The following is a 54346-nucleotide window of genomic DNA, read 5'->3' as shown; positions in this document are numbered from 1 at the left end:
CCCGCCCTTGCGAGGGAGGAGCGGGAGGGCGGAACGCCGCTTTCCGCTGACGATGCGGCCGTCGCGCACCTCGACGATCTCGCCGGGGACCAGCCGGCGCAGGCCCCGGAACGGCGTGCGTTCGCCGACGACGTAGTTCAGGGCGACCAGTTCGCGCGCGGCCGTGTCGTCGAGGACCCGCTGCATCAGGCCGGCGGCGAAGAAGGCCCGCGGCTCGGAGGCGAAGGCCAGGCCGCCGGCGTGCTCCATGATGTAGAGCGGCTTGATGCCGAAGGGGTCGCGGGCCAGCCAGCTGCGCCCGTCGGGGCCGATCAGGCAGAACGCGTACATCCCGCGCAGCCGGTCGAACGCCGCCTCGCCCTCGCGCGCGTAGAGGTGAAGGAGCGGCTCGAAGTCGGAGCCGGTGGCCAGCGCCTCCTCAAGCCCGTGGTCGCGCGCCAGCTCCAGGTAGTTGTAGATCTCGCCGTTGCCGACCACCACGCCGCCGGCGGCGTGAAGCGGCTGCCAGCCGCCCTCCAGGTCGATGATGGAAAGGCGCGCGTGCGCCAGGGCCGCGCCGGCCGCCGACTCCAGCCGCACCCCGTCGGGCCCGCGGTGGGTCAGTGCGCGGATCATCGCCTGGGCGGGCGCGTCGGTCCCACCGAGCTGGCCGGCGATGGCGCACATCAGCCGGCCCCGTAGTCGGCGAAGAGAGCCCGCCACTGGGCGACGACGGCCGCCTCCGAGAATTCGGCCTCGACGCGTTGGGCGCCGGCCTTGGCGAGCCGGGCCCGCAGCCGGGCGTCGGCGAGCAGCCGGCCGATGGCCGTGGTCAGGGCGTCCACGTCGTCGACCGGCGCGAGCAGGCCATCGGCGCCGTCGCGGATCAGCGCCTTGGGCCCCTGGCTTTCGGCGGCCACGATCGGCAGGCCATGGGCCCAGGCCTGGATCACCACATTGCCCAGGGGTTCGTAGCGCGAGGGGAACACGCAGACGTCGGCGGTGCGGTAGAGGGCCGAAGGGTCGGTGCGCCAGCCCAGGAAACGTACGCGGGAGGCCACGCCCAGCGCCTCGGCCAGGCTCTTGAGCTGGGCTTCCAGCGGGCCGACGCCGGCGATCCACAGCCAGGCGCCGGGCGTACGGGCCAGCGCCTGCAGCGTGACGTCGTGGGCCTTGTTCTCGTGCAGGCGGCCCATGGAGAGCAGCAGGGGAACGTCGGCCGGCGTGTCGAGGCTGGCGCGGTCCACCGGCGCGGCGTCGGCCGGGGCGGCGGCGAAGTTGGGGATGCAGGTGACGCGTCCCGCCGGCCAGCCCTGGCCCACCACCCACTCGGCGATGTCCTCGGTGTTGGCCACCAGATGGTCGAAGCCCTTGTAGTATTTGAGGTTGTAGTAGCCGCCGAGGCGGCCGATCCGCGCCCAGGGCCCGCGCGGGCTGTGGCGGGCGGCCCGGTTCATCCAGGCGAGCAGCACCCTGGCCTTGTGAAGCGTGGCGAAGCCGGCGGCGGCCGGGCGGGTGAGGATGTCGAGCGGCCCGCCGAACCGCAGCACCTTGGTGGGGATTCCGGCGGCCTTCAGGCGGGCCTCGCGAACCGGATTCGCGCGGATCGCGGCGGCCTGGGCCACGTCGGCGCGCGCCAGCGCCGCCACGAGGTCGACGAAGTAGGTCTCCGCGCCGCCTTCGCCGGCCGTTCCCAGGAGGTGCAGGACGCTCATCGCGGGACTCAACGTAGCCGCATGCGACGCTTCGCCCAAGCGCTTGAAGCGTGGCCCGCCTGACCTTATAAGGCGCGCCTCGCGCTCCGAGGGCTCCTCGGGGCGCGCGACCGTGGCTGGGTAGCTCAGCTGGTTAGAGCGGTGGATTCATAACCCACAGGTCGGCGGTTCGAGCCCGCCCCCAGCTACCACGGTTTCCTCGCGCGGCGGGCCGAGCGGCGCTCGGGTCCGGCCGTCGAATTCTCCTCACATCGCCGCCAGACGCGAGAACGCCGGTTGACAGGTCGGCCCCGGAGCGCGCCCATCGCCCGCCGCGATCCGGCGGTGCGAGCGGAGGCCGTGCGATGGCGAAATACGACAGCATCCTGGACACCGTCGGGAACACGCCCCTGGTGCGCATCAACAAACTCGCGCCCGATCACGTGAACCTCTACGTGAAGGTCGAGGCCTTCAATCCGCTGGGCTCGGTGAAGGACCGCCTGGCGCTGGGCGTGATCGAGGCGGCCGAGAAGAGCGGCGCGCTGAAGCCCGGCCAGACGGTCATCGAAGCCACCAGCGGCAACACCGGCATCGGCCTGGCCATGGTCTGTGCGGTCAAGGGCTACCCGCTCGTGGTCACCATGGCCGAGAGCTTCAGCATCGAGCGCCGCCGCCTGATGCGCTTCCTGGGCGCCAAGGTGGTGACGACGCCGGCGGCCCTGCGCGGCACCGGCATGGTCGACAAGGCCAAGGAGCTGGCCGAGACCCACGGCTGGTTCCTCAGCCGGCAGTTCGAGAACGAGGCCAATCCCGACATGCATTCGCGCACCACCGCGCGCGAGCTGGTGGCCGACTTCAAGGGCGAGCGGTTCGACTACTGGGTCACCGGTTACGGCACCGGCGGCACGCTGACCGGCGTGGCGCGCGTCCTGCGCCAGGAACGGCCCGACACCAAGATCGTGGTCTGCGAGCCGGTCGGCGCGACCCTGATGGAAAGCGGCCAGCCGCAGGAGCGCCGCCCCGACGGTTCGCCCGCCGCCGGCCACCCGGCCTGGGCGCCCCACCCGATGCAGGGCTGGACGCCCGACTTCATCCCCAAGATCGCGGGCGAGGCGGTGTCGGGCGGCCTGATCGACAAGCTGGTCCAGATCGCCGGCCCCGAGGCCCTGAAGGCCAGCCAGGACCTGGCCCAGAAGGAGGGGATCTTCGTGGGCATCACCGCCGGCGCCACCTTCGCCGGCGCGCTGAAGGTGGCCCAGGAGGCGCCGAAGGGCTCGACCATCGTGGCCATGCTGCCGGACACCGGCGAACGCTATCTCTCCACCCCGCTCTTCGCCGACGTGCCCGCCGAGATGACCGAGGAGGAGATCGAGATCTTCAAGTCGAGCCCGATGTTCGCCGACGCCCTGCAGCCGGCGCAGTAGACGTTCCGCTGTCCCGGGAGGAGACCGCATGATCACCGTGTTCGGCGGCCAGACCTCGCGCTCGCTGCGCGTTGTCTGGCTGATGGAGGAGATGGGCCTCGACTATCGCGTGCGGCAGGTGGACATGCTGTCCGACGAAGTCGACGCGGAGTTCGTGGCGGCCAATCCCGCCACCTACATCCCGGTGTTGCGGGACGGTGACGTCACCATGGTCGAGTCGATCGCCATCATGGAGTACCTGATGGCCCGCTACGGGCCGACGCCGATGGCGCCGGCGCCCGACGACCCCGCCTTCCCAGCGTACCAGCAGTTCCTTCACCTGGGCGAAGCGGGCCTCGCCGCCTTGATGATGACGCCGATCGTCAGCCGCTTCCTCGCGCCGGAGGCCGAGCGCGACAACTGGGGCGCCGCCTGGGCGAAGGCGGCGGCCGAGAAGCGGCTCCGGCTGGTGAGGCGCCAGCTCGAGCAGGCGCCCTACATGGCCGGCGACCGGTTCACGGCCGCCGACATCTCGGTGGCCTACGCCCTGGAACTGGGCCGCCAGCACGAGGTGGCGAGCCTGGGCGAGGCCGAACACGCCTACCTCGCCCGCACCATGGGCCGCGACGCCTACAAGCGGGCGCTGGAAAAGTCCCAGCCCGAGGCAGCGGAGGCGTAGGCCGTCCGTCATCCCGGCCGGAGCGCCCGGACGGGCGCGCAGAGCCGGGACCCGGCAGCTCAAACCTCGAAGCCGATGCAACGCAGCGTCGCCGTTGTGCGGCTGGATCCCGGATCTTCGGGCGCTGCGCGCCCTGTGTCCGGGATGACGGACCTACCGCGGCGCCATCCGGATCGCGCCGTCGAGGCGGACAGTCTCGCCGTTGAGGTAGCCGTTGCGGATCATGGTGACGGCCAGATCGGCGTATTCCTCGGCGTTGCCCAGGCGCTTGGGGAAGGTGACCGAGGCGGCGAGGCCGGCGTAGACCTGCGGCGCGCGGGTCTTCAGCCCGCCCAGCATCGGCGTGTCCATGATCCCCGGCAGGATGGTGTTGATGCGGATGCCGTCGCCCGACAGGTCGCGGGCGATGACCAGGGTCATGCCCTTGATCGCCGCCTTGGCGGCCGAATAGGCCACCTGGCCGATCTGGCCCTCCTCGGCGGCCACCGAGCCGGTGTTGACGATGGCGCCGCGGTCGCCGGTCTCGTCGGGCTCGAGGTTGGCGATCATGCCCGCCGCGCTCTTCACGATGCAGCGGAAGGTGCCGACGGTGTTCAGCTCCAGCACATAGGAGAAGTCGGAGACCTTGAACGGCACGACCTCGCCGGTCTCCTTGTTCTTGCCGACGGTCTTGCCGCCGCGCCCGCCGCCGGCGCAGTTGACCAGGATGCGCTCCTGGCCGTTGGCGGCGCGGGCCTTCTCGAAGCCGGCGTCGACCGAGGCCTCGTCCATCACGTTCACCTGGCAGAACGTGGCGCCCAGTTCCTTGGCCGCGGCCTCGCCCGTCTCGGCGTTGAAGTCGAAGATGGCCACCTTCACGCCCAGGTCGCGCAGCGCCTTCACCGTGGCCTTGCCCAGGCCTGAGGCGCCCCCGGTGACGATGGCGGAGACGGAGCTGTCGAGTTTCATGAGGTCCTCCCGGAACGTTCCTGCGGCCCGCGACGGCGGCCGTTCGCCGGGGCTGTAGCACGGGCGTGGCCTGACCCTGCGCCAACCTCGCCCGCGGCGTTCACGCGGGCTTGATCGGCCGATCGGCGCGAACACCCCTCTCGGGCGAACCGGATGCGTCTGGCACGGGAGTTGTTGCGTAACACGTTAGGTGGTCCAGATCGGAACACCGTTCGGTGGAGAGAGCCCCATGGCGTCTTCCGTTGTCGTGGCCCGCAGCAAGCTCGACGGGCTGGAGTACCTGGCGCCCGGCGCGCGGGTGGACTGGACGGACCTTTCGGACCGCGCCCAGCGGTTCGACACCGTGCGCGACGCAACCCGCGCCGCGCTGCGCCTGCCCAGCCGCTTCCGGGCCTTCGCCCTGCCGGTGAACGCCTAGGTCTGTCTTCAGTCCCGCTCGTCCCGGCGAAGGCCGGGACCCAGATGGCGGGCTCCGAAGCGGGTTCTGGGGGCTCGGAGGCCGTCCAATCCGCGTCCGCGTTTCGAGATCTGGATCCCGGCCTTCGCCGGGATGAGCGGATGTAGTTGAGCTTGCTGTCCTCGAATTGAGTCCCGACGCCTAGGTCGTCGCCGCGCCCCACTCCATCCAGCCGGCGATGCGCGGGGCCTTGGGCATGTACATGCGCTCGGCGCCGGCCACCTTGAAGCCCGCGGCCTCGATGGACGAGGTCACCGGGCGGGTCAGGTGACAGCCGCCGGCCAACCGCTTCCAGATCGGCTCGATGCGCCGCTGCCATTTGGCGACGCCGGCGTCGGGCGAAAGACCGTGCTCGCAATAGAGGAACCGGCCGCCCGGCTTCAGCACCCGGCGGGCCTCGGCGAGCGCCTGGGCCGGCGTGTGCACCGAGCAGAGCGTGAAGGTGCAGACCACGCAGTCGAAGCTCTTGTCGTCGAAGGGCAGGGCCTCGGCGGTCCCGTCCTCCACCTTCACCGACAGCCCGGGGTCGCGCGGCGCCGCTTCGGCGATGGCGCGCAGCTCAGGCGTGGGATCGACGCCCGTGACGCTCTCGACCTTGGAGGCGTCGTAGAACGCCAGGTTCAGGCCCATGCCGATGCCCAGTTCCAGCACCCGGCCCTCGGCGTTGGGCACGACCTTGGCGCGCTGTTCGGTGATCCCCGGCGCCGAGCAGGCGCACTTGAGGAGGCGGGGCAGGATGTGTCGGTCGTAGAACGAGGCCATGGCTTCACCATGGGCCGGTTAGCGCGGTTCGTACACCTTCGGCGCGGGCGCCAGGGCCACGGGGCCCAGAGTGGTCTGCCCGGCCTGGAAGTCGAGGTTGGCCCGGGCGACGTCGCCTGAACCGGCGCGGGCCTCCACGACGGCCTTCGCCGCCGCCGCCTGGGTCTCGCTGACCGCGCCGGTGGCGCTCATGGCCGAGAGCGCCCGGGGGGCCTGGCGCAGCGACACCTCCAGCGACCCGCGCAGGCGGCCGTCGGAGCCGACGCTCAGGCTTCCCGCCTCGGCGCCGATGAGGGCGTCGCCGGCGGTCAGGCCCGCGCGCTTCACGTTGATCCGCCCGCCGGCCGCGATCCAGCGCCGTACGGCCTCGGCCCAAGTCGCGCCGTGGAAGGCGCTGATCTTGGAAAGCCGGGCGTCCCATTCAAGCGAGACCGGCTTATCGCCCGCGATCCGGCCCAGCAGGCCCGGCAACTGGGCCTTGCCCTCCTTGACCGAGACCCACAGGCCGCCCTCGTCGCCCACCTCGGCCGGCGCCTGGCGCAGGTGGAACTCGACCTGCTTGGCCGAGGCCAGGCCGAAGGGCTCGGCGCCGGCGGCCGGCTTGAACACCGGCTCGATCAGCTCGACGGAGATGTTGGGCGGGGTGTTGTCGAAGTGGCTCAGGCTTGCGCGTAGCGACTGGCCGGTGACCCGCACAGGGCCGCCGCGGGGCCGCACGAAGCTCAGCCCGTCGGGCGCGACCAGCACCCAGACGATAGGCGCATAGGCCTGGGCCTCGGCCTCGAGGCGCGGCGTCTCCAGCGCCCAACCCGACCGATCCCGGACCGCCGCCTCGGTCAGGGTCACGTCCAGCCGGAAGGGATAGCCGCCGATCTCCCGCTCGCGCCACGAGACCTCGTAGCCGGCGCGCCGGAGGGCCGAGACGCCGGCGTCGAGCCGGGTCTCAAGCTGGCCGCGCATCCACAGCCATGTCGCGCTCCAGCCGGCGACGATGATGGCGAGCACGGCCAGCACCAGGATGGGGACCAGCCGGCTGGGTTTGCGGCGCGGGGAGGGATCGGGCACAGACATTCGGATCACGCGTGTCGGGACAGGGCGGTATGGCGTCGGAGCGTTGGGTGTTCGGCTACGGGTCGCTGATGTGGCGTCCGGGCTTTCCGTTCGCCGAGCGAAGGGGCGCCACCCTACACGGTCGCCGCCGCGCCTTCTGCATCTATTCGGTCCATCATCGCGGCACCTACGAGCGGCCCGGCCTGGTGCTGGGCCTCGCGCCCGGCGGGGCCTGCCGTGGCGCCGCCTATCGTGTGGCCGAGGCCGATTGGCCAGAGGTCTACGCCTACCTCATGGAGCGCGAGCAGCCGACCGAGACCTACATCGAGGCGCGCCGCAACGTGCGCCTGGACGACGGTCGCCGGGTGGAGACGCTGTGCTTCCTCTCCGACGTCATGCACGCCCAGTGGGCGGGCGCGCTCAGCCTGGAGCGGCAGGCCGAGCTGATCGCCGGCGCGCGGGGCCTGTCGGGGCCCAACATCGACTACCTGCGCGACCTCGTGGAGCACCTGCGCGAGATGGGGGTGCGCGACGCGGCCATGGAGCGCTTGCTGGTGATGGTCGAGGCGCGGGAGTTGGCGGGCTAGGTCTTTAGCAGCGCGTTCGACGCCGTCTCGATGCGTTCCTGCAACAGGCGCATGAACTCGGCGCGCTTCAGGCCCGGCGGGATCGGCTCCAGGTATTCGTAGACGATGGTCCCGGGCTTCAGGCTGATGCCCTTCGCCGACCAGTGGACGCCGGAGTTGGTGGCCACGGGATACACGGGCACCTCCAGCTCGCGGTAGAGCGCCGCCACCCCCGGCTTGTAATCGCCGGCCTGACCGGGCACGCCGCGATGGCCCTCAGGGAAGATCACCACCTGGCGGCCCCTGGCGAACAGCGCCTTGGCCCGGCGCACCATGGCCTTCAGCGCCGACGAATGGCCGCCGCGGTCGATGTCGATGGTGCCCACCTTGGCCGCGTACCAGCCGAACCAGGGGATCAGGTTCAGCTCCTTCTTCATCACGAACACCGAGCCCGGAAGCCAGGTGAACTGGGCGAAGACGTCGAACATGCACAGGTGCTTGGCGGCCACCAGGGCGGCGCCCTGCGGGATATGCTCGCGGCCGCGGATCTCCACGCGGATGCCGGCGATGCGCAGCAGCACCACGATGCCGCGGCCCCAGAAGTGGAACAGGGCCAGGGTCCAGTTCGACGGCCCCAGCAGGATCGGCGTGCAGAGGATCGCCAGCCCGGCCGACCAGATCGAGAAAGCCAGCAGGAAGACGAGCGAGCGGAGCGTGGTCACGGACCGTCCTTCTTCTGCGCCGCCGGGGCCTCCCGGGGACCGAGCCCCAGAACCGCGTCGCGGCCGAGGATCGCCAGATACTTGGAATATTCCACGACCATCAACCGGGCCGCGGCGGGCTTGCGCCACCAGTCGCGGGCCTGGAGCGCCTGGGTGCGGACCGGGAAGGTCTGCAACTCCACGTCCGTCCCGCGCAGGACGGCCTTCAGCTCCAGCATGGCGCGCGGCATGTGGTAGTCGGCGGTCACCACGATCAGGCGGCGATAGCGCATCGCCTGCGCCCAGTCGGCGGTCTCGCGGGCGTTGCCGACGGTGTCGGCGGCGGTGAAGCCCAGGTCGACGCAGCAGTCGTAGAGCCGGCGCACGGCGCGCGAGACGTTGCGCACGTCCTCGCGGCTGGCCTTGCGGTTGACGCCCGAAACCAGGACGCGCTTGCCGTAGCCGTCCTCCAGCAGGCCCATGGCCGCGGCGAGGCGCTGGTTGGAGTTGGCGCCGGTCAGGGCCACGATCCCGTCGGCCCGCTCGGGCTGCGGCGCGGGGGTGGAGTGCTGGACCCGGCCCGCGAAGGCCAGGAGCCCGCAGAACCAGATCAGCGCCAGCACCAGGAAGGCGGCGACCGACTTCATCAGAGCCCTTTTATCAGCCGCCGGGCGGTGAGGCGCGCGGCGACCGCCGCCACCAGCGCGGCCAGCAGCGGGCAGGGCAGGACGACCAGCAGGTCCAGCCACGCGACCGGCAGGGCCGGCGTGACGCCCTGGCCGCCGCCGATGAGCCGCAGGAGCGCGCCCAGCCCGGCCGCGCCCAGGGCTCCGATGCCGCCCGCGACGGCGGCGATCCGGGCGAAGCGCAGCTCGAAGAGGCCGGCGATCTGGCCGTCCTCGGCGCCGGTGAGATGCAGCACCTCCACGACGTCGCGGCGCGCCGCCAGCCCGGCCCGGGTGGCGAAGGCGACCACCGCCCCGGCCGCCGCGGCGACCAGCAGGAACACCACCGCGGCGGTGGCCCGGACCACGTCAGCGGCGCGACGGATGTCCTTGATCCAGCGGGTGTGGTCGTCGACCACGGCGTCCAGGCCCTGGCCCTTCAGCGCCTTGTCGAGCTGGGCGGCGGTGGCGGGCGCCTTCGCGTCGAGGCTGACCGAGACCAGCCGCGGCACCGGCAGGTCCTCCAGGTCGCTGACGTCGCCCAGCCAGGGACGGATGAGGTCGTAGGCCTTCTCGCGTTCGAGGGCGCGGGCCTCGCTGACGCCGGGCACGGCGGCCAGGGCCTCGGCCGCGCGGGCGGCGGCGGCGTCGGGCGTCTCGCCGCCGCGGGGGCGGACGATGACGGTGGCCTCGCCCAGCAGCTGGCCCGACCAGCCGTGGGCGGCGCGGTCGCCGGCCAGGGCGCCCAGGGCCGCCAGGCAGGCCAGGAAGCAGAGCACCGCCACCACGAACAGCAGCGCCGGGTCGCGGGCGTCGTCCTGCGGCAGGAAGGGCGCCGGCCGCCAGCGGGCGGGATCGAAGCTCTCGCTCATGCCGCCGGCGCCTTGGGCGCGACCGGCTTCAGCCGGCCCTTGTCGAGGTGCAGCACCGGGCGGCCCGAGCGGGCGACGAGGTCCTGGTCGTGGGTGGCGATGATCACCGTCGTGCCCAGCCGGTTCAGCTCGACGAACAGGCGGTAGATGCGCATCGACATGTCGTGGTCGACGTTGCCGGTGGGCTCGTCGGCCAGCAGGATCTCGGGCCGGTTGACCACGGCGCGGGCGATGGCCAGCCGCTGCTTCTCGCCGCCCGCCAGGGTGGGCGGCAGCGCCTGCATGCGGCCGCCCAGGCCCACCCAGGCCAGGAGCTCGGCCACGTCGTTGCGATATTCCGAGGCCTTGTGGCCGGCGATGCGCAGGGGCAGGGCGGTGTTGTCGAACGCCGAGAGATGGTCGAGCAGCAGGAGATCCTGGAACACCACGCCGATGCGGCGGCGGATGTGCGGCAGGTCGCTGGCCGGCATCGAGGTCACGTCCTGGCCGAACAGCCGCACGCCGCCCGACGACGGCCGCGCCGCCAGGTAGATCAGCTTGAGCAGCGAGCTCTTGCCCGCGCCCGACGAGCCGGTGACGAAGTGGAACGAACCGCGCGGCAGGCTGAGCGAGATGTCGCTGAGCACCTCGGGACCGCGGCCGTACCGCATCGAGACTCCCGAGAAACGGAGGATTTCGTCGGCCGATGTCTCATCGGCGGCGTTGGCGGCGTTTCTGGACATGTGGGCCGAAATCGGCGACCTCGACATGAGGGTGCTGGAGCGTCCGATTCGCGCGACATGATACTGACCTGTCCAGAGTGCGCCACCAGCTATTTCGTCGACGACGCACGCGTGCCGGCGAGCGGGCGGATGGTGCGATGCTCGTCCTGCGGGGCGCGGTGGCGCGCCATGCCCGACGGCGAGGTCGAGCGGGAGCTCGAACCGAGCGAGGCCGACGACGAGATCGTCGTCGAGGGACCGCCGACCGAGCCGGCGGCCGCCGAGGACGTCGAGGTCGTCGCGCCGGTGAAGCCGCCGCGGCCGGCGCCCCCGCCCAAGCCGCGCCGCACCGGCCTCATCGTGGGCGCGGCGGTCGGCGCGGCGGCCATCGTCGGCCTGGGCGCGGCCATCGCCCTGCGCGAGCAGGTGGCGATGGCGGTTCCCGGCGCGGCGGGCGTGTTCGCCGCCATTGGCCTGCCGGTCAGCGACCTGGGCCTCGTCATCGAGGGCGTGAAGTCGACGCCGACCTTCGAGGCGGGCCGGCCGGTGCTGTCGGTGACCGGCGCGGTGCGCAACACCCGCGAGGCGGCCGCCGAGGTCCCGGCCATCCGCATCAGCCTGCTGGACCGCAACGGCAAGACGGTCTTCACCAAGGTGGTCGATCCGCTCGACCCGAAGGTGGCGCCCGGCGGCGCCCGCCGCTACTTCGCCGTCAGCCTGCCCGACCCGCCGTCGACCGCGCGCGAGCTGGAGATCGGCTTCGAGGCCGGCGCCAAGCAGACCGTCGCCGCCCACGCCGTCGAGGCGGGCCACGCCGCGCCCAAGCCCACGGCGTCCGACCACGCCGCCCCCGACCACGCCGCTCCGGACCATCCCGCCGCCGAACCCGCCGAGGCCCAGCCCGTGCCGGCCGGCTCGCCCGACGCCCTTGAAAGCCACGCCGCGCCCCATGAGTGAGACCGAACCCGCCGTCCTGATCTCCGAGGCCGAGGTGGCCAGCCGCGTCGACGCGCTCGCCGAGCGGATCGCCCCGCGCATCGACGACGAGACGGTGGTGGTCTGCCTGCTGACCGGCGGGCTGTGGTTCGCCGCCGACCTCACCCGCGCGCTCGCCCGCCGCGGCCGGATGGTGGGCTTCGACGCCCTGTGGCTGGCCTCCTACAAGGACGAGCGCAAGTCGTCGGGCCGCTGCGAGGTGCGCGCCGACCTCCAGCGCCCGATCTCCGGCCGCAAGGCGCTGGTGGTGGACGACGTCTTCGACACCGGCCTGTCGCTGTCGGAGGCCTACCGCCTGGTGCGCGACTCCGGCGCCGGCGAGGTGATGACCGCGGTCTTCGCCCGCAAGCCCTGGCCCACCCAGCGCGCCATCGAGCCCGACTTCGTGGCCTGGGAGGCGCCGGCCCGCTTCCTCGTGGGCTACGGCATGGACGTGGCCGGCAAGATGCGCGGCCTGCCGCACGTCGGGGCGATGGACTAGGATTTCGCTCCGCTTATCCCGGCGAACGCCGGGATCCAGATGGAAATATGCAGAGGTGGACGCGATGAGCTCGGAGCCGGTCCGGCCCGCCTCGGCGAGCGGCGATCTGGGTCCCGGCCTTCGCCGGGACGAGCGGCTCGGGGGGAAACAGGTGAACGGGATCGAGGTGCGTGAAGACGACCTGTCCGGCGAGGCGGTGCGGGGGCTGCTGGCCCTGCACCTGGCGGGCATGCACGCCAATTCGCCGCCCGGCCACGTGTTCGCCCTCGACCTCTCCGGGCTCCAGGCGCCGGGGGTGACGGTGTGGAGCGCCTGGCGCGGCGGGTCGATCGCCGGCGTCGGCGCGCTGAAGGCGCTGGGCGACGGAACGGCCGAGCTGAAGTCGATGCGCACCCATCCCGACCACCTGCGCCAGGGCGTGGGCGCGGCGATCCTGGAGCACATCCTGGGGCAGGCGAAGGCGCGCGGTATCCGGCGGGTCAGCCTGGAGACCGGCAGCGGCGAGGCCTTCGAGCCGGCGCTGGCGCTCTATCGCCGCCGCGGCTTCGTCCCGGGCGGCGCGTTCGGCGACTATGTGGCCAGCGCCTTCAACCAGTTCATGCACCTCGACCTCTAGACTGAACACCCAGAGGCCTTCCCCCGCCGTCAGGAGGTGTCGGCGAAGCGGTAGGTGGGCTTGGGGGGCGTGGGCGGCGGATCGGCCAGGCCGATCGGGCGGATCCACGGCGGCGCCTCGGGCAGGGGCGGGCGCAGGGCCCGCGGCAGGTAGGGCACCGCCCCGGCGCGGGTGAGGCCGAGTTCGGCCGACAGGCGCGTCACCTGGGCCTCCAGCGGCTCGTCCAGGAAGGACTCGGCCAGGGCGTCCTCTTCCAGCCGGTCGGCGAACTCGGCGGCCAGCACCTCGGCCTCGTCGGGCTCGTGCTCGGTCCAGATCAGCCGCTCGACCGCCAGGCGCACGCGCGTGCGCCGCGTCTCGACCTCGGCCTTGCGGGCGGTCTCGCCCCGCTCCCAGGCCTCGAACCGGCCGCGCTCGGCGTCGCGGGCCAGCCGGGCCTCCAGCGCGATCGACTGGCGCGCCGTGCGCGCGATGCGGTGGAAGGCGCCGGCCAGGGCGGCCTTGTCCGAGGCGTCCTCGGCGGCCAGGGCCGCGGCCTGCAGGTCGCCCGCCAGCTCCAGCGCCAGCTCGGCCAACCGCCCCAGCGCCGCGGCATGCCGCCCGGCCATCTGCTCTCGTGCGCCCATGAGAACAAAAAGAGAACACAAGCCGAGGGAAATGTCAAGGGGCGGGGCCGGCGGGAAGGGCTAGGGCCGGCCCGGCCGTGACCTAACTCTCCAGCACAAAGCGGTCGATGACATCGTCGATGCGCTCGCGCATCTCCCTGAACGTGTCGGGCTTGACGATATAGCCCGCCGCGTCGGTCTGGCCGGCGCGTTTCACGTCGCGCTCGTACCCGGAGGTGGTCAGGAAGACGACCGGGGTGCGCGCCATCCAGGGCACCTCCCGCAGCGCGCGGAGGAAGGTGAAACCGTCGACGCGGGGCATCTGGATGTCGAGCAGGATCAGGTCGGGCCGAAGTTGGCCGTGGACCAGATCGTCCAGGGCGCGGTCGGGCTCGCTGGCGGAGCAGGTGTGGCGGACCCGTTCGTTGCGCCGCAGCGCCTCGGTGATCAGCGACGCGTCGGCGTCGTCGTCGTCGACCGTGAGCACGGAGAGCGTCCAGGGCGTCTCCGTCGTCCGGGCGCGCGCCCTTCGCGGCGACGGCGCGAGCTCGTCGGCAAGATCGGCCGGACCGATGATTTGCGTATGCGACGCCCAACCCATGACACCGCCTCCGGGGCTTGTTGGAGGCTGCAGCTTCTCGCGTCCATGGTTAAGGCGTCCTCGCCTGCAGCGGCGCCTGCGACAACCTGCCCCTCACCGAACGGCGATCAAATTGTCGCACCGGCGCGCACGGTACAGGTTCTTCAACCGCCGGACCTCAACCTGCCACGCGCCGGGCGACCCCGGCTCCAGATCGATCGGCGACGATCCAGTGGGTGGAAGCGCGAATGAGCGAGCTGGCGCCACATGACGAGGACGAGAAGGCGGCGCTCGAAGCCGAGCTCGCCGACTTCAGCTACATCGTCTCGCACGACCTCGCCGCCGTGTTCCGACACATGCAGGCGTTCTCGGGGCTGCTCGGCCGCGACCTCGCGGAGACGGCCACGGCGCGCCAGCGCGAGCTCATCGCGCGGATCGACGCGGCCTCGACCCGCGGCGAGGCCATGCTGGACGAGCTGCGCGCCTGCTCGCGCCTTCAGCGCCGGCCGCTTCTCACGGAGACCTGCGACTGCGCCACGCTGGTGGAGGCGGCCCGCCTGCAGCTCGACGCGCAATTCCGCGGCTTTGGCGCCCGGCTGACCGTGGCCGAGCTGGGCCCCGTGGTCACCGACCCCGTTCTCTTCGTCGAGGCCTTGCGCCGGATCCTGGACAACGCCCTGAAGTTCGCCCGGCCCGGCGAGGCCCCGGACATCGAGATCCGCCGCGGCCGCGCAAGCGACGGCTGGTCGCTGCGCATCTCCGACCGCGGCGTCGGCGTCGATGCCGGCCAGGAGGAGCGGGTCTTCCAGATGTTCCACCAGCTCGACCGCGAAACAGATGGCGTCGGGGCCGGCCTGGCCGTGGCGCGCCGCGTCGTCCGGCGCCTGGGCGGCGACGTCCGCATCCTGCCCCAGGCGCAAGGCGCCTGCGTCGAAATTCGCCTGGCGCAGCGCTCGGGGGAGAGCTGACCTTGCCGACGTTCCTTCTCCTCGACGACGATCCGGCCGAGCATGACCTGATGGGCTTCATGCTGACCGACGCGTTCGAAGACGCCGAGGTCGTCGCCTCGGCCGATCCGCGTGGTGCAGTCGAAGCCTGCCAGGCGCGCGCCTTCGACTGCGTGTTCGTGGACTACAACATGCCCCACCTGGACGGACTGACCTGCGGCCTGCAGATCCACGCCGCCCTGCCTTATCTCCCGGTGATCCTGACCACCGGCGCAGGCGACGAGATGCTGGCGGCGCGCGCCGTGGGCAGCGGGATCAGCGACTATCTGCCGAAGTCGCGGACCACGCCCGACCTGCTCAGGCAGACCGTTCTGCGGGCGACGCGGTCAGCCGAACAGGCGCAGATCATCGACGAGCAGCGGCGCGAGCTGGAGAACTTCGCCCATGCGCTGGCGCACGACTTCCGCCAGCCGATCCGCCAGATCCGCACCTTCACCGACCTGATCGGCGAGGCGTTTCAGGAAGGCCGCACCGTCGGCGTCGACCAGCATCTGACGCATCTGGACGGCGCGGCGCGCCGCCTCGCCACCTTGGTCGACATGATGGGCCGATACACGCTCCTGGGCCGCACGCCGGAGATCGAGGATGTCGATCTGAACGCGGTCCTCGACGAGGTGCGGCGCGAGTTGGTCGCCTATCTCGAGGAATGCGGCGGCCGGCTGATCGCCGGCCCGGCGCCGGTGGTCCGCGGCAACGCCGCCTTGATGAGCCAGGTGCTCCAGAATCTCATCGTCAACGGCCTCAAGTACAACGAAAGCCCGACGCCGATCGTCATGGTCACCTACGCGCCCAACAGCGAGACCTGCGTGATCAAGGTGGAGGACAACGGCATCGGCATTCCCGCCGACTACCACGCCGAGATCTTCCGCCCGCTCGTGAGGCTGCACCCCCGGGGCAAGTATCCGGGGACCGGGCTGGGCCTGACCCTCGCGCGCAAGGCGCTGGCGGCCCAGGGCGGGGCGATCTGGTGCGAGTCCGAGCCCGGAGCCGGCTCGGAATTCTTCATTCGAATGCCGGTGAGCGGGGCCGCCGCGGCCACGCTCGACGCCGATCTGCAACCATGAGTCAGCCTCAATCCCGCAAACGACGAACTGTCGATTGCGCGCATCGCCTTCGTCGCGGAAATGTGACGTACTGGGTCAATTGAAGCCTGGCGACGCGCAACCGGAGGGGTATACGACCCTTAAGTCGACGGCGGAGAATGTGGAATATTTTCATAGCATTAGGAGAGCCTTCGAAAACCTGAAGCTATCGAGTCGCAATTTTAGAGATAATCGCTCGGAGTATGCCCTATAGGTTGAATCCGAGTAGGGGGGAGAGTCGCCGCCGTATGATCTGCGGGACAGACTTGGACGCATGACCGCTGGAGTCGCCGCCAGGCGGTCGGGATGGGTGGCGTGACGATCGCCCGCCGCTTCACGCTCGCCGCCGTCGCGGCCGCCCTGTTCACGGCGATCGTCCTGGCGATCGTCGTCGATTTCAGCATCCGCTCGACGCTCTACCAGAGCGAACTCCAGGCGCAGGAAGCCTCGACCGCACGCATCGCGTCGGATCTCAGCGGCGAGGTCCGCGGCGTCCGCCAGGACGTCGAGGCCGTCGCCCTTGCCGCCCCGGTCGAGGCGGTGCTGGCCGCTTCGCAGGCCGGCCGGCCGCCGCCGCCCGCGGCGCTGGCGGAGACCCTGCGCGTGTTCCAAGCCGAGATGGCGGCGAAGCCGTCCTACGTGCAGTTGCGACTGATCGGCCGGGCGCGTGGCGGCCGCGAAGTGGTGCGGGTGGACCGGAACGAGCCCGACGCCCCCCCGAATGTGGTTCCCGAGGCCGGCCTGCAGTCCAAGGGCGACCGCCCGTACGTCACCGAGACGCTGAACCGCGCGCCCGGCGAGGTCTACGTCTCGTCCATCGAGCTCAACCGCGAGCACGGCAAGGTCCAGGTTCCCCACATGCCGGTCCTGCGCGCCGGCGTCCCGGTGTTCGCCGCGAGCGACCGGCCGGTCGGCATGGTGATCATCAACGTCGACATGCGTGAATCGCTGAAGCGCCTCCAGCGTCTCAGCGGCGCCGCCGCGGTGTATGTGGTCGACCCGCAGGGCCGCTATCTCGTCCACCCGGACCCGGCGCGCGCCTTCGCGCACGAATTCGGAGCCGCGAAGGGGCTGGCCGAGGACTTCCCCGGCCTCGCCGATGTTCTCACCACCGGCGCCCAGACGGCGAGAGAGATCGAGACGCCGGGCGGAATGCGCACGGTCGCCGCGGCCGCCCCAGCCCTGCTCGGCGGCGCGACCCGGGTGTTCGTGATCACCATGACGCCCTCCGGCGGCGCGGCGGCGGCCCGAAACGCCAGGTGGGCGATCCTGGTGGCGGCGGTCGCCGCCGTCCTCATCGGCGCGGCCCTGGCGATCTTCCTGGCCCGCGGCGTCAGCCGCCCGATCGTGGAGATCACCGAGGCCGCCCGCCACTTCGCCGATTCCGGCGACCTCAGGCTTCCCAGCCGCCGCACCGGCGAGGCCGGCGTGCTGGCCGACACCCTGGAGCGGATGCACGCGACCATCCGCGAACGCAACGCGGCCCTGGAGCGCGACGAGAAGCGGCTGCGGCAAGTGATCGATGGCGCGCCAACGGCGATGCTGATGGTCGATCGCCAGGGCCTGATCCAGCTTTCCAACGCTCGGGCCGACGATCTGTTCGGATACGCCCATGGCGAGTTGCTGGGCCGGAAGATCGAGACCCTCACGCCGGAATCGGCGCGGAGCCAGCATCCTCGGCATCTCGAGGGCTTCTTCGCGCGGCCCGAAGCCCGGGCCATGGGCGGCGGCCGCGAGCTTTTCGGGTTGCGCAAGGACGGCCAGGAGGTTCCGGTCGAGATCGGTCTCAGCCCCATCGAGACGCCGGAAGGATCGTTCACCCTGGCTGCGGTGATCGACGTCAGCGAGCGCCGGGCGGCGGAGATGCTGCAGAGCCGCCTCGTGGCGATCGTGGAGTCGTCGCAGGACGCCATCGTCGGCAAGACGCTCGACGGCGTCGTGACGAGCTGGAACAGCGCCGCCGAGGCGTTGTTCGGCTTCGCCGCCAAGCAGATGATCGGCCGCACCATGAGCGCGGTGATACCGAAGCGGCTCGCGAACGAGGAACAGGACCTGCTTCGGCGCGTCGCACAGGGCGAGAAGGTGCAGTCGTTCGAGACCGTGCGCCGTCTCCGGAACGGCCGCGAGATCGACGTCTCGGTGACGCTTTCGCCGCTGGTCGACTCGCACGGCCGGGTGATCGGCGCGTCCTCGATCTCGCGGGACATCACCGAAGCGAAGCGGCGCCAGGACGAGCTTCGCCGCAGCAACGCCAGCCTCGAGCAGTTCGCCTATGTGGCCTCGCACGATCTGCAGGAGCCGCTGCGGATGGTGGCGAACTTCACCGACCTTCTGGCCAAGCGCTACAAGGGCCAGCTCGACGAGAAGGCCGACAAGTACCTCGCGTTCGCCTCGGAAGGCGCGCACCGCATGCAGAGGTTGGTCGCCGACCTCCTGGCCTATTCGCGCGTGGGATCGCAGGGCAAGCCTCTCGTCCCCACGTCCTCCGGGGCTGTCATCGACGCCGTGGTCCGCTCCCTCGGCGCGAAGGTCCGCGAGACCGAGGCCGTTGTGGAGCACAAGGGGCTTCCCGAGGTGCTGGCCGACGAGGTGCAGCTCGGCCAGCTCTTCCAGAACCTGATCGGAAACGCGCTGAAGTTCCGCGGCGAGGCGCCGCCCCGCATCACGATCACGGCCACGCGCGCGGGTGGGTTCTGGGAGTTCCGCGTCGCCGACAACGGGATCGGGATCGACCCCCGCTTCGCCGAGCGCATCTTCCAGATGTTCCAGCGGTTGCACGAGCGCGGGATCTATGAGGGCAGCGGCATCGGCCTGGCCATCAGCAAGCAGATCGTCGAACGGCACGGCGGCGCGATACGGGTCGAGTCCGAGCCCGGATCCGGCGCCACATTCATCTTTACGCTCAGGGCTGTTCCGGAGGTTGACGCATGACCGCCCCCATCCGCGTGCTCCTGGTGGAGGACAACGAGGCCGACGCCTTCCTCACGCGCGAGACGCTGGAGGCCGGCAAGATGCATGTTGCGATCGAGGTGGCCAAGGATGGCGTCGAGGCCGTGAACCTGCTGACGGAGCGAGCGCTCGCGGCGCCGGCAGATCTGCCCGACCTCGTTCTGCTCGACCTCAACCTGCCCCGCATGGACGGCCGCCAGGTCCTGCAGACGCTGAAAGGCCACCCCGATCTGAGGCGGCTGCCGGTGGTCGTCCTGACCTCGTCCGACGCCGAGATGGACATCGTTCGCAGCTACGACCTGGGCGCCAACTGCTACGTGACCAAGCCGGTGGGCTTCGACGCGTTCCAGTCCATCGTCAGCTCGGTCGAGAACTTCTGGTTCACGGTCGTGAAGCTGCCATGACGACGACGTTCGGACAGCCGCGATCGCTGCTGCTCGTGGAGGACAACCCGAGCGATGTGGAGTTCATGCGCGAGTTGCTCGAGGACCCGCTGGGCCGGAAGAACCAGGTCGCGACGGCGGGCACCCTGGCCGACGCCCTGACCGCCATCGACCGAGAGCGTTTCGACGCCGTCCTGCTGGATCTGGGGCTTCCCGACACCACGGGCCCCGCCGGGGTCGCGGCGCTGCGCAGCGCCCGCGCCGAGGTGCCGGTGGTCGTGCTGACCGGCCTGGACGACGAGAGGGCCGCCCTCGACTGCCTGGCGGTGGGCGCGCAGGACTACATCGGCAAGTCGGACGCCACGATCGAAACCCTGCGCCGGGCCGTCGCCTATGCGATCGCCCGCGAGCAGGAGAGCCAGGCCACGCGCCGCGCCGACGACCTGCAGGCGCGGCTGGCCACCATCGTGGCGACCTCGCGCGACGCGATCGTCAGCTTCTCGGCCGAGGGCGTGATCGAGAGCTGGAACGCCGGGGCGGAACGGATCTTCGGCTTCACGGCGGACGAGGCGGTCGGCCGGCGGTTCCACGACGTGATCCGCGCGCCGGACGAGGCGCAACGGACCGACCAGACCAGGCGGATGACCGAGGCGCTCGCCGACGACCCCGACGCGTCGCTCGGCGACGTGGTCCGCCTGCGCAAGGACGGAAGCCCGGTCGTGCTGTCGTCATCCACCCGCGCGCTCAGGCGGGCCGACGGCGAAACGATCGGCCTGGCCGCCATCCTCCGCGACGTGACGGACAAGCGTCGCCAGGAAGACGAGCTGAGACGCCGCAACGAGGACCTGCTGCTTCGCGACCGCCAGATGCGCGCCCTCGCCGCCCGTCTGAACGCCGTGCGGGAAGAGGAGCGCATCCGCATCTCGCGCGAGGTGCACGATGGACTGGGTCAGTTGCTGACCGGTGTGAAGATGGACCTGGGCTGGGTGGGGCGCCATCTGGGAGCCGATGTCACCCCGGCCGAGGTCGAGGCCCGCCTGTCGGAGACCATGGGCCTCGTGGACAGCACCATCGCGACCGTCCAGCGGATCGCGACCGAACTGCGGCCGAGCGCCCTGGATGCGCTGGGCCTCGCCGCGGCGCTCCGGGACGAGGCGCGGCGCTTCGAGACGCGCAGCGGCGTCGACGTCGCGTTCCTGGTGCGGGAAGAGGCCGTCGCGCCCGCGCCGGTGGCCACAGCGGCGTTCCGGATCTTCCAGGAGATCCTGACCAACGTCGCGCGGCACGCTCAGGCCAAGCGGCTCGACATCGACCTCCAGATCGGCCCGACGACCTGCGTCCTCGTCGCCCGCGACGACGGCGTCGGCTTCGCGGCCGAAGCGGACGGTCCTGTGGCCCTGGGGCTCCTGGGCATGCGCGAGCGGGCGGCGGAACTCGGGGGAGACATCGTGATCGAAGCGGAAAGGGGAGCGGGAACCTGCGTGACCGTGCGCATCCCGCTGGCGGAGCCGGGCGCCAAATGAAGCGAGTGCTGATTGCCGAAGACCATGAAGTCACCCGCCGGGGGATCCGCGAGCTCCTGCGCGAGGCGGTCGGCGAGGCCGAGGTCACCGAGGCGGAGGATGTGCCGTCGCTGACCGAAAGGCTGAGCCAGCAGACCTGGGACCTGATCCTGCTCGACATCATCATGCCCGGCGGCAGCATCCTCGACTCGATCCGCCAGATCCGCGCGTCGGATGCGTCGGTGCCGATCCTGGTGCTCACCGCCGCGACCGAGCTCGAGTATGTGATGCAGTCGATGAGCGCTGGCGCGAACGGCCTGGCGCACAAGCATCTGCCCGGCGACGAGCTGATCGAGGCCATACGCAAGGTGGCGCGCGGGGGAACCTATCTCCACAGCGAGACGGCGGTGGAGATCGCCAAGAGCCTCCGGGGAGACGGCCCCGCGCTGCTCCACGAGCGGCTGTCGGAGCGCGAGCTAGATGTCTTCCGCGCCGTCGCGCGCGGCCGGGCGGTGAAGGAGATCGCCGGGGACCTGGGTATCAGCGACAAGACCGTGGCCACCTATCTCGGGCGCATTCGGGAGAAGACCGGCCTGATCAACCACGTCGAGATCACGCGCTACGCGCTGCAGAACGGTCTCGTCGACTGATCGCCGCTGTCGGGGATTTTCCGACACGGATTCGGAAACGCGCCGACACCCATTTTGGGTAGACCGCGTCAAACTGTCACCATGCAGAAGCAGGGGCAAAAAGATCGCCGGATTCTCGTCGCGGACGACAACCGCGAGATCGCGCGCCGTGTCGCCGAGCTTCTGAACGAGCAGGAGCACATCTCCGTCGTGGGCCCCGCCCGGGACGGGCTCGAGGCCGTCGAGCTCTACGAGGCGGAGCGCCCCGACACGGTCGTCCTGGATTTCGACATGCCCGGCCTCACCGGCCTGGAAGTCCTGCAGCGCATCCGCGCCCGGGACGAGGCCTGCCTCATCATCATCCTGACGGCCCATTCGGAGAGGGGCCTGCGGGACCGCTGCCTGGCAGAGGGCGCCGACCATTTCCTCAGCAAGAGCTCCGACATGGACCAACTTGTCGATATCGTTGTTACGCGCCGCTGAGTGGTCTTCCCGACAGCAAAACTCCTACCTACAACCGAAACGCGCCGACTGCTCGCCCGCTAGGATAGGGCGCATCCTGGCGAACATGGTTTATGCGACCTTTCCAGCCCGGCCGATGACCGCATCCCGCGGCGGCGGCGCTGTCCACAGGCCGTCACGCACCGGCTCGCGGGAGCGGCCGGCATGAACAGGCCCTCCATCGCCGCGCGGGTCCTGCTCCTCGTCGAAGACAATCCGGCCGACGCCGAGACGGTTCGCACCCTGCTGAACGAGGCCGACAGCGACCTCTATCGAGTCGAACACGCCGGGCGGCTCTCCGAAGCCGTGGCGATCCTGAAGGCCGAGCCCGTGGACGTCGTCCTGCTCGACCTCAACCTGCCCGACTGCACCGGCCTGGACAGCGTGCGCGCGGTCCACGAGGCCGCCGGCGGCGCCCCCATCGTGGTCCTCACGGGTGTGGGCGACGATCGGCTCGGCCAAGCCTGCATGGACGCCGGCGCCCAGGACTATCTCGAGAAGGACGATGTGCGCTCGCGCAACCTGCTGCGCGCCATCGGCTATGCGATCACGCGGGTACGCGAGACCCAGCTGCGCGAACTCAAGGACGCCCTCGACGCCTACCGGGAACTTTCCTCGGCGACCCAGCACACATCCGTCACCGCGGTCCTCGCCGGCTCGGGACCGATGTCGCTCCAGCACCCCGAGATCTTCAACGGGATCGTCGCCGCCTATTTCGATCTGATCGCGCCCTACCTGGGTGGTCACGTGACGCAGTTGAACCCGCCGCGCACGCAGATGGAGCATGTCGCCACGCGTCTGGGAGACGCAAACGCCGGACCGCGCGACCTTCTGGACGTGCACCTGATGGCGCTGGAACGCGCCAATGAACTTGGAGGGGAGAGCCAGTCTCGCATCATCGTTTTTGAGAGCCGATTGCTGGCTTTACAGATGATGGGATTGCTCGTGGAATATTACAGGGTTGGGCGCCAGAGGCGATTTGCAGAAGGTGCCCACAGATGACAAAGTTCAAGCTGCGGCTCTACATAACCGGGTCAACGCCTCAATCTCATAGAGCGATCGATAATCTTCGAACCATCTGTGAGACGGAACTGCCTAATCTCTACGAAATCGAGGTCATCGACGTCCTCGAGGATCCGGAGATGGCGGAAAGCGAGAAGATCCTCGCCACGCCGACCCTCGTCAAACGGCTCCCCGAGCCCGTCCGCAAGATCATCGGCGATCTCAGCGACCGGCAGAAGGTCCTGCTTGGCCTCGATATCGAGCGATTGAACCAGAGAGAAGCCTCATGAGCATCGAAAGTCCGCGCGAGCTCGAAAAACTCCCCACCGGAATCGTGGGCTTCGACCAGATCGCCAACGGCGGCCTGCCGAAGGAGCGCAGCACCCTGCTTTCCGGCACGGCCGGCAGCGGCAAGACCGTGATGGCCTTGCAGTTCCTCATGGCCGGGGTGCGCCAGTACGGCGAGCACGGCTGCTTCGTCACCTTCGAGGAAGCCCCGGTCGACCTGATGCAGAACGTGCGGTCGTTCGGCTGGGACCTCGAGAGCATGGTCCGCGGCAATCAGATCGCGGTGGTGGACGCCACGCCCGATCCGGGGACCGAAGTGATGACGGCGGGCGCCTACGACCTGTCGGCCCTGCTCGCCCGGATCGAGAACGGAATCCGCAAGGTGGGCGCCAAGCGCGTCATCCTCGATGCGATCGGGGCGCTGTTTCCGCAGCTCACCGACCCCAACATCATCCGGCGCGAACTCCATCGCATCACCGCCGGCCTGCGCAAGCTGGGCGTGACGACGCTGGTGACCATGGAACGGACGGACGAGGACAGCGGTCTCGGCCGCTGGGGCGTCGAGGAGTTCGTCGCCGACAACGTGATCGTGCTCCGCAACCGGCTCGAGGCCGAGAAGCGCCGCCGCACGCTGGAGATCCTGAAGTTCCGAGGGGCGACCCACCACAAGGGCGAATACCCCTTCACCATCGACGCGGAAGACGGCGTCACCATCATCCCGCTCTCGGCCATCGAGCTGAAGCAGAAGTCATCCGAGATCCGGGTGTCGTCCGGCGTCGCCGAACTCGACAAGATGTGCTCGGGCGGCATGTACCGCGACTCCATCATCCTGGTCAGCGGCGCCACGGGCACCGGCAAGACCCTGATGGTCTCCCAGTACGTCAAGGCGGCGATCGAGGCGGGCGAGCGCGCCCTGCTCTTCGCGGCCGAGGAAAGCCACGAACAGCTCACCCGCAACGCGGCGTCCTGGGGCGTGGACTTCGAACAGGCCGAGCGCGACGGCCTGCTGAGGATCGTCTGCCGCTACCCCGAGGTGATGGGACTGGAGGACCACCTGCTCCAGATGAAGCGCGACATCCACGACTTCCAGCCGGACCGGGTGGCGATCGACAGCATGTCGGCCTTCGAGCGCGTCTCGACGCAGAAATCGTTCCGCGAGTTCGTGATCGCGCTCACCAGCACGATCAAGCATCTCGAGATCACCGGCCTGTTCACCAACACGACGTCGTTCCTGACCGGCGGCGAGTCGATCACCGAGACCCACATCTCGACGATCACCGACACGATCATCCTGCTGCGCTACGTCGAGTTGCAGGGCGAGATGCGGCGGGGCCTCACCGTGCTCAAGATGCGCGGCACGTTCCACGATAAGGACATCCGCGAGTATCAGATCGATGGTCGCGGCCTGCACGTGCTGGCCCCGTTCCGCGGCGTCCACGGCATCCTGACCGGGACGCCCACCTACACCTTCGACGACGAGCGCGGACGCCTCCGGTCGCTCTTCGAGGCCGAACCCCCAGCCGCGATCTGACAAGATGGACAAGCACCACGTCCTCATCGTCGGGGCGCCGGCGTTCGCCTCGACCTTGCTCGCACGCCTCCCCGCGCCGGGCCGCGACGGCGGCGGCGCGCCGGCCCACGCGCAGACCGTCGCCGAGGCCGAGAAGGCCCTCGCCGACGCCAGCGCGGACGTGGTGATCGCCCAGGCCGAGCTTCCCGACGCCGAACCGCGCCTGGCGTTCCGACGGCTCAAGGCCGCCGCGGGCGACCGCCCGGTCGTCATCGTGCTGGACCGGCCGGACGACGCGCTGCGGGGCGCCGCGCTCGGCGCCGGCGCCGAGGAGGTCGTCGAGGGCGACGAACTCTTCAGCGAGATTTTCGCCCGCAGCCTTTTCCATCTGGTCGAACGCCGACGCCTGGTCCAGCAACACGCCCAGCTCGAGAAGGTGCTCGACACCACGCCGGACGCGATCCTGGTGGTGAACGGCGAAGGCGTCGTCCGATACGTCAACGAGGCCGCCCTCGACCTGTTCGACCGCCGCCGCGGGGACTTCGTCGACGAACGCCTCGGGTTCTCGGTCAAGGATGGCGACGCCGTCGAGATCACCACCCTGCGTCGCGGCGCCGAGCACGTCTGCGAGATGCGCGTGGTGCAGATCGAATGGCGCGGCGAGGAGGCGTGTCTCGCCGCCCTGCGCGACGTCACCGAGCGGCGACGGATGGAGGACGCGCTGCGCGCCAGCGAACAGCGCCTGCGCCTCAGCGAGACGCACTTCGCCTCGGCCCAGCGGATCGCCGAGGTCGGCAGCTACGTGAAGGACCTGCAGACGGGCCTGCTGACCGGCACGCCGCAGTTCTATCGCATCTTCGGGCTCGCGCCTGTCGGCCCCGAGACCTGGAACCGCTACTGGACCCAGGCGGTGTCGGATGAGACCCGCGAGCGGATCGACGCCAACAGTGACGCCGCCCGCCGGGGCCGTCGCCCTCCGCCGCTCGAGTTCGAATTCGTCCGCGACGACGGCGCGCGCCGCGTGGCGCTGCACGACGCCGACGTGGTCTTCGATGACGGCGCGCCGACCGCCCTGCTGGGCGTCATCCGCGACGTCACCGACGTGAAGATCGCCGAGGCGCGCAGCCGCACGCTCAATCGCGAGCTGGAGGCGCGGGTCCACGCCCGCACCGCCCAGTTGGAGGCGGCCAACCACGAGCTCGAGGCCTTCTCCTACACGGTCTCCCACGATCTGCGTTCGCCGCTGCGGGCCATCGACGGCTTCTCGCGCATCCTCCAACGGGATCACGGCGACCAGCTTTCGGACGACGCCCATCACTGCGTGAGCGTGGTGCGCGCCTCGGCCCGGCGGATGGGCCAGTTGATCGACGACCTGCTGGCGCTCTCCCAGATCGGAAGCCAGACCCTGCGCACGACGCAGATCGACATGGCCGCCCTGGCCCGCGACGTGGTGGGCGAACTGCGACCGCAGGAGCCGGAGACGAAGGTCGAGATCACGATCGGGCCCCTGCCGCCGGCCAACGGCGACGCGGCCCTCGTGCGCCTGATCCTCCAGAACCTCGTCGAGAACGCGTTCAAATATTCGCGAAGCAAGCCCGTGGCCCGCATCGAGGTGGGCGCGGTGACCGGCAAGTCGAACCCGCCGGTCTACTTCGTCCGCGACAACGGCGTCGGCTTCAACATGCGCTTCGCCAACAAGCTGTTCGGCATCTTCCAGCGCCTCCATCCGCCGGGTGAATTCCAGGGCTCGGGCGTCGGCCTGGCGATCGCCCAGCGCGCCGTCCATCGCCACGGCGGGCGCATCTGGGGCGAGGGCAAGGTCGGCCGCGGCGCGCGCTTCTTCTTCACGCTGGCGCCGGACAGCGCCGGCGGCCCGTCCAGCGCAACGAGCATGATGTCGACCAGGGAGGCGACCCCATGAACGCCAGTTCGCCGGCCGACGTGCTCATCGTCGAAGACAATGCGGAAGACCTCGAATTGGTCCTGCGGGAATTCGCCGACCATGGCCTGACCGACCGCATCGACGTCGTGCGGGATGGCGATGAGGCCTTGGACTATCTGTTCTGCTGCGGCGCCTACGGCGGGCGGCCGCGCGGGGCCGATCCGCGCATGATCCTGCTGGACCTCAAGCTGCCGAAGCTCGACGGCCTGGAGATCCTGCGCCGCATCCGCGGGCACGCGCGGCTGCAGACGGTGCCGGTCGTGGTGCTGACCTCGTCGTTTCGCGACGCCGACATCGTCGAGAGCTACGGGCTCGGCGCGACCACCTATCTCGTCAAGCCGGTCGACGCCGAGGCGTTCACCGAGATCGTCCGACGCATCGCCCAGATGGTGGTGGTCCAGCGAACCGGCGAATCCAAGGAGGCGTCGTGACCGAGAAGCTCAAGATCCTGATCCTCGAGGACGAGGAGACCGACGCGCGCCTGTTGATCGATGAGCTCGAGCAGGCGGGCTTCGCCTTCGAATGCCGCGTCGCCAAGACCGGCGCCGAATTCGTCAAGTTGCTGCAGGGCAAGGCGAGCGCCGTCTTCCCCTTCGACCTCGTGCTGGCCGACCACTCCCTGCCGGGCTACGACGCGCTCGCCGCCCTGGGCGAGGTGCAGCGCCGCGGTCTCGACGCCCCCTTCATCGTGGTGACGGGATCGCTCGCCGATGAGGAGGCCGTCGAGTGCCTGCGGCAGGGCGCGACCGACTTTCTCCTGAAGGACCGCATGAAGCGCCTCGGCCCGGCGGTGACCCGCGCCCTGTCCGAGCGCCGCGAGCGGCAGGAACGCGACCGGATGCAGGAGGAGGTCAATCGCTCGCGCGCCGCCGCGGCCGCGGCCCTGCGCAAGGCCAACGCCACCCTCGAGGCCCGGATCGCCGAGCGCACCCGCGAACTCGTCGAGGCCAACGATCGGCTCACCGCCGAGGTCGCCGAGCGCCAGCGCGCCCAGCAGGCGCTGCAACAGACCCAGAAGCTTCAGGCCACCGGCCGCCTCGCCGCCGGCGTCGCCCACCACTTCAACAACCTGCTCACCATCGTCATGGGCAGCGTCGAGATGGCGCTGCAGGGCGTCACCGACGAGCGCAGCCGCCGCCGCCTCACCATCGCGCTGCAGGCGTCCGAGCGCGGCGCCGGCCTGACCCGCCAGCTGCTGAGCTTCGCCCGCAAGCAGATGATCCGCCCCGAGCTCGTCGAGCCCTCCGGCCGGCTGGCCGACATCGGCGCCCTGTTCGCCGGCGTCCTGCGCAGCGACGTCACGGTCGAGGCCGAGGTGCCGGAAGACCTGTGGTCGATCTTCGTCGACATCTCCGAGCTGGAGCTCGCGGTGCTGAACCTGGCGTTCAACGCCCGCGACGCCATGCCCGAGGGCGGCAAGCTCACGCTCCGGGCCGCCAACCAGAACCTGGACGGCGAATACGATCTGACCGGCCGCTTCGTGATGATCGAGCTCGCCGACACCGGCGTGGGCATCGCGCCCGACGTCCTGCCGCGGGTGTTCGATCCCTTCTTCACCACCAAGGAGGCCGGCGCCGGCGGCGGCCTGGGACTGAGCCAGGTCCACGGCTTCGCCCATCAGGCCGGCGGCGCCATCGACATCGAGAGCATGCCCGGCGAAGGCACCACGATCCGCATCTTTCTTCCGGCCGCCCAGGCAACCCCGCTGGCGCGACCGGTAGGGTCGGCCGCTCCGCGGAGCGGCCGACCCGCGTTGGGGCGGATCCTCGTCGTGGACGACGACGTCGAGGTGGCCGAGGTCGCCGCCAACATGCTGCAGCACCACGGCTTCGTGGTGGTCCAGACCCATCGCGCGGCCGACGCGATGGCGTTGCTCGACGGCGGCGAGATGGTCGACCTCGTGCTGTCCGACATCGTCATGCCGGGCGGCATGAACGGCATCGAGCTCGCCGAGGCCCTGCGGAAGAAGTTCCCGGACCTGCCGATCCTGCTCGCCACAGGCCACAGCGACTCCGTGAAGGATGCGGCGGCGCGCGGCCTGCAGATCATCACCAAGCCGTTCCTGTCGAGCGACCTGTTCGAACGCGTGAACGGCCTGCTCCAGCCGGCCGCCTGAGGGACAAGGGGCCGCCACGACCATCGCCGCGGATCACCTGGGCCGGCGGCGCCTCGATCGCCGCGGTCGGGCGCCGCGCGAGCGACGGCCGCCCCGGGTGTCCTGGTGCTCGTCTTGCTGGCCCGCCTCAGTCCTCGGAACGGGCGCTGGCGGACGACTTGCCGACGTGGCTTTCGAACCAGGCGACCATCGCGGCCATGGCCTGGGTGGCGTAGGCGTCGGTCCTGGCCGGGTCGCCTTTGACATAGAAGTCGTGGTCGGCCCCCGGGAACATCGTCAGCCGGTTTTCGACCCCGGCGCTGTCGAGGGCCGCGTGCATGGCCTCGCTCTGCGCGGGCGGCACGCCCCGGTCGGCGTCGCCGTGCAGTATCAGGGTCGGCGGATCGCTGGCGTCGACGCTGTGGATGGGCGAGACCGAGGCCATCAGCTTGTCGTCGAAGGCGATGGGGCCGGCCTTGGGGAGGCCCCGCAGCAGGATGGCCAGGTCGGTGGGCGGGAAGTAGGCGACGACGGCCGCGACGCGGTTGCCCAGGCGCTCCAGGGGGTTGGCGGCGGCGGGGTCGCCGTCGTCGGCCATCATGCCGGCGACGAGGGCCAGATGGCCGCCGGCGCTCGCGCCCCACACGCCGATGCGCGCGGGATCGGCGCCGTAGTCGGCGGCGTGCAGCTTGATGTGGCGCATCCCGAGCCGCACGTCGGCGACCGCGTCGGGCACCTGGAAGCGCGGCGCCGAGGAATGGTAGAGCGCGACCACGGTGAAGCCCTTGTCGATCAGGGCCTGATAGCGGGCCTGGCGCTCTTCCGGCGGGGCCCATGACGACCGCCAGCCGGCGGACACCATGTTGACCACGAGCGCGCCGTTGGCGTTCTTCACCGGCTTGAAGACGTCGTAGGTGAGCGCCATGCCGTCGCGGTGGCCGTAGATGACGTCGCGGACATAGGTCGCCGTCTTCAGTTCCGCGGGCGTGGGCGGCCGAAGCGCGTTTCGCGGATAGCCGCTGAGCGGCGGGCCGGGGTCGGCGGGCGGCGGGCCGGGCGCCTGCGCCACGGCGGCGCCGCATGCGCCGACGGCGATGACGACGGCGAGCGCCGCGCTGCGGAGCCTGTTCATGGACGATCCTTCCCTGACGATCGGAGCCTAGCCAACCACACGGCGGCGCGCCACGCCCGGCGGCGCCCCTCTCCCGGCCTCTCCCTCTCCGCTTCGCGGGGGGAGAGGGGGTGGCGGCTATTGCTGCCAGGGCGGGGCGGCTTCCCGCGCCAGCATTTCCTCGTAGGTGGGCCTGGGGCGGACGACGGCCCACCGGTCGCCCTTGACCAGCACCTCGGGGACGAGGGGGCGGGAGTTGTACTCGCTGGCCATGGCGGCGCCGTAGGCGCCGGCGGTCATGAAGGCGACGAGGTCGCCGGGGCCGAGCGGCGGCAGGGCGCGGTCGCGGGTGAAGGTGTCGCCGGTCTCGCAGATGGGGCCGACCACGTCGTAGGGCTTGTCTGACCCGGCGCCGTCGGCGGGGCGTGGGACGACCGGGCGGATGTCGTGGAAGGCGTCGTACATGGCCGGGCGCATGAGGTCGTTCATGGCCGCGTCGAGCACCAGGAAGCGGCGGCCCTCGGGGCGCTGGTGCACGTGGATGACGCGGGCCAGCAGGACGCCGGCGTTGGCGGCGATCATGCGGCCGGGCTCGAAGGCCAGCTCGATGTCGAGGCCGGCCATGGCGCGGGCGATCATGGCGGCGTAGTCGGCGGGCGAGGGGGGCTCGGGCTGGTCGAAATAGGGCGCGCCCAGGCCGCCGCCGAGGTCGAGGCGCTGGAGGGGCAGGCCCTCGGCGCGGATGCGCTCGACCAGGCCGCGCATCTTGGCGAAGGCGGCCTCCATGGGGGCCAGGTCGACGATCTGGCTGCCGATGTGGCAGGCGACGCCCACGGGGCGCACGCCGGCCATGTTGGCGGCGTTGGCGTAGAGGCGCTCGGCTTCCGAGAAGCTGACGCCGAACTTGTTGTCGGACTTGCCGGTGGAGATCTTGGCGTGGCCGCCGGCGGCGATGTCGGGGTTCACCCGGATGGCGATGTCGGCGCGCTTGCCGCGGGCGTGGGCGATACGGCTGACGACGTGCAGCTCGGGCTCGGACTCCACGTTGATCTCGGCCACGCCCGTATCGACGGCGAAGGCGATCTCGGCCTCGGTCTTGCCGACGCCGGAGAAGACGATGCGCTGCGGCGGGATGCCGGCGGCCAGCGCGCGGCGGATCTCGCCCTCGGAGACGGTGTCGGCGCCGGCGCCCAGGTCGCCCAGGGTGCGCAGGACGGCCACGTTGGAGTTGGCCTTGACCGCATAGGCGATCAGCGGGGCCTTGAGGCCGGCGGCGGCCAGGGCGTCGCGCAGGACGGTGTAGTGCCGCTCGAGCGTGGCGGTGGAATAGACGTAGACGGGCGTGCCGACGGCCTCGGCGATGGCGCGCAGGGAAACGCCCTCGCAGTGGAGCTCGCCGCCCCGCAGCTCGAAGTGGTTCATTGCGGCTGGTCGGGCGCCGTGAGGGTGGGCGCGGCGTCGTCGGAGCGGTCGCGCGGGTCGACCGTCTTCACCGGCCGGTTGGGATCGGGCGGCGGCGGGGCGTCGGCGTCGGTCGGCGCGGGCGCGTGGCCGAACATCGGGCCGGGGCGTTCGAGCTGGCCCACCTTGCCGCAGCCGGAAAGGGCGGCGGCGGCGGCGAAGGCCGCGCCGAGGACAGCCAGGCGCCGCAAGGCGGGGAAGGTTTCATCCGTCATCCCAGGCCTTGTGCCTGGGATCCCTCTCGAAGCCGCACGGCGCGCGCCGGTCTCGAACCGGCCGTGCGGCCGATCGAGGGATCCTCGCCACAAGGGCGAGGATGACGGCGTGGAAGCGGCAAGGCCTCGGCGTTGGCTGCGGACGCGACGGCTCATGCCAGGATCTCCTTCCAACGCGCGATCTGGGCGCGGACCTGCTCGGGGGCCGCGCCGCCATAGCTCCGGCGGCTGGCGGCGGAGGCCTGCGGCGTGAGCACGCCGAAGATGGCGTCGGTGATGCGGTTGTCCAGGGCCTTCAGCTCGGCGAGGGGAAGGCCGGGCAGGTCGACGCCCAGTTCCTCGGCGCGCTTCACGGCCGCGCCGGTGACGTGGTGGGCGTCGCGGAAGGGGATCCCCAGCTCGCGCACCAGCCAGTCGGCGAGGTCGGTGGCGGTGGAGAAGCCGGCGCCGGCGGCGGCCTTCATGGCTTCGGCATTGGGCCGCATGTCGGCGACCATGCCGGCCATGGCCAGCAGGGAGAGCTCCAGGGCGTCGAAGGCCTCGAAGGTGGGGACCTTGTCCTCCTGCATGTCCTTCGAATAGGTCAGCGGCAGGCCCTTCATGACCACCGTGAGCTGGGTGAACGACCCCAGCAGGCGGCCGACCTTGGCGCGGATGAGTTCGGCCGCGTCGGGGTTTTTCTTCTGCGGCATGATCGACGAGCCGGTGGTGAAGGCGTCGGAGAGCTTCACGAAGCCGAACTGCGGCGTCATCCAGATCACGATCTCTTCGGCCAGGCGCGAGAGGTGGGCGCCGCAGATGGCGGCGGCGGCCAGGGCCTCGAGCGCGAAGTCGCGGTCGGCGACGCTGTCGAGCGAGTTGGCGGTGGGGCGGTCGAAGCCCAGCGCCTTGGCCGTCATGTGGCGGTCGATCGGGAAGGGCGAGCCGGCCAGGGCGGCGGCGCCCAGCGGGCTCTCGTTCATCCGCGCCCGGGCGTCGGCGAAGCGGGCGGCATCGCGGCCGAACATCTCCACATAGGCCATCATGTGGTGGCCGAAGGTGACCGGCTGGGCGGGCTGGAGGTGGGTGAAGCCCGGCATGACCGCGTCGGCGTGGGCCTCGGCCTGGGCGACCAGCGCGCGCTGGAGCGCCTGGAGCTGGCCCACGGTGCGGTCGCAGGCGTCACGCACCCACAGGCGGAAGTCGAGCGCCACCTGGTCGTTGCGCGAGCGGGCGGTGTGCAGGCGGCCGGCGGCGGGCCCGATCAGCTCGCGCAGCCGGGCCTCCACGTTCATGTGGATATCCTCGAACTCGTCACGGAACGGGAAGGTCCCGGCGGCGATCTCGGCCTCGATCCGCGACAGACCGTCCTGGATGGCGGCCTCGTCCTCGCTTGAAATCACGCCGACAGTGCGCAACATCGCCGCGTGCGCCCGCGACCCGGCCAGGTCCTGCGCCGCAAGCCGCTTGTCGAAGCCGATGGAGACGTTGATCGCCTGCATCAGTTCGGCCGGCTTCCCCGAGAAACGGCCGCCCCACATGGCCTGGCCCGCAGGTGCGGCCGAGGCGGGCGGATCAGAGGAGTCGTCGGTCATATGAGTGAAGGTCCGCAGGCGTCCGTGAAGCCCCGGCGCAACGTTCTGGCCTGGGCGCTCGTGTGCGCCGCCTTGGCCGGCGTCGCGGCGGTTCTCTACATCATCGTCCAGGCTTCCACCAAGCCGGCGCCCGTGGTGCATACCGAAGAGGCCGCCGCCGCGCCCAAGAGCGACTTCGCCGCCAAGCTCGTCACGCCCAAGGCCCCGACGCCGCCGCCGGACTACGTGTTCTACGACGCCAGCGGCAAGGCGATGAAGATCGCCGACCTGAAGGGCAAGGTGGTGGTGATGAACGTCTGGGCCACCTGGTGCGCGCCCTGCAAGATCGAGATGCCGACGCTGGCCAAGCTGGCGGCGGAGTTCAAGGGCAAGCCGGTGGCGGTGGTGCCGATCAGCATCGACACGCCCGAGGCGGCGGCCAACGCGCGGCTGTTCATCGCCCAGAACGGGCCGCTCGACTTCTACCACGACCGGGAGATGAAGCTGCCGTTCAAGATCGGCGCGGCCGGCGCGCCGACCACGGTGATCTACGGCCGCGACGGCCTGGAGGTCGCGCGCGTGGCGGGCGAGGCCGACTGGTCGGGCCCCGAGGCCAAGGCCCTGATCGACAAGGCCCTGGCCGCCGACTGAGGCGCGGTCAGGCCGGGACGGTCTGCTTCGAGGCCGCCGGCTGCTGCTGGGCGGTCAAGGTGCGCACCAGATTGACCAGCGAGAGCCGCACGTCGGGCGGCAGCCGTTCGTAGGCCGAGAGCAGCTCCAGCGCGCCCGGCGTGCGCATGCGGGTGAGCAGGTCGAGATCCTCGGCGGTTTCCTTGTCGGCCCCGTCGAAGACGTCCATCAGGTCGGTCACGCGGCAGCGCAGGGCGCGCGAAATCTGGACCAGACGCGAGAACGAGATGCGGTTGGCGCCGTTTTCGTACTTCTGAATCTGCTGGAAACTGACCCCGCACTGTTCGGCCAGCGCCTCCTGCGACATCCCGATCGTCCGTCGCCGAATACGCACCGCGGCCCCCAACGCGATGTCCATCGGATCAGGCGCCTTGGTCGACACCTCCGCCATAACAAACCTCCTTTGCGCGGGTGTCCCCGTCCGACCCCGCAAGTACCGGTTGTCGAATAAAGAACCTTGTTTTGGAATTGCAAAGCTTTTTCAGCCGCAAGGCGATCCGCTGCAACCGACGCGCCTTCCGATTGCAGGGCGCGGTTAAGGTCTTGGTGACCGAAGCACCGCGCAACTGCGGCGGTTCCGTCCGACGAGTTTGCGAAGACCATGCACGTCTACCAGCTTCACCCACCCTTCGACCACGGCGCCGCCCTGCGGGTGCCGCCGGCGAACGACCGGAAGAACTGGGCCGTGCTCTGGCAGTGGCTGGGCGAGGACGCGCGCGCCGTGGCCGAGGCCAGCGCCATCCAGGTGCGCACCCCCGACGGCCTGGTGATCGCCCACACCGGCGACTGGATCGTGCTCTCGCACTCGGGCTCGTTCCACGTGGCCCACGCGGTCAGGTCCTGCGACGCCTAGACGGGCGGCGGGGCTAACCGGCGAATCACCGCGTCCAGGAGACCTTGAAGCCGAGGGACTTGCCGAGCTTGGGCGTCACCTCGACGCCGGGGGCCAGGCGGGCGGCGGCGAGGGTGGCGGCCGACCAGCTCAGGCGGTAGCGGACGAGGTAGCCCTCGTGATCGGAGAGGCGCTTGCCGCGGGCGTCGAACAGGGTCTCGACCTCGACCGGGCGCACGCGCACGCCGCCGGGGGCGAAGGCCTGCAGGTCCTGCGAGCGCAGCCAGGGCTCGGCGACCGCGTCGGCCGCCCCCGCCCCGCAGCCCGAGCCGTCGCGGCTGCAGAACTCGCTGACCACGGTGTAGGGGCGCTTCAGGGCATCGAAGTAGTAGCGCTCGGGGGCGTTCTTCACGTTGAAGTCGCCGCCCACCAGCATGGGCGCGCCGTCGCGGCGGTTGGCCTCGATGAAGGCGATCAGCTCGCGGGTCTGCTCGTTGTGGGCCTCGCGGGCCTCGGCGGGCGGCGCGCGCGAGGCGTGGCGGGCGTTCATGTGCGTGTTGACGACGTCGAGGGCCACCGGCAGGCCGGCGGCGGCGACGCGGGCCATCATCGCGCCCTTGTTGGCCATGCAGTCGATGCCGGCGCAGCTGCGGTAGGCGATGGCCTCGACGTCGAGGATGGGCGCGTCGGAGAGGATGTGCAGGCCGCTGCCGGTGAACTTGGGCGCGCCCAGGCCGGGCGGGGCGCCGGGCCCCTCGGCGGGGGCGGCGGCGTCGAAGCGGTCCGGGCCCTGGGCCCAGTAGCGGTAGCCGCTCTCGCGGACGAGGTCGGCGATCTCGCCCCGGAAGCCCTCCTGCAGCAGGACGACGTCGGGCTGGCGGCCCTCGCGGCGCATCTCGGCCAGCTCGCGGCCGATCCGCTTCAGCGCCTTGCCGCGGCCGAAGGCGATGGGCCAGGGCAGGCCCTTGACGTTGTAGGTGAGGACGCTGATCTCGGCCGTCTGCAGCGGGCCCGAGGGGATCGAGGCCTTCAGGACGGGGGCGGCGCCGGCGCCGCCATCAGCGGGTGCGGCAATCGCGGGAGGCTGGGCAACAGGTTCCAAGTACATCTCACGCCGCTCCAGGACATGCGGGCCCGTGGCTGGCGTTATCGCCGACGCTCAGGCGACGCGTTGTTCAGTGCAGCCCAATGTCTTCTTGTGTCTCTTGTCCGGGCAGGGTGGCGTATGACCTGAGTCCGTGACGCGCCTGTGAAGTGGAGGGCGCGGTTTTGCGACAGTCGACCTGCGTCGACGGCCGGACGGATCACACCAGGATTTGAACGCCTCGCCATGGGCGGCGATGCAACCAGGCGGCGGCGAGCGTCTTCCACAGCCATTCCGAACGAAAGCTGCAAAGGGAGCCGCCCATGAGGGGACGGATCGTCTCAACCCTGTTCGCCACGGCCGCCGCCGCAGGCCTGGCCGGAACCGCCGCCGCCCAGGTGACCGACCCGGTGGTCCGCTATGGCCAGCGTCTGGCCGACCCCGGCGAATTCTATCTCAACACCGAGGACGCCCGCGAGGTCGTGCGCTATTCGAGCCCGCGCGACGTCCGGCTCTGCCTGCCCCGCAACGCCGGCGTCGATCAGCGCGCCGTCGAGGACGTGCCGGTCACCGTCGCCTGGGGCGGCTATCGCGCGACGCTCTATCCGGGCAACTGCCTGTACTTCGACGCCCAGCGGGTGATGGTCAGCCCGGCGAAGCCGTTGCCGAACGGCCAGACCATCCACGGGACGATCGAGGCCGGCGCGACCGGCGGCTGATCGGACGACGCGCGTCGCGCGCGGGTGGCTGGGGCCGGTGGGCTCCTGTATAGCCGACATGGCCAGCAGGGGATTGGGCGGCCATGCTTCGACTATTCCTGTCCGTCGACATGGCGGGCTCGACCGAGTTCAAGGCGCGGTTCACGGGCCAGGGCTCGGGCGGCTGGCTCGACATCTTCCAGACCTTCTTCGCCAACTTCCCGCTGATGTTCGCCGGGCGGGTGGGGCTGGAGTTCCTGGACGACCCCGACGCCAACCCGGCCATCGCGGTGTGGAAGGTGATGGGCGACGAGGTGATCTTCACCGCCGAGCCCGCCAGCGCCGAGGAGCTGACCGCGATCCTGGTGGCGCTCCTGCGGACGATGAAGGCCTATGAGGACCGCCATTTCGAGGCCCTGCCGCTGCGGCTCAAGGCGACGGCGTGGCTGGCCGACTTCGCCGGGCCCAACATCGAGATCGAGGTGCCGGAGCTGTCGAACGGCGACGGGGCGCACCTCGACTACATCGGGCCCGACATCGACCTGGGCTTCCGGGTCTCGAAGTTCTCGCGGCCGGCCAGCATGGCGCTGTCGCTGGACATTCTGGAGCTGGTGCTGGCGGCGGAGAACGCCGGGCGCTGCGCGCTGTACCTGATGGGGCGCGAGCCGCTGAAGGGGGTGATGTTCGGCCGGCCCTATCCGATCATCTGGATGCACGACGCCGAGGCGGCGTTCGACTTCCTGCCGTGGGAGGTGGAGCAGGACCCGCTGATCGCCGCCGCCGTGAAGGCCCAGCCGACGCCGCCGGAGACCCTGAAGGCCGAGATCGAGACCATGCGCCTCTACCTGCGCAAGATGCACGGCCGGGACCGGCCGCCGGTGAAGCTGGGGTAGCTGCCTCCCCCTCCGCCGGGATGAGCGGGGTCAGGCTCCCTCGTACCTGACCACGAGGATGGCGATGTCGTCCGACTGGGGGACGGCGCCCACGAAGACGCGGACGTCGGCGGCCAGGCCCTGGGCGATGGCCTGGGCCGAGGCCTCGGCCTCGGCGGCGGCGAGGGCGGCCTCGATGCGCTGGTTGGTGAAGAGGGCGTCCTCGGCGTTGGTGGCTTCCGACACGCCGTCGGTGAACAGGACCAGCGCGTCGCCGGGCGCGAGCTGGAAGCGGGCGGTCTCGAAGGCCGCGTCGTCGAAGACGCCCAGCGCCATGCCGCGCTGCTTCGGCAGGCGCTCGATGGCGCCGCCGGCGCGGCGGACGAAGGGCGCCTCGTGGCCGCCGTCGCTGTATTCGACCTCGCCGGTGCGCAGGTCGAGCACGCCGCAGATGGCGGTGACGAACATCTCGGCGGCGTTGTCTCGGGTAAGCTCCAGGTTCACCCGGGCCATGATCTCGCCGGTGGTGACGGACGACCCGGCGTGCGCCTTGAAGAGGGTGGTGGTCATGGCCATGAACAGGGCGGCCGGCACGCCCTTGCCCGACACGTCGCCGACCACGAAGAACAGCCGGTTCCGGTCGATCAGGTGGTAGTCGTAGAGGTCGCCGCCGACCTCGCGGGCCGATTCCAGCATGGCGAAGACGTCGATCTCGCCCCGGCCCGGGAAGGGCGGGAACTCGCGCGGGAGCAGGCCCACCTGGATGTCGCGGGCGGCCGACAGTTCGCCTTCCACCCGCTCGCGCGCCGCGGTGGCGGCCTCCATCTCCACGAGATAGCGCTGGAGCCGCGCGATCATGGCCGACATGGCCTCGGCGAGGCTGCCCACCTCGTCGGCGCGCTTGCGGCTGATGGCGCGCATGGCGGCGGTCTCGGTCTCGTCAGGCTGGAAGTTCCGCTGGCCCATGTTGCGGGTGAAGGTGGTGAGCCGGGTGAGCGGCTGGACGATGCGGTCGACCAGCAGCCAGCCCAGCGCCATGGACAGCGCGAACATGGCCGCCCCCACCGCGATGGAGGTCTTCAGCGCCTGGACCAGCTTGTCCTGCACGACGCCCAGGGCGATGTCGGCGCCCAGGACATAGGTGCGCCCGTCCTTGGCGCGGGCGGGGACGTAGATCGAGCGGAAGCGGCCGAACGAGTCCTCGTATTCGTCGAAGCGGACCTTGTGGTCGTCGAACGAGCGGCGCAGGCGGTCCGGGGCGGTGTCGTAGAGGGCGAAGAACGGCGTTTCGCTGTGCTCGGCGACCTCGCGCGGGGTGGCGCTGGTGGAGGCCGTGCGGATCTCGTTCCCGAAGCGCATGTAGGTGTAGACGTAGACGAGGTCGGCCCGCTCGGCGAAGCGCGAGAGGCGGTCCTGGAGCGCGGCGAATTCCTCCGGCGGGATCGAGTCGGCGTCTTGGATGCGGCGATGATAGCCGTCGGGCACGATCTCGCGGACGGCCTCGGCGGCGGTGCGCAGCCGCCCGTCGATGCCGGAAATGATGTCGTGCCGGTCGATGTTGTAGAGCACCGCCGAATAGGCGACGGCCGACGTCAGGCTCAGCACGAAGAGCAGCAGCAGGAGCTGAAGCTTGAGGCCGAAGCGGCGGGGCCGCGCGGCGAAGTCTTCTCCAACGTCGTCCATCGCGCGCGGGCGCCTGCCTCCGTCCGGGATTCCAACCTAGTCTATCGAAAGGGATGTGACCCGCGTTAACGTGGCCGTCGGTCTTTCCCGGCATGAGGGGCCTACACCAGAAGATTGCAGGGGAGGGCGGGCAGATCCTGTTGAACCGGATCTTGCGGGTCGAAGCCGGCGAGTGGCCCAAGCTCGTCCAGTTCGGCCTCTTCGGCCTGCTGCTGCAGGCCGGCCTTGGCGTGGGTTTCGCGGCCGGGGACGCGGCGTTCCTGGCCCACGTGGGCTCGGACAAGCTGCCGGTCATCTTCGTGCTCACCCCGCCGGTGATGCTGATCTACACCGCGGCGTTCTCGTTCCTGCTGGTCCGCTTCTCGATGGACCGGGTGGTGGACGTGACCCTGGGGCTGCTGGCCCTGGGCGGCGTGGCGGGCTGGGCCCTGCTGTCGGCGGGTCTGCCGCCGGCGATGGACCACCTCTTCTACTACGCGCTGAAGCTGTACCTGGCGGTCTGGTACATCGCGCTCTACTCGCTGTTCTGGAACTTCACCGACGCCTATTTCGACATCCAGGACGCCAAGCGGCTGTTCCCGCTGTTCTCGGCCTTCTGCGCCCTGGGGATGAGCCTGGGCGCCGGGGTGGTCAGCGTGTTCTCCGAGACGATCCCGACGCGGGCCTTCCTGCTGGTCTGGGCGGGCGTGGCGGTGGCGACGGCGCCGATGGCGATCGTGCTGCGCCGGCGGTGGCGGCGGATCGCCGATTCGGACGCCGACCTGGACGACGACGAAGGCGGGGTGCTGAAGCAGCTGGCGCTGGTGGCGCGGACGTTCCGCACCTCGCGCTACGCCCTGATGCTGGCGGCGATGCTGTTCGTCACCCTGCTGCTGACCAACCTGGCGGAGTTCCAGTACGCCACCGTGCTGCAGAAGGGGCGCAGCGAGGCCGAGCTGGCGAGCCTGTTCGGCCGGCTCTACGCCGCGGCCAGCGTCTTCAACCTTCTGGTCTGCCTGTTCGTCTTCAACCGGCTGGTGACGCGGATCGGGGTGCGCAACGTGGCCCTGATCCTGCCGCTGACCTACTTCGCGGCCTTCGGCTACTTCTTCCTGGTGGGCGGGACGGCGGCGGCGCTGGCGGCGTTCTTCGCCTATCACGGCGTGCTCACCTCGATCGAGTACAACAACCAGAACCTGCTGTTCAACGCCGCGCCCTCGGCGGTGAAGCGGCCGTTCCGCACGATCGTGGAGGGGCTGTGCGAGCCGATGGCCAGCCTGCTGGCCGGCGGCTTCCTGCTGCTCTTCGCCAGGCACATGGACCTGCGGGAGCTGTCGGGCGTGGGCGTGCTGCTGGGCGCCGCGCTGATCGCCCTGGCGACGGCGCTGCGGCACTTCTACCCGGGCGCCATGGCCGACAACATGCGCCGCGGCTGGCTGAACTTCGCCGATCGCTCGGTGGCGGCGCCGGCGTTCGATCCGGCGGCGAGCGAGCTGCTGCGCCAGAAGACCCAGGAGGCCGACTCGGGCGTGGCGGCGGCGGCGCGGGCCCTGCTGCACGCCCGGCCGCCGCTGGCGGCGCGTCCGGCCGACCCCGACGCCGAACTCTCGCCCGCCACCGAGGCCTTCGCGGCCAAGCTGGAGGACCCTTCGCCCGCGGCGCGCCGGGCCGCGCTGCAGGCGCTGGTCAGCGTGGCCGGGCGCGGGGACATCGGCCTCGTGCCGCCGCTGGTGGCGGGCCTGCCGGCGATGGACCGCGAGAGCCGGGCGGTCGCCCTGTCGCTGCTGGGCGTGATCGGCGACGTGGATGCGATCCCGCAGGTGCTGGCGGCGGCGGCCCAGCTCAGCCCGCGCGAGCTGCGCGCCACCGAGGCGATGCTGGCGGGGCTGGGCGAGCCCGCCATCCCGCGGCTGGCGCAGGCGCTCGCCAACAGCCAGGCGTCGTACCGGGCCCGCTCGATCGCCGCCCGGGCGCTGGCCGATCTGTCGTACGCGCAGTTCCTGTCGCAGCTGGACCGGCTGGTGAGCGAGGAGCTGGACGCCACCGCCCGACGGCTGGCCACCGCCCGGATGTTCGAGGCCCAGGCGGAAGGCTCGCCCGCGCTGGAGCTGCTGGCCCACGCCTACCGGGGGCGGATCGGCGAGGCGGTGGACTTCGTGCTGGAGCTGCTGGCCATCGGCGGCTTCCTGCCTGACTTCGACCTGCTGATCGTCTCGCTGCACTCGGCCAACCCCAAGGTGCGGGGCAATGCGGTGGAGGCCATCGCCAGCGGCCTGCCCCACGCCACCTGGCGGCGGCTGGACCCGTTGATCAACCGGCGCGCGGGCCGGGCGGGCGCGGCGGGCGGCGCGGTCGACCTGATCCCGCTGCTGGAGGAGGCGCTGGCCTCCGGGCGCGGCTTCGAGGTCGCGGCCGCGGCCCAGGCGCTGGCCGAGCGGACGCCGCCGGCCGGCCTCGCCGCGGCGTTGCGGCCGGCGCTCGCGCGCGACCTGCCAGCCTCGGCGCGCGAGAGCGTCGCGGCGCTGCTGGACCTGGACGGCGAGGCCGCCGTGACGCTGGTGGACGTGGTGGCGGAGCTGCGCGCGCGGCCCGAGTTCGCCGCCGCCTCGATCGACGCGCTGACCACGCTTGCCGAACGCGTGCGCCCCGAGGCCGGGCGGCGGGCCATCGAGCTTGCGGTAAAGGGCCGGACGCTGTGCCTGGCCGGTCCCGACATCGACGAAGCCGCGGCGCGCTATCCCGACCTCGCCCTGACGCTGCTCAAGGCCACGGACACGCGCGCCTATGCGTGAGGGGATCCCGATACAGACGCTGCTCTGGCGGACCTTCACGCCGGCCATCGTGGTGATCGCCATCGCGCTGGGCGCCCTGGTCTACAGCCGGCTCTACGACACGATCCTGGACGGCTTCTCGCGCAAGCTGGTGACGACGAGCGCGCTGACCGGCGCCCTGATCGACCCGGCCGACCACGACTGGCTGATCGCGCAGGCGGTGAAGCCCGACGCCGATCCCGAGGCGCTGGAGGCGACGCCGCAGTACCGGCGCAACGTCGAGCCGCTGCGGCGGATCCGGCGCGAGCTGGGACTGACCTACCTCTATTCGCAGGTGCTGGGCGGACCGAAGGACGTCTTCTACGTGCTGGACGGCACCGAGGGGGAGGAGCACTCGTCCATCGGCGCGGCCGACGAGCTGCCGGCGGCGACCCGGACCGGGCTGAGGCGCGCGCAGACCGACGGCACGATCTACATCTCGCCGATCGAGTTCCAGGAGCAGTGGGGCCTCTTGAAGACGGCGGCGGCGCCGATGCGCGGCGCGGACGGGGCGATCACGGCCACGGCGGGCGCCGACGTGAACATCTCGGTGATCCAGGTGGCGACGCAGAACGCCCTGTTCGTCAGCGCCATGATCGGAGCGGCCTCGCTGCTGGCCAGCGCCCTCATGACGATCTGGATCGTGCGCTGGGTGGCCCAGCCGATCGAGGGACTGAAGGGCGACGCCCTGCGGATCGCCGTGGGCGACCGCGCTCCGCCCACGGCGCTGAAGGCGCCGCGCGAGGTGGCGCGGCTGCGCGAGGCGCTGGCGGACCTGGCGGCCCACCTGACGGGCTCGATGCGCGCCGCCTGGACCGAGACGCTGGCCCACGACCGGGCGCGCAACCACGAGACCCTGGCCGCGGCGCTGGACGGCGAGGGCGAGGTGGCGCTGGCCGACGACGGGGCGAGGCGGGTGATCTGGGCGCCGCCGCCGCACGCCGGTCCCGAGGCGGCGCTGGAGCGGGCGGCTATGGTCGATCTCGCGGCGCGGTTCGCGGCCGATCCCGAGCTCACGGCCGGCTGGCGCGGCCTGGCGCTGGCCGAGCACGGTGCGGTGCTGGCGGTCGACCGCAAATCCGGGCGCGCCGAGCGGGCCTCGGGATCGGCGGACGCCGCCGCGGCCTGGGAGGCGGGGGCATGATCGGCGCCGAGACTGTCCGTCGCCTGTTCGCCCTGCGCGCCGTGGCGCCCTTCGACCGGCTGGAGGACGCCGAGCTGCTGCTGATCGCGCGCCACGCCCGGCGGCGCGACTTCGAGCCCGGCCGGGTGGTCGCGGCGGCCGGGACGGTGGCGGAGACGCTGTTCGTGACGGTGGAGGGCGGCGCGCTGGCCGCCGGCGCCGCGGCGCCCACGGTGTTCGACGCCCCAGGCCTGCTGTTCGGGCTGGCGACGCCCGCCGACATCGCCGCGGGACCGGAGGGGCTGGGCGCGCTGGTGATCGCCAAGCCGCATGTGTTCACCATCGCGCGCGAATGCCCCGAGTTCGTGGTGGGCCTCAGGGAGTTCGCCCGTCCATGAGCGTGCGCCGCATCTTCCTGATGATGATCGTGCCCCTGTTCCTGCTGCTGGCGGGGGTGAACGGGGCGCTGCTCTACGCCTGGGAGAAGAGCGAGGCGGCGCACGGGCTGGAGAACCAGGCGCTGGCCGCCGCGGTGACGGTCGCGGCCTTCGCCGCCGGGAACGACGACCTCGCCGCGGCGCTGGCCGATCCGCGCCGCGACGCGGCCCTGCGCAAGGCGGTCGGCAAGATCGAGGGGCTGGAGGCGATCTACCTGGTAGGGGCCGACGGCCGGGCGCGGCGCATCGCGGGCGCGGGGCCGGAGGCGCCGCCGGGACGGTTCGATCCGCCGACGACGGCGGCAGCCCTGCCGGTGCGCCTGACGGCCGACGGCCGGCGCGTGGCGCCCGCCGTGGCGCCGGCCGCGGACGGCCGCTACGCCGTGGCGCTGATCGACGCCGAACCGCTGGCGGCCCAGGTGACCCAGGTAGGGCTGCTGGTGGCGGCGCTGGTGGCGGGCGCGGGCCTCCTGGGCCTGGTGCTGGCCGGACTGGTCGCGCGCCGCATCACCCGCGAGCTGGCCCGCGACAGCGCGATGATCGCGGCGATCCGCGACGGCGCCGCCGACGACCCGCAGGACCTCGCCATCCGCGAGACCCAGGACCTAGCCGAGGCGGTGCGGCTGATGCGGGTGAGCGTCGAGGCCCGGCAGGCGCGGGGACGGCGCGAACTGGCGCTCAGGGACCGCCGCCGCGGCGAGGCCGCCGCCGCGCGCGCCTGGCGCGACGAGGCGTTCCCGCCCCTGGACGCCGAGGCCGGCGGCGCGCGGGTGGCCGTGCGCATCCTGGGGGAACCCGGGCCGGGCGCCTTCTACGCCCTTTGCGACCGGGCCGCGGCCGGACTGGTGGCGCTGGGCGAATGCGAGGGGGTGACGCCGGCGCGGGCGCTGGCCGGGGCCCTGGCCGCCCGCCGCTATTTCGAGGCCGGTCCGCCAGACTCCGACGTCGAGGGCTGGATCGCGCGCGGGCGGCGGGCGTTCGCCGTCCGGCGGCTGGCGTGGCGAGCATGGGCCGACGGAACGGCTCCGGCCGCGGGGGTGCTGGCGCTGCTGGACGAGGACGCCGTGGGCCGCGCGCAGGCCTATGGCGCGCGGGCGGGCGGGCTCAGGCCGGCCGAGATCGCGGAGGACCTCGACGCGCTGCTGGGCGCCGACGGCGCGGTGGCGGTTGTGGGCTCAGCCGAGGCTGGCGAGGGCTGACTCCACGTCGGGCTCGATCGCGAAGATGGCCGTGAAGCCGCTGACGTCGAAGACCTCGCGGACCGAATCGGAGAGTCCGGCCAGGACCAGCCTGTGGCCCTTGGCGCGGGCGGCCTTGGCCCCGATGAGCAGCACGCGCAGGCCGGCGGAGCTGACGTAGGGCACGTCGGCGAGGCTGAGGACGGTGGCGGCGTTGGCCTCGACGCGGGCGGGCAGGACCGCCTCGAGCGCGGCGGCGGTGTTGCTGTCGAGCCGGCCCGACGCCGAAACCACGACGGCGCCGTCCCGCGTCTCCTCGGTGATCTGCATCGCTCGCCTTCTCCGTCGGCCCGAACCGGGGCCAGTATCGGGGCGATTGTGATATCGTTCCACTCGATTAAGCTCCGGCGTCGGGTGGCGGCGCAGCCCCGGGGCTCCGGCGAGATGGATTCGGATTTTTCCCGCACGCTCAACGCCCGGAGCGACTTCCCCGCGGCGCTCGATGCGCTCGAATCGCACCTCGCGGACCGTGGCGCGCCGCAGGCGGCGGTGTCGGCGGTCATGGTCGCGGCCGACGAGGTGATCAGCAACATCCTGAACCACGGCGGCGACGCCGAATCACCCCCTCGCGTGGAGATCGACGTCCGCGTCGGCCCGGGCGAGGTGGCGATGGAGATCGTGGACGACGGATTGGCCTTCAACCCGATCGACGCGCCGGCGCCCGACACCGCGCTTTCCGTGGAGGATCGCGCCATCGGCGGGCTGGGGATCCATCTCGTGCGCGAACTGATGGACAGCGTGCGCTACGAGCGCGCGGACGGCCGAAACCGTTTGTGGTTCGTAAAGACCTATGGACAAGCCTCGAAGCCCTCCAGAACAGGACCCTGAACATGTCGGCCGGTAGCGAGCTGCGCCACGACGATCCCGCAGCCCAGCCTCTCGAAGACCGCGAAGAGGGATTACGCGTCTGCCACGCCAACCCCGAGCGTGGGTTGGGCGTCGAGACCCTCGTCGCGCGGCGGGCCGGCGAGGTGATCCACCGCTTCACCGGCGACATCGGGCCGGAGCTGCTGCTGCACACGCTGCAGGTCGGGCCGGACGCGCACATCTCCAACACCCGCTTCATCGGCTTCCTGCTGCACAGCTGCGCGCCGAACTGCCGGCTGGACATGGCGACGTTCGAACTGGTGGCGCTGGAGGACGTCCGCGCGGGCGGCCTCTTGACCATTGACTACGCCGCGACCGAGGACCGGCTCTACCGCCAATTCGCCTGCCACTGCGGCGCGCCGCACTGCCGCCGCTGGATCACCGGCCGGGCCGAGCCGGTGAACGCCGAGGGACGCGAGTGGCTGGCCCTGGGGGAAGCCTCGTGGGGCGAAGGCTCGTGAGCGCCCGGCCCGCGCCGGCGCCTCAGCCGGGGTTCTGGTGGGCGCGAGACGATCTCGATTTCCAGGATGGGCGGCTGCATCTGGCGGGCGTGGACGTGGCGGCGCGGGCGCAGGCGGCGGACGGGCCCTTGTTCCTCTACAGCGCCGCGCGGGTGCGGGCGAACCTCGCGCGGCTGACGGGCGCCCTTGGCCAGACCGGCCGGCCGACGCGGCTCTACTACGCGATGAAGGCCAACCGCTTCGTCCCCCTGCTGGAGGCGATGGCGTGGTGGGGACTGAACGGGATCGACGTCTGCTCGCCGGCCGAGCTGGAGCGGGCGCTGGCCTGCGGCTTCGCCGCGCGCGACGTGAGCTTCACGGGCACGGCGGTGGCCAACCGCGACCTCGACAGGCTGCTGGCGCACCCGGAGCTGACCATCAACTGCGACTCCGTCGGCATGATCCGGCGGATCGGCGAGCGCACGCCGGGCCGGGCCATCGGCGTGCGGGTGAACCCCGAGCGGGGCGTGGGCTATGGCGACAGCGACAAGCTGACCTATGCCGGCCAGGCGGCCACCAAGTTCGGCGTCTATCGCGCGCAGTTCGGCGAGGCGCTGGCCACGGCGCGGGCCCACGGGCTTTCCATCACCTCGCTGCACTTCCACGTGGGCTGCGGCTATCTCGACGGCCAGCTCGGCGACTGGGAGGCGGCGATCGCGGCGGGGCTCGCATTCCTCGACGACCTGCCCGACGTGCGGACCGTGAACGTGGGCGGCGGCCTGGGCCTGCCGCACCGGCCGGCGGACGCAGCCCTGGACCTGGCGCGCTGGGCCGCCGTGCTGAAGCGGCGCTTCGCGGGGCGCGACGTGACCGTGGCGGTCGAGCCCGGGGACTATGTGGTCAAGGACGCGGGCCTGCTGGCGCTGCAGGTCACCGACGTCGAGGTGAAGCGCGACGTGACCTTCGTGAGCGTGGACGGCGGCTTCAACCTGGCGCCCGAGCCCGCCTACTACGGCCTGCCGTGCGAGCCGGTGGCCTGCGCGCCGCGCGACTGGGACGCGGGCCGATGGGCGCCGGTGACGGTCGCCGGCAACATCAACGAGGCGCTCGACGTCTGGGCGGCCGACCACCCCATGCCGCCTATGGCCGAGGGGGATATCGTCGCCCTGCTGAACGCCGGCGGCTATGCCGCGTCGATGAGCTCGAACCACTGCATGCGCGGCGAGTTCGCCGAAGAGCTGGTGGGGTAGGGGGGCGTCGTGGGCGGTACCATGCTTCCAAACCCAGATCCCAGATACGGCCCGATGAGAACGGTCTTCGAGCTGTCGAAGCAGCTGGAGGGCGATCCTGAGCAGGTCGCTCTTGCGCAAGCCCTCACGCGGAACAGCTCCAAGCCTCAGATGGGACTAGCGGGTACGCTGGGCCTGTTCGGGTCTGAGCAGTGGTGGAGGAGCATCAACGATGGAAGGATGCCCCTGGAGTTTGTCAGCGGCGTCATCATCCATGCCTACCGAGCAGGCCAGGACGACGCGGGACCGACAAACACTGTGGAGATTCGGGCCGACGATGACTCGGTGCGGTCGCTCGGGATCTATGTGAACAATCCTAAGGACAGGCGGCTCTTTCGGCCCGGGTTCGCCACAAGCATTGTCTACGCCCTCGACGAGTTAAAGCCGGAAGCCGCCCGGAACTCCAGGTGTCGCTATTCAAGGGTGGCATTGGAGATGTCGGTGTCACTCGCGGCGGTCGACTGAGTGAAGTCCAAGGCCCGCCTCGGCCCAGCGAGGCGATGACCTCTCACCTACATTGACTCACTAAGTCGGCGCGGGCGGCCAGTCAGTTGGCGTCAATCTTCGCTAGAGCGGCTTTCGCCGGTCGGTTCAGATAGTCCCATTGCTCCGCTGCGATGAGGCGCAGTTCGGCCTCGTGGCGTTTCAGGAGAGTCGCGGGATATTCTGCGATGATATTCGCCGCCGCCCAGGGCGCATCGCCCGCATCCTCGCCCTCGAGCGCGATCTCGACCAAGGCGGCAAGGGTCGCACCATCATTCATGCGCGCCTCGAAGAACGTCATCGCTGCGCCAGCCTTCCGCTGGTCGGTTGTGTCGATGAGCTTTGTGCGCAGGTCATCCATGGCGTTCAGTTTGCGCAGGGCTACCAAAGCCCGCAACTGGCCTGGTGCGGGTTCCCAGAACCTCCCCTTTCCGACCCATCCTCTACGTTGACGCCTCGCGCCGGCGCGGTTTGATCCGGGGATGGAGAAGGTCCTCTGCGTCTGTGTCGGCAACATCAGCCGCAGCCCGATGATGCAGGCGCTGCTGCAGCAGCGGTTGGGCGCGGGCTTCCAGGTCGAAAGCGCCGGCGTGCAGGCGGGGCTGGCGGGCCGGCCGGCCAATCACCGTTCGGTCGCGTGCCTGCAGGAGCGCGGCATCGACCTGAGCGGCCATGTCAGTCGCTGGATCGGGGACCTGGACCTCGGCCAGTACCGATGGATCGTCTGCGTGGGCCACGAGGAGGCCGGGCAGGTTCGCGCCATACTGGGATCGGGCCCGGCGACGGTGCTGGTGGCCAATGCGGACCGGGGCGGGGTTCCCGACCCCTACGAACACGGGATGGAAGGCTATCGGGCCTGCGCGGCGCTGCTGGACGAGGTGATGCCGGACATCGCGCGGCGGATCGGCGGGTAGCCGCCCCTCTCCCTACCCTCTCCCCTCTCGCTTCGCGTGGGGGAGAGGGGGTTCTTCCTGCGGGATGACGTCGACCTCGACCTTCAGGGTCTGGGCGCCGGAGGCCAGGATGACGCCGTCGATGGGGGCGACGTCGGCGTAGTCGCGGCCCACGGCCAGCGCGATGTGGTCGTTGTCGGCGAGGATGGCGTTGGTGGGGTCGAAGCCCACCCAGCCCGTCGCCTCACCGCACCAGACCGAGACCCAGGCGTGGGTGGCGTCGGCGCCCTCCAGCCGCGGCTGGCCCGGCGGCGGAATGGTGCGCAGGTAGCCGCTGACGTAGGCGGCCGGCAGGCCCAGGCCGCGCAGGCCCACGATCATGATCTGGGTGAAGTCCTGGCAGACCCCATGGCGGGCCGCGAAGGCCTGGGCCACGGGGGTGGAGACCTCGGTGGCGCCGGGGTCGTAGCGGAAGTCGGCGTGGATGCGGGCGTTGAGCTCGGCGACGGCGGCCAGGATCGGCCGGCCCGGCGGGAAGCTCTGCCGCGCGTAGTCGGTGATCTGGGGGGTGATCGGCGTGCGCGGGGTGGGGAACAGGAACGAGGCCGCGCCCTCGGGGCCGATGTCGCGGGTCATCAGGGCGGCGGCGCGGACGGCCTCCCAGGGCAGGCTGGCGCCGAAGTCGGGCGGCGGCGGGACGTGGACGTCGATGCGCGCGCGGGCCTCGATGACCAGCTCGCGATGCGGCGTGTCGACCCGGACGGTCACGATGCGCGCGCCGAAGGGGCCGGTGCGTTCGCGGCGCGCCGAGGGCTCGGGCGTGACGGTCAGAGAGGATTCCAGGACGGTCTGGGTGGCGGAGTCCCGGGGCGTCAGGCGCAGGACGCAGCGGGCGAAGGAGACCTCGTCCTGGTAGTTGTAGGTGGTGCGGTGGCGCAGGTCGTAGATCACGCCAGACCCACGAGCTTGACCGTCGGGACGGCGTTGGCGCCCTGGAGGAAGAAGCGGTCGGCGATGGCGTTGGAGGCGCGCGTCAGGGCCTCCTCCCAGGCCAGCACCTTGTCGGCGCCGAGGCCGGCGGCGTCCTCGGTCTCCAGCTCGGCGGCCAGGGGCAGCAGGACGCGCGACGGCGGCTCGGGGATGCCGTCCTCCTGCAGGGTGGGCAGGACGGCGAGGTGGTCCTTCAGCGCCTCGACCTGGAAGGCCACCGAGCGGGTGTTGAACGGGTCGAGCATGACGAGGTCGCGCACGGCGGTGAGCGCCAGGCCCACGAGGTAGCGGGCGCGGTAGGTGATCTGGCTGTCGTTGAGGTCGAGCAGCAGGTCGAGGTCGTCGATGGTGGCGTCGTCGTGGGCCAGCATGCGGGCGAGCTGGCAGGTGTTGACCGCCCGTTCGAGGCGGCGGCCCATGTCGAGGAAACGCCAGCCTGCCACGCGGTTCATGTTCTCCTGGGCGAGGCCGGAGAGGGCGGCCAGATGGCGCAGCGCCGCCTCGGTCTGCTGCAGGGCCTCGGCCTCGGAGGAGAGTTCGGCCGCGCCGTCGGTGAGACCGGCCTCCAGTTCGACCAGCAGGCCCCAGAAGTCGGCCGAGAGGCGTTCGCGCATGCCCGAGGCGGTGCGCTTGGCGGCGCGGGCGAGGTGGATCACCGAGCCGAAGGCGGCGGCGTCGTGCAGGCTGTCGCGGGCCGCGTCGAGCGCGCGGGGGCCCTTGGCCGGCGCCGACAGGGCGCCCCATTCCACGAGCAGGCGGTGCAGGACGTCGAAGGTCTCGCCGCGGCCGTGCAGGGAGGACTCGGAGTCCATCAGGCTGGAGCAGAGGGCGCGGACCAGCCGCAGGGTGGCCTCGGTGCGCTCCAGGTAGCGGCCCAGCCAGAAGAGGTTGTCGGCCGCGCGGCTGGGCAGGTGGCCCAGGATGCGGCGCACGCGCACCTCGTCGCCGCTGGCGATCAGGCTCATCCGTTCGACGGGCTTGTCGTCCATCACCCAGACGTCGGTGGTGCGCGCACCCTCGCCCATGGAGATGGCCCGCACGTCGGCGCGGTCGAGGGTGCGGCAGAAGCCGCCGGGCATGACCCGCAGGCCATCGGGGGTGGCGGCGACGAAGACCCGCAGGGTGAAGGGCGCGGGCTCCAGGGCGCCGTCGCGCAGCACCGGCATGGTCGACAGGCGCACGACCTCCTGGCCCACGAAGTCGCCGGGGCGCTCGGCCATGCGCGCGCGCAGCAGGGCCTGCTCGTCGGGGGACAGGTCGGCGAACAGGCGGGGCCCGGCGAGCAGCCCGCCGCCGGCGCCGCCGTTGAAGGCCGGCGCCACCACCATCTCGTCGAGCGCGCCCTCGACCAGCGCCTGCTCGCGCGGCTGGCCGCACCACCAGGTGGCGATGTTGGGGAGCTTGAGGTCCTCACCCAGCAGGCGCTGGCAGAGCGAGGGCAGGAAGCCCAGCAGCGCGCGGGACTCGGCGACGCCGGCGCCCGGCATGTTGAGCACGGTGACGCCGCCGGCGCGGATGGCCTCCAGCATGCCGGGCACGCCCAGCTGGGAGGCGGCGTTCAACTCCAGGGGATCGAGGAAGTCGGCGTCGACGCGGCGCAGGATCACGTCGGCCCGCTTCAGGCCGGCGATGGTGCGCACGTAGACCTTGCCCTCGCGGGCCACGAGGTCGTCGCCCTCGACCAGCAGGAAGCCGAGGTAGCGGGCGAGGTGGGCCTGTTCGAAATAGGTCTGGCTGTAGGGGCCCGGCGTCAGCAGGCAGATGCGCGGATCGGTTCGGTCGGCCGCGGCCGAGAGCCCGCGCCGCAGGGCGTCGAAGAACGGCGCCAGGCGGTGGATGTTGAGGCCGTTGTAGAGGTTGGGGAAGGCGCGGCTGACCACCAGGCGGTTTTCCAGCGCGTAGCCGGCGCCGGACGGGGCCTGGGTGCGGTCGCCCAGCACCCACCAGCGCCCGTCCGGGCCGCGGCCGAGGTCGGCGGCGTAGAGGGTCATGTAGCGGCCGCCCGGCGGCGGCACGTCGCGCATCGGACGCACGAAGTCCGGGCTGCCGGTGATGGCGGCGGCGGGCAGGACGCCCTCGGCGGCGAGGCGGCCCTCGCCGTAGACGTCGCGCAGGACGGCCTCGATGAGGTTGGCGCGCTGGGCGACGCCGGCGGCGATCTCGTCCCACTCGTCGCGGCCCAGGATCAGGGGCAGGGGATCGAGCGGCCAGCTGCGCTCGGTCTCCTCGCCGTAGATGCGGTAGGAGGCGCCGGAATCGCGGATGTGGCGCGCCGCCATGCCGAACCGCGCCCAGGACTCGCCCTCGCCATAGGCCGCCAGCTCGCGCAGGAAGGCCGTCCAGCAATCGCGGGGGCGGCCATCGGGGCCGAACAGTTCGTCGGCGGCGCCGGGCAGGGCGCGGTAGCCGGCGAGCCAGCGGTCCAGGCGCTGCTCGGCGCCCGGATCCGGCCCCTGGGACCGCGCCTGGACGGGGATGTCGTCGGCCACCGGCGCTCCTGAAGTCCCTGGGTTGGCGGCAAGGCGATCTTGACCGGGGCGGCAGCATAGGCACGACTGCGCGCACCGGTCACGCGGCGCGTGGTTGCGCCGGCGGCGGGGCGTCGGGGGCCGATCATGTCCGCAAGCGAAAGCCTCGCCGACGCCGTGGCGGCCGTGGGCCGCGAGATGCAGGCGCACCGCGGCGAGGGCCAGGTGGCCGACTACATCCCGGCCCTGGCGCGGGTGGACGCCAACCGGTTCGGCCTGGCGGCGATCACCTGCGACGGCGAGGCGGTGGAGACGGGCGACGCCTGGGTCCCGTTCTCGATCCAGAGCATCTCGAAGGTGTTCACCCTGACGCTGGCGCTGGAGCGCTTGGGCGAGGGCCTGTGGGCGCGGGTGGGCCGCGAGCCCTCGGGATCGCGGTTCAACTCCATCGTCCAGCTCGAGGCCGAGCAGGGGGTGCCGCGCAACCCCTTCATCAACGCCGGCGCCATCGTGGTGACCGACGCCGTGCTGGCCGGCCGCACGCCCGAGGTCGCGATCGCCGACATCCGCGACACCCTGCGCCGGCTGTCGGAGACCGACGCGATCGACGTGGACAAGGAGGTCGCCGCCTCCGAGGCGGAAACCGGCTACCGCAACTTCGCCCTGGCCAACTTCATGAAAGGGTTCGGCAACATCCACGGCCCGGTGGACGACGTGCTGACCACCTACTTCAACCAGTGCTCGCTTCGGATCACCTGCCGCCAGCTGGCGCGGGCCGGGCTGTTCCTGGCCAACGGCGGGAAGGACCCGATCAGCGGCGAACAGGTGGTCTCGGCCGAGCACGCGCGGCGGATCAACGCCATCATGCTGACCTGCGGCCACTACGACGCCTCGGGCGACTTCGCCTTCAAGGTGGGGCTGCCGGGCAAGAGCGGCGTGGGCGGCGGCATCCTGCTGATCGCGCCGGGACGCGCGGCGGTGGCGGTGTGGTCGCCCGGGCTCAACGCGGTCGGCAACTCGCAGGTGGGGACCCTGGCGCTGGAGCGGCTGGCGGCGCGGATGGGCTGGTCGGTTTTTTGACGCCGACGACAAAGGCCGGCGCCGCGCCGGTTTTTCGTTGCCACGGTACGGCATTCGGCAATTCTGTCCGAGACCGGCGTCAGACCGGCTGGGAGGAAACATGGACGCGACGCGCAGGGATGCGCTGGGCCTGGCCGGCATGGCCACGGCCGCAGCCGCGCTGGCGGGGCCGGGCCTGGCGAAGGCCGCCCCCGATCTCGGAAGCCCGACCAAGACGCTGTTCTGGACCGCCACCATCACGCCCTGCGACAAGGCGGGGAAGTTCGATGCGGGGGCGTTCCGGGACATCCTGGCCTGGCAGAAGCACAACGGCGCCGATGGGGTGGTGGTGCTGGGCACGAGCGGGGAGTTCCCCTCGTTCTCGGTCGCCGAGCGCAAGCTGATCGCCGAGACGGCGCTGAAGAACAAGAACGGCCTGAACGTCATCATCGGGCCGGGCACGTCGAACTTCCCGGAGACCCTGGAACTGGCGCGGCACGCCGAGGACCACGGCGCCGACGGCCTGCTGGTGATCCCGCCGTTCTACTTCAACAACCCGCCCACCGAGGGGCTGACGCGCTACTATTCGGCGCTGTTCGACCAGGTGCGGATCCCGATCAACCTCTACCATATCCCCGGGACCAGCGAGGCGCCGATCTCGATCGAGCTGCTGAAGAGCCTCAGCCAGTATCCGAACCTGGCCGGGATCAAGGACTCCAGCGGCAACGCCGAGGGCTACGCGGCGTTCGTGCAGAGCTTCCCGCAGCTCAACATGCGGACCGGCACCAACAGCAACCTGGAGCGGGCGCTGGACAACGGCATGGGCGCGATCCTGGCCGACGGCAACGTGTTCACGAAGCTCTGCGCCGACGTGTTCGCCGCCTACCACGCCAAGCAGGACTACAAGCCGGCGCTGGCGCGGCTGCGCGACGCCCAGCGGGCGGTGCGGGGCCTGGGCGGGCCGCCCGCGGCGATGAAGTACGGGCTGAGCCTGCAGCTCGGCGGGGCGCCGATCTATCCGCGCGCGCCGCTGGTCGAGGTGGCCGACGACCAGAAGGCCGCGATCAAGCTGGCCGTCGAGAAGCTCAAGGATATGGCCTGAACCGGGGCGCGGGGGGGGGGGGGGGAAGAGGAAAGGGTTGGGGTTAGGCTGAGCGCGCCTTTTTCGGCGGAAGCGCGGCGCGCACGCGGCGGCGCCGTTGCCGTTCCGGCGGCGAGGGGTTTGCAGAGGAGCGGAGCGGGGCGGGGCGCGTGAGGGTGCGGCGCGGCGCGCCACCGCGGTGCGCGCTGGCGCGGCGGCTCGCGCGGCCGAGTTCCTCGGTGGGGAGGCATGGGCTTGCTGCCCTAGGTATAGGGTCCAGGGCTTGCGAGGCGTCGGGGCAGGTTTTTACGAGGGGGGAACGGCTGGGGGGGGCGGAGGGGAGGG

At 71.3% G+C, this 54346-nt stretch carries 57 protein-coding genes and 1 tRNA gene (1 of these 58 cut by a window edge); 36 read left to right on the top strand and 22 right to left on the bottom strand.

All coding sequences use genetic code 11. The features are described 5' to 3' along the window. Together asnB and GC203_RS21705 are read right to left on the bottom strand one after the other, a co-directional pair. Positions 1-666, bottom strand: the 5' end (the start) of a protein-coding gene (gene asnB, locus GC203_RS21710) for an asparagine synthase (glutamine-hydrolyzing) (protein ID WP_293458807.1). It extends 1140 nt beyond the left edge of the window; the window shows 666 of its 1806 coding nt (coding positions 1-666); its start codon is at positions 664-666; its stop codon lies beyond the left edge, outside the window. Continuing rightward, positions 666-1694: a glycosyltransferase gene (locus GC203_RS21705; RefSeq protein ID WP_293458805.1), complete on the bottom strand. Its 1029-nt coding sequence runs from the start codon at positions 1692-1694 to the stop codon at positions 666-668. Before GC203_RS21705 ends, asnB begins: the two co-directional genes overlap by 1 nt. A 114-nt stretch (positions 1695-1808) precedes the next feature. Between GC203_RS21705 and GC203_RS21700 the strand changes: the two genes are divergently transcribed. The 3 genes from GC203_RS21700 (at position 1809) to GC203_RS21690 (ending at position 3755) form a co-directional block, all read left to right on the top strand. Further along, positions 1809-1885: transfer RNA gene (locus GC203_RS21700), tRNA-Met, on the top strand. A 153-nt stretch (positions 1886-2038) separates the two neighbouring features. Further along, positions 2039-3097: a cysteine synthase A gene (cysK, locus tag GC203_RS21695; protein ID WP_293458803.1), complete on the top strand. Its 1059-nt coding sequence runs from the start codon at positions 2039-2041 to the stop codon at positions 3095-3097. A 28-nt stretch (positions 3098-3125) separates the two neighbouring features. Further along, on the top strand, positions 3126-3755 hold the full coding sequence (locus GC203_RS21690) for a glutathione S-transferase family protein (RefSeq protein ID WP_293458801.1): 630 nt from the start codon (positions 3126-3128) through the stop codon (positions 3753-3755). Between the two features lie 153 nt (positions 3756-3908). Here the strand turns inward: GC203_RS21690 and GC203_RS21685 are convergent, their stop codons facing one another. Continuing rightward, positions 3909-4703: an SDR family NAD(P)-dependent oxidoreductase gene (locus GC203_RS21685; RefSeq protein WP_293458799.1), complete on the bottom strand. Its 795-nt coding sequence runs from the start codon at positions 4701-4703 to the stop codon at positions 3909-3911. Between the two features lie 229 nt (positions 4704-4932). On the opposite strand from GC203_RS21685, the gene GC203_RS21680 reads away from it, so the two are divergent. After that, on the top strand, positions 4933-5121 hold the full coding sequence (locus GC203_RS21680) for a hypothetical protein (protein WP_293458797.1): 189 nt from the start codon (positions 4933-4935) through the stop codon (positions 5119-5121). 180 nt (positions 5122-5301) lie between these two features. Here GC203_RS21680 and GC203_RS21675 read toward each other — a convergent pair whose 3' ends face one another. Together GC203_RS21675 and GC203_RS21670 are read right to left on the bottom strand one after the other, a co-directional pair. Further along, on the bottom strand, positions 5302-5922 hold the full coding sequence (locus GC203_RS21675) for a class I SAM-dependent methyltransferase (RefSeq protein WP_293458795.1): 621 nt from the start codon (positions 5920-5922) through the stop codon (positions 5302-5304). A gap of 18 nt (positions 5923-5940) precedes the next feature. Next, complete coding sequence (locus GC203_RS21670) at positions 5941-6987, bottom strand: DUF2125 domain-containing protein (RefSeq protein WP_293458793.1); 1047 nt, start codon at positions 6985-6987, stop codon at positions 5941-5943. 17 nt (positions 6988-7004) lie between these two features. On the opposite strand from GC203_RS21670, the gene GC203_RS21665 reads away from it, so the two are divergent. Continuing rightward, complete coding sequence (locus tag GC203_RS21665) at positions 7005-7559, top strand: gamma-glutamylcyclotransferase (protein ID WP_293458791.1); 555 nt, start codon at positions 7005-7007, stop codon at positions 7557-7559. On the opposite strand, the gene GC203_RS21660 is transcribed toward GC203_RS21665, so the two are convergent. From GC203_RS21660 to ftsE, 4 genes are read right to left on the bottom strand one after another with little or no spacing between them, the layout of a single operon-like run. Beyond that, positions 7556-8260 (bottom strand): lysophospholipid acyltransferase family protein, encoded by a 705-nt coding sequence (locus GC203_RS21660; protein WP_293458789.1) that lies wholly within the window; start codon positions 8258-8260, stop codon positions 7556-7558. The two genes, GC203_RS21665 and GC203_RS21660, sit on opposite strands and share 4 nt — an antisense overlap. After that, positions 8257-8886 carry a YdcF family protein gene (locus tag GC203_RS21655; protein ID WP_293458787.1) on the bottom strand — a complete coding sequence of 210 codons (630 nt, stop codon included), beginning with the start codon at positions 8884-8886 and terminating at the stop codon, positions 8257-8259. The genes GC203_RS21660 and GC203_RS21655 overlap by 4 nt, the downstream gene beginning before the upstream one ends. Beyond that, positions 8886-9776, bottom strand: a complete 891-nt coding sequence (locus GC203_RS21650; protein WP_293458786.1) for an FtsX-like permease family protein — start codon at positions 9774-9776, stop codon at positions 8886-8888. The genes GC203_RS21655 and GC203_RS21650 overlap by 1 nt, the downstream gene beginning before the upstream one ends. After that, positions 9773-10498, bottom strand: a complete 726-nt coding sequence (gene ftsE / locus GC203_RS21645; protein WP_293458784.1) for a cell division ATP-binding protein FtsE — start codon at positions 10496-10498, stop codon at positions 9773-9775. Before ftsE ends, GC203_RS21650 begins: the two co-directional genes overlap by 4 nt. 57 nt (positions 10499-10555) lie before the next feature. Here ftsE and GC203_RS21640 point away from each other — a divergent pair, with 57 nt between their 5' ends. From GC203_RS21640 to GC203_RS21630, 3 genes are all read left to right on the top strand, one after another. Further along, the gene (locus GC203_RS21640) at positions 10556-11434 is read left to right on the top strand and encodes a DUF3426 domain-containing protein (protein ID WP_293458782.1); all 879 of its coding nucleotides are present in this window, start codon (positions 10556-10558) and stop codon (positions 11432-11434) included. Continuing rightward, entirely contained in the window at positions 11427-11954 is a 528-nt protein-coding gene (locus GC203_RS21635; RefSeq protein ID WP_293458780.1) for a phosphoribosyltransferase family protein, read from the top strand. Before GC203_RS21640 ends, GC203_RS21635 begins: the two co-directional genes overlap by 8 nt. Before the next feature lie 64 nt (positions 11955-12018). Continuing rightward, the gene (locus GC203_RS21630) at positions 12019-12570 is read left to right on the top strand and encodes a GNAT family N-acetyltransferase (RefSeq protein WP_293458778.1); all 552 of its coding nucleotides are present in this window, start codon (positions 12019-12021) and stop codon (positions 12568-12570) included. Positions 12571-12599: 29 nt separating this feature from the next. On the opposite strand, the gene GC203_RS21625 is transcribed toward GC203_RS21630, so the two are convergent. Next, the gene (locus GC203_RS21625) at positions 12600-13196 is read right to left on the bottom strand and encodes a hypothetical protein (protein WP_293458776.1); all 597 of its coding nucleotides are present in this window, start codon (positions 13194-13196) and stop codon (positions 12600-12602) included. 82 nt (positions 13197-13278) lie between these two features. Next, on the bottom strand, positions 13279-13776 hold the full coding sequence (locus GC203_RS21620; protein WP_293458774.1) for a response regulator: 498 nt from the start codon (positions 13774-13776) through the stop codon (positions 13279-13281). 227 nt (positions 13777-14003) lie between these two features. On the opposite strand from GC203_RS21620, the gene GC203_RS21615 reads away from it, so the two are divergent. The 13 genes from GC203_RS21615 (at position 14004) to GC203_RS21555 (ending at position 28666) form a co-directional block, all read left to right on the top strand. After that, on the top strand, positions 14004-14723 hold the full coding sequence (locus tag GC203_RS21615) for an ATP-binding protein (RefSeq protein WP_293458772.1): 720 nt from the start codon (positions 14004-14006) through the stop codon (positions 14721-14723). Positions 14724-14725: 2 nt separating this feature from the next. Continuing rightward, positions 14726-15826 (top strand): hybrid sensor histidine kinase/response regulator, encoded by a 1101-nt coding sequence (locus tag GC203_RS21610; RefSeq protein WP_293458770.1) that lies wholly within the window; start codon positions 14726-14728, stop codon positions 15824-15826. A 333-nt stretch (positions 15827-16159) separates the two neighbouring features. Beyond that, on the top strand, positions 16160-18775 hold the full coding sequence (locus GC203_RS21605) for a PAS domain S-box protein (RefSeq protein ID WP_293458768.1): 2616 nt from the start codon (positions 16160-16162) through the stop codon (positions 18773-18775). Further along, positions 18772-19197: a response regulator gene (locus GC203_RS21600; protein ID WP_293458766.1), complete on the top strand. Its 426-nt coding sequence runs from the start codon at positions 18772-18774 to the stop codon at positions 19195-19197. Before GC203_RS21605 ends, GC203_RS21600 begins: the two co-directional genes overlap by 4 nt. Next, entirely contained in the window at positions 19194-20699 is a 1506-nt protein-coding gene (locus GC203_RS21595; RefSeq protein ID WP_293458764.1) for a PAS domain S-box protein, read from the top strand. Before GC203_RS21600 ends, GC203_RS21595 begins: the two co-directional genes overlap by 4 nt. A 5-nt stretch (positions 20700-20704) precedes the next feature. Next, positions 20705-21328 (top strand): response regulator transcription factor, encoded by a 624-nt coding sequence (locus GC203_RS21590; protein WP_293458762.1) that lies wholly within the window; start codon positions 20705-20707, stop codon positions 21326-21328. Positions 21329-21409: 81 nt separating this feature from the next. Beyond that, positions 21410-21790: a response regulator transcription factor gene (locus tag GC203_RS21585; RefSeq protein WP_293458761.1), complete on the top strand. Its 381-nt coding sequence runs from the start codon at positions 21410-21412 to the stop codon at positions 21788-21790. A 183-nt stretch (positions 21791-21973) separates the two neighbouring features. Further along, entirely contained in the window at positions 21974-22810 is an 837-nt protein-coding gene (locus tag GC203_RS21580; protein WP_293458760.1) for a response regulator, read from the top strand. Then, complete coding sequence (gene kaiB, locus GC203_RS21575) at positions 22807-23100, top strand: circadian clock protein KaiB (RefSeq protein WP_293458758.1); 294 nt, start codon at positions 22807-22809, stop codon at positions 23098-23100. Before GC203_RS21580 ends, kaiB begins: the two co-directional genes overlap by 4 nt. Beyond that, positions 23097-24629 carry a circadian clock protein KaiC gene (gene kaiC, locus GC203_RS21570; RefSeq protein ID WP_293458756.1) on the top strand — a complete coding sequence of 511 codons (1533 nt, stop codon included), beginning with the start codon at positions 23097-23099 and terminating at the stop codon, positions 24627-24629. Before kaiB ends, kaiC begins: the two co-directional genes overlap by 4 nt. A 4-nt stretch (positions 24630-24633) precedes the next feature. Then, positions 24634-26529 (top strand): PAS domain S-box protein, encoded by a 1896-nt coding sequence (locus GC203_RS21565; RefSeq protein WP_293458754.1) that lies wholly within the window; start codon positions 24634-24636, stop codon positions 26527-26529. Continuing rightward, the gene (locus GC203_RS21560) at positions 26526-26981 is read left to right on the top strand and encodes a response regulator (protein ID WP_293458752.1); all 456 of its coding nucleotides are present in this window, start codon (positions 26526-26528) and stop codon (positions 26979-26981) included. The genes GC203_RS21565 and GC203_RS21560 overlap by 4 nt, the downstream gene beginning before the upstream one ends. Beyond that, positions 26978-28666: a hybrid sensor histidine kinase/response regulator gene (locus GC203_RS21555; protein WP_293458750.1), complete on the top strand. Its 1689-nt coding sequence runs from the start codon at positions 26978-26980 to the stop codon at positions 28664-28666. The genes GC203_RS21560 and GC203_RS21555 overlap by 4 nt, the downstream gene beginning before the upstream one ends. Before the next feature lie 127 nt (positions 28667-28793). Here GC203_RS21555 and GC203_RS21550 read toward each other — a convergent pair whose 3' ends face one another. The 4 genes from GC203_RS21550 to argH form a co-directional block, all read right to left on the bottom strand. Further along, positions 28794-29777 carry an alpha/beta hydrolase gene (locus GC203_RS21550; protein WP_293458748.1) on the bottom strand — a complete coding sequence of 328 codons (984 nt, stop codon included), beginning with the start codon at positions 29775-29777 and terminating at the stop codon, positions 28794-28796. A gap of 117 nt (positions 29778-29894) precedes the next feature. After that, a complete protein-coding gene (gene lysA, locus GC203_RS21545) occupies positions 29895-31178 on the bottom strand; it encodes a diaminopimelate decarboxylase (protein ID WP_293458747.1) in 1284 nt (427 codons plus the stop codon). Continuing rightward, complete coding sequence (locus tag GC203_RS21540; protein ID WP_293458745.1) at positions 31175-31432, bottom strand: hypothetical protein; 258 nt, start codon at positions 31430-31432, stop codon at positions 31175-31177. The genes lysA and GC203_RS21540 overlap by 4 nt, the downstream gene beginning before the upstream one ends. Positions 31433-31584: 152 nt before the next feature. After that, positions 31585-33006 carry an argininosuccinate lyase gene (gene argH, locus GC203_RS21535; protein WP_293458743.1) on the bottom strand — a complete coding sequence of 474 codons (1422 nt, stop codon included), beginning with the start codon at positions 33004-33006 and terminating at the stop codon, positions 31585-31587. Here argH and GC203_RS21530 point away from each other — a divergent pair, their 5' ends adjacent. After that, positions 33007-33636, top strand: a complete 630-nt coding sequence (locus GC203_RS21530; RefSeq protein WP_293458741.1) for a TlpA disulfide reductase family protein — start codon at positions 33007-33009, stop codon at positions 33634-33636. Between the two features lie 7 nt (positions 33637-33643). On the opposite strand, the gene GC203_RS21525 is transcribed toward GC203_RS21530, so the two are convergent. Continuing rightward, on the bottom strand, positions 33644-34066 hold the full coding sequence (locus tag GC203_RS21525) for a helix-turn-helix domain-containing protein (protein WP_293458739.1): 423 nt from the start codon (positions 34064-34066) through the stop codon (positions 33644-33646). A 210-nt stretch (positions 34067-34276) separates the two neighbouring features. Between GC203_RS21525 and GC203_RS21520 the strand changes: the two genes are divergently transcribed. Next, entirely contained in the window at positions 34277-34528 is a 252-nt protein-coding gene (locus tag GC203_RS21520) for a hypothetical protein (RefSeq protein WP_293458738.1), read from the top strand. 25 nt (positions 34529-34553) lie between these two features. Here the strand turns inward: GC203_RS21520 and GC203_RS21515 are convergent, their stop codons facing one another. Further along, positions 34554-35609, bottom strand: a complete 1056-nt coding sequence (locus GC203_RS21515; RefSeq protein WP_293458736.1) for an endonuclease/exonuclease/phosphatase family protein — start codon at positions 35607-35609, stop codon at positions 34554-34556. 305 nt (positions 35610-35914) lie between these two features. Here GC203_RS21515 and GC203_RS21510 point away from each other — a divergent pair, with 305 nt between their 5' ends. Both GC203_RS21510 and GC203_RS21505 read left to right on the top strand, forming a co-directional pair. Continuing rightward, complete coding sequence (locus GC203_RS21510; protein ID WP_293458734.1) at positions 35915-36310, top strand: hypothetical protein; 396 nt, start codon at positions 35915-35917, stop codon at positions 36308-36310. A gap of 83 nt (positions 36311-36393) precedes the next feature. Continuing rightward, positions 36394-37182 (top strand): hypothetical protein, encoded by a 789-nt coding sequence (locus tag GC203_RS21505; RefSeq protein ID WP_293458733.1) that lies wholly within the window; start codon positions 36394-36396, stop codon positions 37180-37182. Between the two features lie 30 nt (positions 37183-37212). Here the strand turns inward: GC203_RS21505 and GC203_RS21500 are convergent, their stop codons facing one another. Continuing rightward, positions 37213-38844 (bottom strand): SpoIIE family protein phosphatase, encoded by a 1632-nt coding sequence (locus GC203_RS21500; RefSeq protein WP_293458731.1) that lies wholly within the window; start codon positions 38842-38844, stop codon positions 37213-37215. Positions 38845-38984: 140 nt separating this feature from the next. Here GC203_RS21500 and GC203_RS21495 point away from each other — a divergent pair, with 140 nt between their 5' ends. The 4 genes from GC203_RS21495 to GC203_RS21480 are packed head-to-tail and all read left to right on the top strand — an operon-like array spanning position 38985 to position 44392. Beyond that, entirely contained in the window at positions 38985-41615 is a 2631-nt protein-coding gene (locus GC203_RS21495) for a hypothetical protein (protein WP_293458729.1), read from the top strand. After that, positions 41608-42777 (top strand): hypothetical protein, encoded by a 1170-nt coding sequence (locus GC203_RS21490; RefSeq protein WP_293458727.1) that lies wholly within the window; start codon positions 41608-41610, stop codon positions 42775-42777. The genes GC203_RS21495 and GC203_RS21490 overlap by 8 nt, the downstream gene beginning before the upstream one ends. Further along, positions 42774-43154 carry a hypothetical protein gene (locus GC203_RS21485; RefSeq protein WP_293458725.1) on the top strand — a complete coding sequence of 127 codons (381 nt, stop codon included), beginning with the start codon at positions 42774-42776 and terminating at the stop codon, positions 43152-43154. The genes GC203_RS21490 and GC203_RS21485 overlap by 4 nt, the downstream gene beginning before the upstream one ends. Continuing rightward, the gene (locus tag GC203_RS21480; protein ID WP_293458724.1) at positions 43151-44392 is read left to right on the top strand and encodes a hypothetical protein; all 1242 of its coding nucleotides are present in this window, start codon (positions 43151-43153) and stop codon (positions 44390-44392) included. The genes GC203_RS21485 and GC203_RS21480 overlap by 4 nt, the downstream gene beginning before the upstream one ends. On the opposite strand, the gene GC203_RS21475 is transcribed toward GC203_RS21480, so the two are convergent. Further along, positions 44369-44701, bottom strand: coding sequence for an STAS domain-containing protein (locus GC203_RS21475; protein ID WP_293458722.1), 333 nt, complete (start codon positions 44699-44701; stop codon positions 44369-44371). The genes GC203_RS21480 and GC203_RS21475 overlap by 24 nt on opposite strands. Positions 44702-44815: 114 nt before the next feature. On the opposite strand from GC203_RS21475, the gene GC203_RS21470 reads away from it, so the two are divergent. From GC203_RS21470 to GC203_RS21455, 4 genes are read left to right on the top strand one after another with little or no spacing between them, the layout of a single operon-like run. Continuing rightward, positions 44816-45259 carry an ATP-binding protein gene (locus GC203_RS21470; protein ID WP_293458720.1) on the top strand — a complete coding sequence of 148 codons (444 nt, stop codon included), beginning with the start codon at positions 44816-44818 and terminating at the stop codon, positions 45257-45259. A gap of 2 nt (positions 45260-45261) precedes the next feature. Next, positions 45262-45759: an SET domain-containing protein-lysine N-methyltransferase gene (locus GC203_RS21465; protein WP_293458718.1), complete on the top strand. Its 498-nt coding sequence runs from the start codon at positions 45262-45264 to the stop codon at positions 45757-45759. Beyond that, positions 45756-46988 carry a diaminopimelate decarboxylase gene (locus GC203_RS21460; protein ID WP_293458716.1) on the top strand — a complete coding sequence of 411 codons (1233 nt, stop codon included), beginning with the start codon at positions 45756-45758 and terminating at the stop codon, positions 46986-46988. Before GC203_RS21465 ends, GC203_RS21460 begins: the two co-directional genes overlap by 4 nt. A gap of 54 nt (positions 46989-47042) precedes the next feature. Further along, entirely contained in the window at positions 47043-47492 is a 450-nt protein-coding gene (locus tag GC203_RS21455; protein WP_293458714.1) for a hypothetical protein, read from the top strand. An 82-nt stretch (positions 47493-47574) separates the two neighbouring features. On the opposite strand, the gene GC203_RS21450 is transcribed toward GC203_RS21455, so the two are convergent. Then, positions 47575-47871: a hypothetical protein gene (locus GC203_RS21450; RefSeq protein ID WP_293458713.1), complete on the bottom strand. Its 297-nt coding sequence runs from the start codon at positions 47869-47871 to the stop codon at positions 47575-47577. 121 nt (positions 47872-47992) lie between these two features. Between GC203_RS21450 and GC203_RS21445 the strand changes: the two genes are divergently transcribed. Then, positions 47993-48424: a low molecular weight phosphatase family protein gene (locus GC203_RS21445; protein WP_293458711.1), complete on the top strand. Its 432-nt coding sequence runs from the start codon at positions 47993-47995 to the stop codon at positions 48422-48424. A 12-nt stretch (positions 48425-48436) separates the two neighbouring features. Here GC203_RS21445 and GC203_RS21440 read toward each other — a convergent pair whose 3' ends face one another. After that, a complete protein-coding gene (locus GC203_RS21440; protein ID WP_293458709.1) occupies positions 48437-49354 on the bottom strand; it encodes a transglutaminase family protein in 918 nt (305 codons plus the stop codon). Continuing rightward, positions 49351-51882: a circularly permuted type 2 ATP-grasp protein gene (locus tag GC203_RS21435; RefSeq protein ID WP_293458707.1), complete on the bottom strand. Its 2532-nt coding sequence runs from the start codon at positions 51880-51882 to the stop codon at positions 49351-49353. The genes GC203_RS21440 and GC203_RS21435 overlap by 4 nt, the downstream gene beginning before the upstream one ends. Before the next feature lie 126 nt (positions 51883-52008). On the opposite strand from GC203_RS21435, the gene GC203_RS21430 reads away from it, so the two are divergent. Together GC203_RS21430 and GC203_RS21425 are read left to right on the top strand one after the other, a co-directional pair. Continuing rightward, positions 52009-52941 (top strand): glutaminase, encoded by a 933-nt coding sequence (locus GC203_RS21430; RefSeq protein ID WP_293458706.1) that lies wholly within the window; start codon positions 52009-52011, stop codon positions 52939-52941. Positions 52942-53041: 100 nt separating this feature from the next. Further along, positions 53042-54022: a dihydrodipicolinate synthase family protein gene (locus tag GC203_RS21425; protein ID WP_293458704.1), complete on the top strand. Its 981-nt coding sequence runs from the start codon at positions 53042-53044 to the stop codon at positions 54020-54022. The last annotated feature ends 324 nt before the right edge of the window (positions 54023-54346 follow it).

The sequence above is a fragment of the Phenylobacterium sp. genome (assembly GCF_016124325.1).
Taxonomy (GTDB): domain Bacteria; phylum Pseudomonadota; class Alphaproteobacteria; order Caulobacterales; family Caulobacteraceae; genus Phenylobacterium.
Note: the sequence above shows the minus strand (reverse complement) of the source record. Positions and strands in the feature narration are given on the sequence as shown.

Coding starts and splice junctions, on each gene's coding strand:
- GC203_RS21550 (WP_293458748.1), bottom strand. CDS start 29,777: ATGAACAGGCTCCGCAGCGCGGCGCTCGCCGTCGTCATCGCCGTCGGC.
- GC203_RS21445 (WP_293458711.1), top strand. CDS start 47,993: ATGGAGAAGGTCCTCTGCGTCTGTGTCGGCAACATCAGCCGCAGCCCG.
- GC203_RS21530 (WP_293458741.1), top strand. CDS start 33,007: ATGAGTGAAGGTCCGCAGGCGTCCGTGAAGCCCCGGCGCAACGTTCTG.
- GC203_RS21490 (WP_293458727.1), top strand. CDS start 41,608: ATGCGTGAGGGGATCCCGATACAGACGCTGCTCTGGCGGACCTTCACG.
- GC203_RS21500 (WP_293458731.1), bottom strand. CDS start 38,844: ATGGACGACGTTGGAGAAGACTTCGCCGCGCGGCCCCGCCGCTTCGGC.
- GC203_RS21625 (WP_293458776.1), bottom strand. CDS start 13,196: ATGGGCGCACGAGAGCAGATGGCCGGGCGGCATGCCGCGGCGCTGGGG.
- cysK (WP_293458803.1), top strand. CDS start 2,039: ATGGCGAAATACGACAGCATCCTGGACACCGTCGGGAACACGCCCCTG.
- GC203_RS21540 (WP_293458745.1), bottom strand. CDS start 31,432: ATGACGGATGAAACCTTCCCCGCCTTGCGGCGCCTGGCTGTCCTCGGC.
- GC203_RS21455 (WP_293458714.1), top strand. CDS start 47,043: ATGAGAACGGTCTTCGAGCTGTCGAAGCAGCTGGAGGGCGATCCTGAG.
- GC203_RS21465 (WP_293458718.1), top strand. CDS start 45,262: ATGTCGGCCGGTAGCGAGCTGCGCCACGACGATCCCGCAGCCCAGCCT.
- GC203_RS21480 (WP_293458724.1), top strand. CDS start 43,151: ATGAGCGTGCGCCGCATCTTCCTGATGATGATCGTGCCCCTGTTCCTG.
- GC203_RS21615 (WP_293458772.1), top strand. CDS start 14,004: ATGAGCGAGCTGGCGCCACATGACGAGGACGAGAAGGCGGCGCTCGAA.
- argH (WP_293458743.1), bottom strand. CDS start 33,006: ATGACCGACGACTCCTCTGATCCGCCCGCCTCGGCCGCACCTGCGGGC.
- GC203_RS21635 (WP_293458780.1), top strand. CDS start 11,427: ATGAGTGAGACCGAACCCGCCGTCCTGATCTCCGAGGCCGAGGTGGCC.
- GC203_RS21485 (WP_293458725.1), top strand. CDS start 42,774: ATGATCGGCGCCGAGACTGTCCGTCGCCTGTTCGCCCTGCGCGCCGTG.
- GC203_RS21650 (WP_293458786.1), bottom strand. CDS start 9,776: ATGAGCGAGAGCTTCGATCCCGCCCGCTGGCGGCCGGCGCCCTTCCTG.
- GC203_RS21675 (WP_293458795.1), bottom strand. CDS start 5,922: ATGGCCTCGTTCTACGACCGACACATCCTGCCCCGCCTCCTCAAGTGC.
- GC203_RS21600 (WP_293458766.1), top strand. CDS start 18,772: ATGACCGCCCCCATCCGCGTGCTCCTGGTGGAGGACAACGAGGCCGAC.
- GC203_RS21430 (WP_293458706.1), top strand. CDS start 52,009: ATGTCCGCAAGCGAAAGCCTCGCCGACGCCGTGGCGGCCGTGGGCCGC.
- GC203_RS21690 (WP_293458801.1), top strand. CDS start 3,126: ATGATCACCGTGTTCGGCGGCCAGACCTCGCGCTCGCTGCGCGTTGTC.
- GC203_RS21525 (WP_293458739.1), bottom strand. CDS start 34,066: ATGGCGGAGGTGTCGACCAAGGCGCCTGATCCGATGGACATCGCGTTG.
- GC203_RS21580 (WP_293458760.1), top strand. CDS start 21,974: ATGAACAGGCCCTCCATCGCCGCGCGGGTCCTGCTCCTCGTCGAAGAC.
- kaiB (WP_293458758.1), top strand. CDS start 22,807: ATGACAAAGTTCAAGCTGCGGCTCTACATAACCGGGTCAACGCCTCAA.
- GC203_RS21560 (WP_293458752.1), top strand. CDS start 26,526: ATGAACGCCAGTTCGCCGGCCGACGTGCTCATCGTCGAAGACAATGCG.
- GC203_RS21520 (WP_293458738.1), top strand. CDS start 34,277: ATGCACGTCTACCAGCTTCACCCACCCTTCGACCACGGCGCCGCCCTG.
- GC203_RS21450 (WP_293458713.1), bottom strand. CDS start 47,871: ATGGATGACCTGCGCACAAAGCTCATCGACACAACCGACCAGCGGAAG.
- GC203_RS21585 (WP_293458761.1), top strand. CDS start 21,410: ATGCAGAAGCAGGGGCAAAAAGATCGCCGGATTCTCGTCGCGGACGAC.
- lysA (WP_293458747.1), bottom strand. CDS start 31,178: ATGAACCACTTCGAGCTGCGGGGCGGCGAGCTCCACTGCGAGGGCGTT.
- GC203_RS21475 (WP_293458722.1), bottom strand. CDS start 44,701: ATGCAGATCACCGAGGAGACGCGGGACGGCGCCGTCGTGGTTTCGGCG.
- GC203_RS21680 (WP_293458797.1), top strand. CDS start 4,933: ATGGCGTCTTCCGTTGTCGTGGCCCGCAGCAAGCTCGACGGGCTGGAG.
- GC203_RS21470 (WP_293458720.1), top strand. CDS start 44,816: ATGGATTCGGATTTTTCCCGCACGCTCAACGCCCGGAGCGACTTCCCC.
- ftsE (WP_293458784.1), bottom strand. CDS start 10,498: ATGTCCAGAAACGCCGCCAACGCCGCCGATGAGACATCGGCCGACGAA.
- GC203_RS21685 (WP_293458799.1), bottom strand. CDS start 4,703: ATGAAACTCGACAGCTCCGTCTCCGCCATCGTCACCGGGGGCGCCTCA.
- GC203_RS21505 (WP_293458733.1), top strand. CDS start 36,394: ATGCTTCGACTATTCCTGTCCGTCGACATGGCGGGCTCGACCGAGTTC.
- kaiC (WP_293458756.1), top strand. CDS start 23,097: ATGAGCATCGAAAGTCCGCGCGAGCTCGAAAAACTCCCCACCGGAATC.
- GC203_RS21630 (WP_293458778.1), top strand. CDS start 12,019: ATGAGCTCGGAGCCGGTCCGGCCCGCCTCGGCGAGCGGCGATCTGGGT.
- GC203_RS21620 (WP_293458774.1), bottom strand. CDS start 13,776: ATGGGTTGGGCGTCGCATACGCAAATCATCGGTCCGGCCGATCTTGCC.
- GC203_RS21640 (WP_293458782.1), top strand. CDS start 10,556: ATGATACTGACCTGTCCAGAGTGCGCCACCAGCTATTTCGTCGACGAC.
- GC203_RS21655 (WP_293458787.1), bottom strand. CDS start 8,886: ATGAAGTCGGTCGCCGCCTTCCTGGTGCTGGCGCTGATCTGGTTCTGC.
- GC203_RS21510 (WP_293458734.1), top strand. CDS start 35,915: ATGAGGGGACGGATCGTCTCAACCCTGTTCGCCACGGCCGCCGCCGCA.
- GC203_RS21595 (WP_293458764.1), top strand. CDS start 19,194: ATGACGACGACGTTCGGACAGCCGCGATCGCTGCTGCTCGTGGAGGAC.
- GC203_RS21565 (WP_293458754.1), top strand. CDS start 24,634: ATGGACAAGCACCACGTCCTCATCGTCGGGGCGCCGGCGTTCGCCTCG.
- GC203_RS21705 (WP_293458805.1), bottom strand. CDS start 1,694: ATGAGCGTCCTGCACCTCCTGGGAACGGCCGGCGAAGGCGGCGCGGAG.
- GC203_RS21425 (WP_293458704.1), top strand. CDS start 53,042: ATGGACGCGACGCGCAGGGATGCGCTGGGCCTGGCCGGCATGGCCACG.